The 53,957-nt window shown below is 39.5% G+C and carries 48 protein-coding genes, 1 tRNA gene and 1 pseudogene; 12 read left to right on the top strand and 38 right to left on the bottom strand.

What is annotated here, in order from left to right; genetic code table 11:
- On the top strand, window positions 1-458 hold a 458-nt coding region (locus tag HMPREF9010_RS25395), incomplete at its 5' end, for a transposase (RefSeq protein ID WP_008648529.1).
- A gap of 87 nt (window positions 459-545) precedes the next feature.
- On the opposite strand, the pseudogene HMPREF9010_RS14415 reads toward HMPREF9010_RS25395, so the two are convergent.
- The 14 genes and pseudogenes from HMPREF9010_RS14415 to HMPREF9010_RS14350 all read right to left on the bottom strand — a co-directional run bounded on the left by HMPREF9010_RS14415 (window position 546) and on the right by HMPREF9010_RS14350 (window position 18,658).
- Window positions 546-1,678: pseudogene (locus tag HMPREF9010_RS14415) on the bottom strand (AMP-binding protein).
- A gap of 31 nt (window positions 1,679-1,709) precedes the next feature.
- Window positions 1,710-2,735: an o-succinylbenzoate synthase gene (locus HMPREF9010_RS14410; protein ID WP_008648531.1), complete on the bottom strand. Its 1,026-nt coding sequence runs from the start codon at window positions 2,733-2,735 to the stop codon at window positions 1,710-1,712.
- Window positions 2,736-2,795: 60 nt separating this feature from the next.
- Entirely contained in the window at window positions 2,796-3,620 is an 825-nt protein-coding gene (menB, locus tag HMPREF9010_RS14405; protein WP_004302264.1) for a 1,4-dihydroxy-2-naphthoyl-CoA synthase, read from the bottom strand.
- A gap of 3 nt (window positions 3,621-3,623) precedes the next feature.
- Window positions 3,624-5,291 carry a 2-succinyl-5-enolpyruvyl-6-hydroxy-3-cyclohexene-1-carboxylic-acid synthase gene (menD, locus tag HMPREF9010_RS14400; protein ID WP_008648533.1) on the bottom strand — a complete coding sequence of 556 codons (1,668 nt, stop codon included), beginning with the start codon at window positions 5,289-5,291 and terminating at the stop codon, window positions 3,624-3,626.
- Between the two features lie 19 nt (window positions 5,292-5,310).
- Window positions 5,311-6,426: an isochorismate synthase gene (locus HMPREF9010_RS14395; protein WP_008648534.1), complete on the bottom strand. Its 1,116-nt coding sequence runs from the start codon at window positions 6,424-6,426 to the stop codon at window positions 5,311-5,313.
- Window positions 6,423-7,655, bottom strand: coding sequence for a Cof-type HAD-IIB family hydrolase (locus HMPREF9010_RS14390; RefSeq protein WP_004302261.1), 1,233 nt, complete (start codon window positions 7,653-7,655; stop codon window positions 6,423-6,425). The genes HMPREF9010_RS14395 and HMPREF9010_RS14390 overlap by 4 nt, the downstream gene beginning before the upstream one ends.
- An 83-nt stretch (window positions 7,656-7,738) precedes the next feature.
- Window positions 7,739-8,101, bottom strand: a complete 363-nt coding sequence (locus tag HMPREF9010_RS14385) for a DUF488 domain-containing protein (RefSeq protein ID WP_004305785.1) — start codon at window positions 8,099-8,101, stop codon at window positions 7,739-7,741.
- Between the two features lie 64 nt (window positions 8,102-8,165).
- On the bottom strand, window positions 8,166-9,923 hold the full coding sequence (locus HMPREF9010_RS14380) for a helix-turn-helix domain-containing protein (RefSeq protein ID WP_004302259.1): 1,758 nt from the start codon (window positions 9,921-9,923) through the stop codon (window positions 8,166-8,168).
- Window positions 9,924-10,064: 141 nt separating this feature from the next.
- Window positions 10,065-10,844 carry an N-acetyltransferase gene (locus tag HMPREF9010_RS14375; protein ID WP_004302258.1) on the bottom strand — a complete coding sequence of 260 codons (780 nt, stop codon included), beginning with the start codon at window positions 10,842-10,844 and terminating at the stop codon, window positions 10,065-10,067.
- Window positions 10,845-10,899: 55 nt separating this feature from the next.
- Window positions 10,900-11,829 carry a 23S rRNA (adenine(1618)-N(6))-methyltransferase RlmF gene (rlmF, locus tag HMPREF9010_RS14370; RefSeq protein WP_008648538.1) on the bottom strand — a complete coding sequence of 310 codons (930 nt, stop codon included), beginning with the start codon at window positions 11,827-11,829 and terminating at the stop codon, window positions 10,900-10,902.
- 72 nt (window positions 11,830-11,901) lie between these two features.
- Window positions 11,902-12,552, bottom strand: a complete 651-nt coding sequence (locus HMPREF9010_RS14365; RefSeq protein WP_004302256.1) for a response regulator transcription factor — start codon at window positions 12,550-12,552, stop codon at window positions 11,902-11,904.
- A gap of 71 nt (window positions 12,553-12,623) precedes the next feature.
- Window positions 12,624-14,072 (bottom strand): SusD/RagB family nutrient-binding outer membrane lipoprotein, encoded by a 1,449-nt coding sequence (locus HMPREF9010_RS14360; RefSeq protein ID WP_004302255.1) that lies wholly within the window; start codon window positions 14,070-14,072, stop codon window positions 12,624-12,626.
- Window positions 14,073-14,099: 27 nt separating this feature from the next.
- Window positions 14,100-17,339, bottom strand: coding sequence for a SusC/RagA family TonB-linked outer membrane protein (locus HMPREF9010_RS14355; RefSeq protein ID WP_008648540.1), 3,240 nt, complete (start codon window positions 17,337-17,339; stop codon window positions 14,100-14,102).
- Between the two features lie 134 nt (window positions 17,340-17,473).
- Complete coding sequence (locus tag HMPREF9010_RS14350) at window positions 17,474-18,658, bottom strand: PLP-dependent transferase (protein WP_004309996.1); 1,185 nt, start codon at window positions 18,656-18,658, stop codon at window positions 17,474-17,476.
- A gap of 477 nt (window positions 18,659-19,135) precedes the next feature.
- On the opposite strand from HMPREF9010_RS14350, the gene HMPREF9010_RS14345 reads away from it, so the two are divergent.
- The 8 genes from HMPREF9010_RS14345 (at window position 19,136) to HMPREF9010_RS14320 (ending at window position 27,661) form a co-directional block, all read left to right on the top strand.
- Entirely contained in the window at window positions 19,136-20,416 is a 1,281-nt protein-coding gene (locus HMPREF9010_RS14345; protein WP_008648548.1) for a site-specific integrase, read from the top strand.
- Window positions 20,417-20,482: 66 nt separating this feature from the next.
- A complete protein-coding gene (locus HMPREF9010_RS0124335) occupies window positions 20,483-21,775 on the top strand; it encodes a YhcG family protein (protein ID WP_032562665.1) in 1,293 nt (430 codons plus the stop codon).
- Between the two features lie 10 nt (window positions 21,776-21,785).
- Window positions 21,786-22,805, top strand: a complete 1,020-nt coding sequence (locus HMPREF9010_RS0124340) for a hypothetical protein (protein WP_007842331.1) — start codon at window positions 21,786-21,788, stop codon at window positions 22,803-22,805.
- 223 nt (window positions 22,806-23,028) lie between these two features.
- The gene (locus tag HMPREF9010_RS14340) at window positions 23,029-23,337 is read left to right on the top strand and encodes a DUF3853 family protein (RefSeq protein ID WP_007842330.1); all 309 of its coding nucleotides are present in this window, start codon (window positions 23,029-23,031) and stop codon (window positions 23,335-23,337) included.
- A 14-nt stretch (window positions 23,338-23,351) separates the two neighbouring features.
- Entirely contained in the window at window positions 23,352-24,428 is a 1,077-nt protein-coding gene (locus HMPREF9010_RS14335) for an AAA family ATPase (RefSeq protein WP_007852816.1), read from the top strand.
- 216 nt (window positions 24,429-24,644) lie between these two features.
- Window positions 24,645-25,604 carry a toprim domain-containing protein gene (locus tag HMPREF9010_RS14330; RefSeq protein WP_007842328.1) on the top strand — a complete coding sequence of 320 codons (960 nt, stop codon included), beginning with the start codon at window positions 24,645-24,647 and terminating at the stop codon, window positions 25,602-25,604.
- A 211-nt stretch (window positions 25,605-25,815) separates the two neighbouring features.
- Window positions 25,816-27,219, top strand: a complete 1,404-nt coding sequence (locus tag HMPREF9010_RS14325) for a hypothetical protein (RefSeq protein ID WP_004308779.1) — start codon at window positions 25,816-25,818, stop codon at window positions 27,217-27,219.
- An 88-nt stretch (window positions 27,220-27,307) separates the two neighbouring features.
- A complete protein-coding gene (locus tag HMPREF9010_RS14320; RefSeq protein WP_004308780.1) occupies window positions 27,308-27,661 on the top strand; it encodes a nuclear transport factor 2 family protein in 354 nt (117 codons plus the stop codon).
- Window positions 27,662-27,945: 284 nt separating this feature from the next.
- On the opposite strand, the gene HMPREF9010_RS26350 is transcribed toward HMPREF9010_RS14320, so the two are convergent.
- The 4 genes from HMPREF9010_RS26350 to HMPREF9010_RS14305 form a co-directional block, all read right to left on the bottom strand.
- Window positions 27,946-28,098 (bottom strand): hypothetical protein, encoded by a 153-nt coding sequence (locus HMPREF9010_RS26350; protein WP_005786088.1) that lies wholly within the window; start codon window positions 28,096-28,098, stop codon window positions 27,946-27,948.
- Between the two features lie 10 nt (window positions 28,099-28,108).
- Complete coding sequence (lnu(AN2), locus tag HMPREF9010_RS14315) at window positions 28,109-28,621, bottom strand: lincosamide nucleotidyltransferase Lnu(AN2) (protein ID WP_004308783.1); 513 nt, start codon at window positions 28,619-28,621, stop codon at window positions 28,109-28,111.
- Between the two features lie 24 nt (window positions 28,622-28,645).
- The gene (gene mef(En2) / locus HMPREF9010_RS14310; protein ID WP_005786079.1) at window positions 28,646-29,851 is read right to left on the bottom strand and encodes a macrolide efflux MFS transporter Mef(En2); all 1,206 of its coding nucleotides are present in this window, start codon (window positions 29,849-29,851) and stop codon (window positions 28,646-28,648) included.
- 326 nt (window positions 29,852-30,177) lie between these two features.
- Window positions 30,178-30,262, bottom strand: a tRNA-Ser gene (locus tag HMPREF9010_RS14305).
- A gap of 133 nt (window positions 30,263-30,395) precedes the next feature.
- Between HMPREF9010_RS14305 and HMPREF9010_RS14300 the strand changes: the two genes are divergently transcribed.
- The 3 genes from HMPREF9010_RS14300 (at window position 30,396) to HMPREF9010_RS14290 (ending at window position 35,264) form a co-directional block, all read left to right on the top strand.
- Window positions 30,396-32,897: an endonuclease MutS2 gene (locus HMPREF9010_RS14300; RefSeq protein ID WP_008648550.1), complete on the top strand. Its 2,502-nt coding sequence runs from the start codon at window positions 30,396-30,398 to the stop codon at window positions 32,895-32,897.
- An 86-nt stretch (window positions 32,898-32,983) separates the two neighbouring features.
- Window positions 32,984-34,036 carry a magnesium/cobalt transporter CorA gene (gene corA / locus HMPREF9010_RS14295; protein ID WP_004302250.1) on the top strand — a complete coding sequence of 351 codons (1,053 nt, stop codon included), beginning with the start codon at window positions 32,984-32,986 and terminating at the stop codon, window positions 34,034-34,036.
- Between the two features lie 19 nt (window positions 34,037-34,055).
- Window positions 34,056-35,264, top strand: coding sequence for an L-serine ammonia-lyase (locus tag HMPREF9010_RS14290; protein WP_004302249.1), 1,209 nt, complete (start codon window positions 34,056-34,058; stop codon window positions 35,262-35,264).
- Between the two features lie 64 nt (window positions 35,265-35,328).
- Here the strand turns inward: HMPREF9010_RS14290 and HMPREF9010_RS14285 are convergent, their stop codons facing one another.
- The 20 genes from HMPREF9010_RS14285 to HMPREF9010_RS26560 form a co-directional block, all read right to left on the bottom strand.
- Entirely contained in the window at window positions 35,329-35,829 is a 501-nt protein-coding gene (locus HMPREF9010_RS14285; RefSeq protein ID WP_008648553.1) for a PepSY-like domain-containing protein, read from the bottom strand.
- A 41-nt stretch (window positions 35,830-35,870) separates the two neighbouring features.
- The gene (locus tag HMPREF9010_RS14280) at window positions 35,871-36,317 is read right to left on the bottom strand and encodes a PepSY-like domain-containing protein (protein ID WP_008648555.1); all 447 of its coding nucleotides are present in this window, start codon (window positions 36,315-36,317) and stop codon (window positions 35,871-35,873) included.
- Window positions 36,318-36,956: 639 nt separating this feature from the next.
- Window positions 36,957-37,691 (bottom strand): WecB/TagA/CpsF family glycosyltransferase, encoded by a 735-nt coding sequence (locus HMPREF9010_RS14275; protein ID WP_008648557.1) that lies wholly within the window; start codon window positions 37,689-37,691, stop codon window positions 36,957-36,959.
- 213 nt (window positions 37,692-37,904) lie between these two features.
- The gene (locus tag HMPREF9010_RS25005; RefSeq protein ID WP_008648561.1) at window positions 37,905-38,474 is read right to left on the bottom strand and encodes a glycosyltransferase family 4 protein; all 570 of its coding nucleotides are present in this window, start codon (window positions 38,472-38,474) and stop codon (window positions 37,905-37,907) included.
- Window positions 38,438-38,731, bottom strand: coding sequence for a glycosyltransferase (locus tag HMPREF9010_RS26755; RefSeq protein ID WP_083792323.1), 294 nt, complete (start codon window positions 38,729-38,731; stop codon window positions 38,438-38,440). The genes HMPREF9010_RS25005 and HMPREF9010_RS26755 overlap by 37 nt, the downstream gene beginning before the upstream one ends.
- Window positions 38,732-39,065: 334 nt before the next feature.
- Window positions 39,066-40,139 carry a glycosyltransferase family 4 protein gene (locus HMPREF9010_RS14270; protein ID WP_008648562.1) on the bottom strand — a complete coding sequence of 358 codons (1,074 nt, stop codon included), beginning with the start codon at window positions 40,137-40,139 and terminating at the stop codon, window positions 39,066-39,068.
- 54 nt (window positions 40,140-40,193) lie between these two features.
- Window positions 40,194-41,324 carry a glycosyltransferase family 4 protein gene (locus tag HMPREF9010_RS14265; RefSeq protein WP_008648564.1) on the bottom strand — a complete coding sequence of 377 codons (1,131 nt, stop codon included), beginning with the start codon at window positions 41,322-41,324 and terminating at the stop codon, window positions 40,194-40,196.
- Window positions 41,321-41,788 carry a D-glycero-alpha-D-manno-heptose-1,7-bisphosphate 7-phosphatase gene (locus HMPREF9010_RS14260; RefSeq protein ID WP_008648565.1) on the bottom strand — a complete coding sequence of 156 codons (468 nt, stop codon included), beginning with the start codon at window positions 41,786-41,788 and terminating at the stop codon, window positions 41,321-41,323. The genes HMPREF9010_RS14265 and HMPREF9010_RS14260 overlap by 4 nt, the downstream gene beginning before the upstream one ends.
- Window positions 41,789-41,824: 36 nt before the next feature.
- On the bottom strand, window positions 41,825-42,955 hold the full coding sequence (locus HMPREF9010_RS14255) for a hypothetical protein (protein ID WP_008648566.1): 1,131 nt from the start codon (window positions 42,953-42,955) through the stop codon (window positions 41,825-41,827).
- 125 nt (window positions 42,956-43,080) lie between these two features.
- Entirely contained in the window at window positions 43,081-43,785 is a 705-nt protein-coding gene (locus tag HMPREF9010_RS14250) for a nucleotidyltransferase family protein (RefSeq protein ID WP_008648567.1), read from the bottom strand.
- A 6-nt stretch (window positions 43,786-43,791) separates the two neighbouring features.
- Window positions 43,792-44,388: an SIS domain-containing protein gene (locus HMPREF9010_RS14245; RefSeq protein WP_008648568.1), complete on the bottom strand. Its 597-nt coding sequence runs from the start codon at window positions 44,386-44,388 to the stop codon at window positions 43,792-43,794.
- A 27-nt stretch (window positions 44,389-44,415) separates the two neighbouring features.
- Window positions 44,416-45,456: a dehydrogenase gene (locus HMPREF9010_RS14240; protein WP_008648569.1), complete on the bottom strand. Its 1,041-nt coding sequence runs from the start codon at window positions 45,454-45,456 to the stop codon at window positions 44,416-44,418.
- Window positions 45,453-46,646, bottom strand: a complete 1,194-nt coding sequence (locus tag HMPREF9010_RS14235) for a glycosyltransferase (RefSeq protein WP_008648570.1) — start codon at window positions 46,644-46,646, stop codon at window positions 45,453-45,455. The genes HMPREF9010_RS14240 and HMPREF9010_RS14235 overlap by 4 nt, the downstream gene beginning before the upstream one ends.
- 138 nt (window positions 46,647-46,784) lie before the next feature.
- Window positions 46,785-47,639, bottom strand: coding sequence for an acyltransferase (locus HMPREF9010_RS14230; protein WP_232284334.1), 855 nt, complete (start codon window positions 47,637-47,639; stop codon window positions 46,785-46,787).
- Between the two features lie 134 nt (window positions 47,640-47,773).
- Window positions 47,774-48,823, bottom strand: a complete 1,050-nt coding sequence (locus tag HMPREF9010_RS14225) for a hypothetical protein (RefSeq protein ID WP_008648572.1) — start codon at window positions 48,821-48,823, stop codon at window positions 47,774-47,776.
- A gap of 184 nt (window positions 48,824-49,007) precedes the next feature.
- Complete coding sequence (locus HMPREF9010_RS14220; RefSeq protein WP_083792324.1) at window positions 49,008-49,904, bottom strand: DUF4422 domain-containing protein; 897 nt, start codon at window positions 49,902-49,904, stop codon at window positions 49,008-49,010.
- A 3-nt stretch (window positions 49,905-49,907) separates the two neighbouring features.
- Window positions 49,908-51,443, bottom strand: a complete 1,536-nt coding sequence (locus tag HMPREF9010_RS14215; RefSeq protein WP_008648574.1) for a lipopolysaccharide biosynthesis protein — start codon at window positions 51,441-51,443, stop codon at window positions 49,908-49,910.
- Window positions 51,444-51,499: 56 nt separating this feature from the next.
- Entirely contained in the window at window positions 51,500-52,759 is a 1,260-nt protein-coding gene (locus tag HMPREF9010_RS14210; RefSeq protein ID WP_008648575.1) for a protoporphyrinogen/coproporphyrinogen oxidase, read from the bottom strand.
- Window positions 52,747-53,565: an NAD-dependent epimerase/dehydratase family protein gene (locus HMPREF9010_RS14205; protein WP_008648576.1), complete on the bottom strand. Its 819-nt coding sequence runs from the start codon at window positions 53,563-53,565 to the stop codon at window positions 52,747-52,749. The genes HMPREF9010_RS14210 and HMPREF9010_RS14205 overlap by 13 nt, the downstream gene beginning before the upstream one ends.
- A 169-nt stretch (window positions 53,566-53,734) precedes the next feature.
- The coding region (locus tag HMPREF9010_RS26560) for a hypothetical protein (protein WP_232284335.1) at window positions 53,735-53,957 on the bottom strand (223 nt) is incomplete at its 5' end.

Raw genomic sequence — 53,957 nt, forward strand, 5'->3', positions numbered from 1 at the left:
GAAAAAGGTATCAACAAAAGAGGAAGGAAGTCAAGGAGCATAATGAGAGCATTGAAAACAGAAGTAAAATACAGAGAGTTTCACAGAATCAGATACGCAAATACATTCTAAAGGGAGAATCGGATAATCCTAAACTAGCGGAACTGTATAAGTCCTCACCGCAGATTAAAGAACTTTTAAGCGTGTGTCAGAATTTCAGAGATATGATTAATGGGAACACTTATGATAAGGATATTAGAAAGTGGATTGAAAAAGCGAAGGCAACACGGAATATGGCACTGACGAACTTTGCATATGGTATTGAAAAAGACTGGGAGGCAGTACAGGCAGCTATTGATATCCCCTTCAGTAACGGATTACTGGAGGGGACAGTGAATAAAATTAAAGCGGTAAAAAGACAGATGTACAATAGGGCAGGAATTAAACTACTGAGAGCGAAGATTATTTATTCACAATAGAAGAAGTACCACCAAATTTGACGAAGAACCCCAAATCACTCGGGGTTCCTCAATTTACAAGTTCACTAGTTTTACCGGAAACCTCAACTACATTGCATCATCATGTAGTTCTATGGATGGGAACTGATGCGAATGGGAAAGGTATGATGCTGCCAAAGCGCGGCAGCCGACCCGGTCTATTTTACCGTTTTCCGTCTGTGGGATAGATTCTGTAATAAAAAATGTTTGGGACGATAGTATGGTTCCAATGTTGTCTGCAACTTATTTTCTAGCTCTCTCGTATCCAATTGTCCTACTATCAATAAAGTGACAGCCTGTCCTAAGCGCTGATCCGGAACTGAAGTAATGACAAAGGATGCAGGAATAAACGGGCGGAGTAACTTCTCCATCTCTTCTGCTTGAATCTTAATTCCTCCACTGTTAATCACATTGTCTTTCCGCCCTAGAATCATAAAACTTCCATCGGGATAGATACGTGCAATGTCATTGGTCTGCAATGTTTCGTCACATACCAAAGGGGCATCGATGATTAACGTATTCTCTGCGGATAAAGACAATTTTACTGAAGGAAATGGATAATAATGTTCTGAAGCCGATGCTCCGTTCAGACGACGAAGGGCAATATGCGACAAAGTTTCAGTCATGCCATAAGTGGAGTAAACAGCAGTCGGAAGATGTTTTATCTCCGTTTCCAGAGCCTCATCAACGGCTCCGCCTCCTATAATCAGAATATCCGTTTGTTTTAATCGCTCTTTTTCTTCGGGAACCTGCAACGTGTTATAAACTTGCAATGGGACCATTGCAACAAATCTCAAAGGTTCTTTTATATCCGCCAACGGATGGCCGGAAGCAGGACGAATAATCAAATTCAAACCTGCAACCAATGAACGTACGACCACCATCATTGCACCGATATAACGGAGATTCATACATAATAATGCCGACTCACCTTTCTTCAAATTCAGAAATTCACAAGTCAGACGTGCACTTTGCATCATTTGATCCTTGCGTACCATCAGTTCTTTAGGTATACCCGTGGAGCCCGATGTATGAACTGTAATAACAGGAGAATCATTAAACCATTCGTTCAGGAAAAGATATAAATCCCAATAAGCAGGAGAATGAGCTTCTGCTCCTCCTACTATCAGTTGGCTTATTTCTTCAAAAGTGTATTCTTTTCCTTCCAGTAGCAAGCGCTGTTGTTGTCGATCGAATATCATCAGAATATCCTTTAAATACCACTAAATACCATCATTTACAAAACCACAGACAATCTTTTCTGATTTCAAGAGGCACTTCTATATTGTCAGTAAAGAGCATACCCGTTCCCAATCCTTGTGGTAACGGATTATTGAATGTTGCACACCAATGGGCGATAGCATTCAAACCAATGTTGGACTCCAAAGCGGAAGTGATCCACCAGCCGATATGTTGCTTTTCCGCTTCCATAATCCATTCATCCCCTCCACATATTCCTCCGTGGAGAGATGGTTTAATGATGATATATTGCGGACGGATGGTTGCCAGCAGTTTCTTTTTTTCTTCCAGCGTGTTGCATCCTATCAGCTCTTCATCCAATGCTACTGGCAACGGAGATTCAGAAGTGAGCCGAGCCATTTCTTCCCATTGTCCGGCACGAATCGGCTGTTCGATAGAATGTAAATCAAATTCTGACAGACGTTTCAGTTTTTCCATTGCATCACCCGGAGAGAAAGCACCGTTTGCATCTACACGCAACTCTATTTCTTTAGAAGAGAAATGGGTACGAATATGACGTAGTAATGCCAATTCTTTTTCAAAGTCGATAGCGCCAATCTTTAGTTTGACGCAACGGAATCCGGCTTCCATCTTTTTCTCGATCTGGGATAACATGTTTTCAAAATCTCCCATCCAGATCAGGCCGTTGATTGGAATCCCTACCTCTCCACGTGAAAAAGCCGTATCGGACAAAGCCCAACTCCCTGCAAAGAAATGCCAGATAGCCGTTTCCAAGCCAAATAAGATGGAAGGATACTTGCATAGACCATCTTTATCCAATTTTCCCTGTTCTTCCTCTACTTGCCGGCAAGTTCTTATTAATATATCTTCGTAATCAGGGAGATCATCACAACTTAACGCAGGCAAAGGCGCACATTCTCCAATTCCCACTCTACCCGGAAAATCAGGAGAAGTAAAGTGAAGATACCAGACTTTTCGTGTAGTATATGTTCCCCGGGAAGTTCCCGCGGGTTGCTTGAAATGAAGCAACCGAGGAATAATATCTATCTTACAATCCATAATGAATATCTTTTCAATCTGCTAATTACTGCACAATCAGTCTTTCATTAGCCTATTATTTTAAGGGAATTTCGGATATTGTTTGAAGTTCGGTTTACGTTTCTCCAGGAACGCATTCTTTCCTTCCTGTGCTTCATCCGTCAGGTAATAAAGTAATGTTGCGTCACCTGCCAACTCCTGAATACCTGCCTGGCCGTCCAGTTCGGCATTCAATCCCGCTTTAATCATGCGCAAAGCCAATGGACTAAGCAACATCATTTCTTCCGCCCATTGCACGTATTCATCTTCCAGCTGTTCCAAAGGTACTACCTTATTCACCAATCCCATATCCAATGCTTCTTGTGCATTATACTTGCGGCAAAGGAACCAAATTTCACGTGCTTTCTTCTGTCCTACCACACGCGCCAGATAAGATGCACCGAATCCGGCATCAAAACTACCCACGCGAGGACCTGTCTGACCGAAAATGGCATTTTCCGAAGCAATGGATAAATCACATACTACATGGAGCACGTGTCCGCCACCAATGGCAAAGCCGTTCACGGCAGCAATCACAGGTTTCGGAATACTACGGATTTGCTTTTGTACATCCAATACGCTCAAACGAGGCACACCGTCTTTCCCAATATATCCGCCACGTCCTTTCACGTTCTGGTCGCCTCCCGAACAGAACGCCTTATCACCGGCTCCGGTAATTACAATCACATCAATATCCGCTTCTTCACGGCAAATGCGCAATGCATCACTCATTTCGGCAGTGGTAGTCGGGGTAAATGCATTCCGATAACGTTCACGGTTGATTGTGATACGGGCAATTCCATTATAATAATCAAAAAGAATATCGTCGTATTCTCTGATGGTTGTCCACTCTCTTTGTGTTGGCATAATTTATTTTTGTTTTAATTGATGATAATAATTCTTCAACATACGTGCATCCTTGTTTTTGTTGGTAAACACTTCCAGGAGCACAGGTTGTTCCATAGTTTCCGGCTGGGTGAAAGTTTTCATTGCTTCAGTCAGCTCTTCATCATTTTGTGCCTGCAGATAAAGGAAACCACGTTCCTCCGCCCAGCCTTTGGCTGACGTTTTATGAACTGCTGCAATAAATTTATGTGAGGTGCCCGACATATCCAATCCCGGTAAAGTATGGAAAATCTCTCCTCCTCCGTTATTTAATAAAAGGATACGCAGGTTGGAACGGACGTTGATATTCCACAACGCATTCATATCATAGAAGAAACTTAGATCTCCGATAGCTATGAAATTCAGTTTGTCGGAAGCTGCCGCATAACCGACAGCGGTAGACAACGATCCTTCAATACCACTTGTTCCCCGATTGCAACAAACTTCAATTGTAGGAGGAATCGAATATAGTTGTGCATAACGAACTACCGAACTGTTTGCCAGATGCAATGCACAGGACTCCGGCAAAGCTTTCAATAATGTACCGACAGCCAACATCTCCGAATAGGCAAAATCCGGTTCGGGAATAATCTTACAATAATTCTCCCATACACGGGGATAGTCAGGAGTCCGGTTATCCAGCAGGCTGGCGATCTTCTCCAGAAATTCAAACGGGTCCATCTCGATCACTGTAGTCAATGAGCCGTACAAATCGACCACCTCACCATCCGGCGATACGTGCCAATGCTCTTTAGGCGGATGCTGACGGAGAAACTTCTTCAATCGTTTGGAAACGACATGTCCTCCGTAAGTAATCAGCAATTCGGGAACCATCTGGTCTATCTTCTCTTCGGGCATGGCATAAAGTGCCGCATCGAAATTCTTTACCGGAATACCGGGAACTGTCTGATTGCCGATATGTTCCGTCAACCAGGCAAAATGTTTATATAATAACTTGATATATCTTTTTTCAAACAGATAAATAAGGTTCATCTGACCGATGATAATCATGCGCTTCTGATATTTATTCATCCGGTCGACCAGATCATTATAATCACGGTCATAGACGTTCAATCCCTGATAACGGGTTATCACACGTACTTCCGGGAGTGCATCTACCGTGAATTGAAACAGCGGTTCGGAAATAGGAACATTGATATGCACCGGGCCTTTTCCATGATGATTCGTCTCCAGCAAGGCTTCATTCACCAGGCGATTACAATACCATTCATCTTCTTCCGTATGAATCTCCGGAAGATTGACCGACTTCTTTACCAGCGTTTGAAACACACCCGGTTGCGGCACTGTCTGTCCATCCATCTGTCCGATCCAGGCAGCGGGACGGTCTGCTGAAATGACAACTAAAGGAACATTCTGATAAAATGCTTCCGCTACAGCCGGATGAAGATTTAATAATGCAGTACCGGAAGTGCAGCACACAGCAGCGGGCTTACCACCATTCAACGCAAGACCAATAGCAAAATAACCGGCACTCCGTTCATCCGTCACTGCATAACAGGTGAAGTTCGGATGATTAGACAAAGTATGTACGATGGGCGTATTACGACTACCCGGACACAACACAACCTTAGTAATCCCGTGCGCCTCGAGCAACGCAACCAACTGGAGTATGTTCTTCTTGTCTGTATACATGATGATAATTATTAGTAGTTTATGATTTTAAAGGAGGCGTTGCAATCAGCCGTTTGATGGTTTGCAACTTCTTTTCCGTTTCCAGCCATTCGTCATTCAATTCCGAAGAAGCCAGTAGTCCACCGCCGGCATAAAGAGTCAGTTGTTCATCTTCAATATGCATGCAGCGCAGATTCACATAGATGTCAGTTCGCCCTTCCGGGTCCAGCCAGCCGATAAAGCCGGAATAATAGCGGCGGTCGTAGCCTTCGTTCTGCAATATAAACCGATAGGCTTCTTCTTTCGGTAAACCGCATACAGCAGGCGTTGGATGCAACACTTTCAAGAGATCTCCCAAACCTTTGTTATCTTTCAAAGAAAACTGGAAATCTGTTTTCAAATGTGACAAAGCACCTGCATAAGCCGGATAAGGCCCGTTCTCCGTAGAATGAATACCCAACGAAAGGAGTTGGCGACGAATGTAAGAAGCTACATAAGCCTGCTCTTTCCGATTCTTTTCATCCCATATTTGGGGCAGTTTACCATCTTGCAAAGGCTGTGTCCCGGCCAACGCTACTGTATTCCATTCATCTTTTTCACCCGATAAAATGATTTCGGGAGTGCTTCCCAACCAGATTCCTGTCTGCGGAGTGTAGCACAAGTATATATATGAATGAATATAACGCCTGCAAGCTGCACGAAATATAGATAAAGGGGAAAAACCGGATACTTTATCAATAGTAAGATGACGTGAAAGTACTAATTTATCAAAAGTATTATCACGCAAAGCATTTATAAAGGTATGAAAGCAGGAGGCATATTCCTCCGTAGAAGAAGTCAGGAACGATTCTTGTCCTTGCATCCGCAAAGCGACTTCCCGTTCTTCTGCCGTATCATTGTCAATCGGCAAAGGTTGCCCCCACTGATCGGGTTGAATCAATACGACAGGACACGTCTCACTCACCTGAAACGGAGCGATGACAAATCCTCTCTGTCCATTCAGTTCTTTCAGGTCGTATATCAGACGTACCGCTCCTTCCGCCTGTGTCAACAGACGGGGAACTTTCTCCCCGGGAATACGGTAAACAGCAAACGGCTGCTTCCGCTGAATAAATGCATCAATAGTTGTCAAATTACTTATTTCTTCGTCGGTCATCTCTTTTTCATCACACTGTTGACTACCCGTATGGAAGACACTAGTTTGTTTGTTGAAGTAAACACGTCTACATTCCATACATGGGAGGAACGTCCCTTATGTACAACTGTTCCTACTGCACGCACTGTATCTCCTTCATGTGCAGAAGATATGTGGTTTCCACTGACCTGCATTCCTACTACAATCTCGTCCGGCTGGCAAAGAATCATTGAACCGAGTCCGGCAACTGTTTCCGCCAATGCAAGAGTAGCCCCGCCATGCAAAATGCCAAAAGGCTGACGGGTACGATGGTCTACCGGCATTGTTGCTTCCACACGGTCTTCGTCGGCATAGGTATATTGAATTCCCAAGTTTCCCATCAATGCGTGGCGTGCCTGCGCATTCAGTTGGTCAAGGGGAATTTCGGCTACACGCACTTCGGATATGATAGCCTTCTCCACTGCAACGGCCACTCCGTCTTCCTCATTCGAAGCAGTCACATAATCGGCACAGGCTTTCACCGAGTCTTGTGAATGTCCCATAGCTATGCCCAGCCCCGCCAATTGAATCATTGTTACGTCACACACACCGTCGCCCACAGCAATCACTTCCTCACGCTTCATACCTAGCACCTCCAGCAAAGCACCCAAAGAATTGGCTTTGTCGATGGCGCAGGGAACTACTTCCAGAAAATAGGGCTCCGAACGGAATACGTCCAACGCCCCATTCAGTCGTCTCTTCCAGTGATCTTCCAAACCAAGCAATGCTTCTTCGTCATCGCTCACCAGCATACACTTACAAGGAGCAAAATCAACGGCAGCAGAAAATTCTTCTTCTTTGATTATTTGCAGGTCATTCAACCGGGCTTCATTTTGGATATGTTCATTTTCAGGAGAATCCGTTATGATCGTATCATCATGATAAGTGAATAAAGCAAAACCGTTTTTACGGGCTTTCTTTTCCAGATACGGCAACATTTCGGGATTAATCCGACGTTCAAACAGAATTTCTCCGTTTTGTGCATTGATAATCTGACAGCCATTATAGGAAAGGATAAAACCTCCATAGTTTCCAAGTTCGAGCATCTTAGCTAGTGGCATTAAGCCATAAGTCGGTCTGCCGGATGCCAATACGATACGTACTCCCATTTGCTGAACCTTCAACAGGGCAGCCAATGTACGTTTACTAATTTCTTTCGCATCATTGAGGAGTGTTCCGTCTACATCAAGAACCAATAATTTATACTTCATGATTACACGATTTTGATTTAGATTACAAAGGTAGGAAATTGAGTGAACGACAGAAAGCGTAAACAGATAAAATTACTTTAATTTCACTCTCTCAAACGCATTTCCAGATAATCGCGAAGAATTCGGGCGTGATTATACACCGGTTCTTTTGAAGCATAAAGTAGTGTTATCACCGGATGTGGTTTGATAAGAGTCAGAAAATCAGCCATTGATGGAGAAGCATCCAGCTCTTTTTGATACTGCGTGACAAAATCTCCCCAATGTCCGGGAATATCTTCATGAAACCATTTACGTAATGTAGGGGATGGTGTTATGTCTTTTGCCCAATAATCGTATTTCAACCATTCTTTCTTCATTCCGCGTGGCCATAATTTATCTACCAACACCCGGTATCCATCTGTTTCTGAAAAATCTTCGTAAACCCTCTTTATCCTTACCTGTATCATTTCCATTAATATTTAGTTATCAATAGATAAACCGGGAAAAACGAAAATTGTTTAGTAGAACTATTTAATTCCTCAATGTGTCCTGCGCTTTTTTAAATTCATAAGGAGTCATTCCCGTCTTTTTCTTAAAAAGGTTATATAATATCGGGGCACTATTAAATCCGGATTCATCAGCGATGGCACGTATGGTATAGTTAGGATATTTTTTCATTAGCTTGATCGCATAATTAATGCGCAGTCCGTTGATGTACCCATTGAAATTAGTTCCGGTGCATTCTCTTATCATCCGGGCAAAGCGTGCATTATTCAGATGTACAATCTGCGCCAAATCTTCTCTTGAGAGCTCTGGAGAAAGATATAGCTGTTTTTGAACGACTGTATGATTTAATTCCTGGAATATTTTCTTGTTCTCCTCTTCTTCCCCACTTTCTTTGTCTGTTTCGTCCAAAAGTTCATCCTGTTCTTCAGGAGAAATCAATTCCGGTTCCAATTCTGATGAAACCTCCTGTTCCTCGTACACTTCCAATAACTGATTACCATCTTTTTTATTGGCAAATTTCTCGTTTATCAGTTTGGCAAGCATCCTGTTTTTATACTCGATTATATGGTTGAAACGCCACAAACGCCAAAGTATAAACAGGGTCAGCACTACAATACACGCCAAAAAGCAGAGTGAAACATTCCTTATTTTTAGCTGTGAGGCTTGCTCGGCGATGTATTCTTCTTTTTCGGAAGCACCGTACATCGCGTTCAATTCTAATGCAGCATTTTTCCTGTCGGTACTGTTAATGCTATCCGTTATTGCAATGATGGTTTCACGTATTTCTGCGGCTTCTTTATAACGATTCAGCCCCAGATATGCCTGGACTTCCTTATTAAGTATAGTTAAATATTGAGCGTTCAAGGTATCCCGCTGTGTTCTCAACAATTCTTTAAAGTCCTTACAGTTGTCTATTACTGTCTCATATTGTTTGGAAAGAATCAAATAAGGAATCGAATACATCTTGCCATCCGGAGTATGAGATTCTTTTATTGCCAGATATTTTTGATAATATCCTTCTGCTTGCGCATATTTCTTTTCTAAATAAGAAATATAGGCCAAATTTGCATATAAATAGCTATATTGACCATCAATGTAGCCTTCGGGAACCTCCGGTACTTTCTCTAATTTTTTAAGAAGTTTTTCACGTTCATAAGCAAGAGCCAAAGCTTCATCAATACGGGAATCTGTCATTAAAAATCCCATCTCTGCTCCATAATAATAGGAAAGCAGCATCATTTCTCTCATATCCTTTGACCCACGCAGTAATTCAATCGTACGACCAAAATAATTATACGCCTCATCTTTCAATGACAGCCTCCAATTATTCTCTCCTATGCAAAAAAGCAATCTAGCTTCCGCCTCTCTGTCCTTCAGTTTTTGAGCCTGCATAATTCCACTAAGAGCATAATGCATGCTCTCATTATATTTACTCATTATGGATGAAAGTTCAGCTAAATAAACCGTCATCTTCAACATGTGCTTAGGTTCTCTTTGAGAGATGGAATCAAGCAAGTACGACTTCCTTGCATACATAAAAGCTAGTTTATTCATATACATATTACGATATGACAAACTGCGCAATTCATTAATCAGACGCAGAGGGAAGGCTTTTCTGGTTTCGGCCTCATCCAACAACTGTAAAGCACGTTTGGGGTTGGAAATATAAATATCTCTGATATATTTTTCTGTATACAAAGAGTCATTATTTATAATTTTATCAGCCCTTGAAAATTGATTGTGTACAAATAGAAGCACAAAAATACATACCCAAAAACGCATAAAACTCTTAATCGTGTTTAATCATTAATTATCCAAAGGTATGTATTTTCCAAAAAATGTGCAGACACAATTTAAATTTGCAAAATAAAAATAAGAAACATTAGCTAAACATATCAGAGACGTAACATGGTTCCAAGTCAGCTATTCTCCTGAATCACAGCCCAATGCTTTGCTCAATCGCCCTTCAAGGCATACACTTAAGTCAGTCGTTACAAACTTGCCATTATAAAAAAGAGTAAATATGGTAGCCGGAGTAGGTGCATTTTGCGCCTGTTCCATACTTTCCAATTCAATTATTCTCAATGGAATGTCTTTGCTCTTAGCAGCACTGACCAAAGAACCGCGAACGTGAAACTCCGTAAACGGGCAGCGATGGGTATAATAAACGACTATTCCATCCTTATCCGGACACTCACCGCTCAACACGCAATCATTAAAAGAAGGATCAGGAGCAGCCGGGTTTAGTTTCAAACTTAAAAGGCTGAATCCGTAAGGGAGTTTTTCTATTGTTTGGAAACCTTGTCGCAACAGCCATTTCGTGTCACTCATAAAATGAAATTTAGAAGTGCCCACCACTGTGACAAGCCCATCTTTCCCCTGCAATTTTGCATCATCAATGGCAGACTGCAATAATGCCTTACCATGTCCGCAACCTTTATATTTACCTGACACCCAGAAACAGTTTATCATCAGATAATTGGGAGCATTCACCGGAACCCATGCTTTTTCAGCAGGACCGTATTCGATAAACACTTTTGCCCGTTCATCAATACGTCTGAACACATAGCCGTTATCGAACTCTTTCTTCAGCCATTCTTTTTTGAGTTCATAACTATCCTTGCATTTCTTATCTGAGAAAGCACAGCATATATGTTCGTTTGCAATATTCTCCTTTGTCAAAGTGATGTAATTGGTTTCCATAATATTCTATTTAATTAATAGGTTAAACAAATAACAGTTCGATATTCACTCATTGTTATGAGTTGGTAGCAAATCGCCAAGCTAATATCCTGCTACTTTTAGTTCCCTGCTGCATTCGAATAACTTTATATTCGGACACATTCACCGATTTTAATTTGGTATATAACTTTTCCAGATTTTTTTCTTTAGAAACCAAACTCGTAAACCATTCGCAGTTCTTCTGATATTTTTGGCTCTCGGAAATCATATTCAATAAGAAACGAACTTCTCCGCCCTCGCACCAAAGTTCATTCGCACTCCCGCCGAAATTTAGCTGCACTTTATTTATCTTCGTACCTTTCAGACTGCTTAATTTGCGTAACGTTCCGTCTTCCGCCTCTGCACGCGAACTATGAAACGGAGGATTGCATATTGTCACATCAAAATACTCATCAGGCATAATAATTCCATCGAAAATCTTCTTACTATCTTTCTGAAGTCGCAAGTCAATCTTATGAGCCAACACAGGGTTGCAAGTCACTATCTTTCGTGCATTTTCTATCGAAACCGGATCAATATCAGTACCAACGAAGGTCCATCCATATTCAGTGTGTCCTATGATCGGATAAATGCAATTTGCACCTACCCCAATATCCAGACATCTACATTTAGACTTCTGTCCATTAGCATCTCCTGCCGGTAAATCCGGTGTTGTTCCGTTCGGCTGGATAAGATCGGCAATATAATGAATGTAATCCGCCCTTCCGGGAATAGGCGGACACAAATATTGCTTCGGTATGTCCCAATACCGGATGCCATAATAAGTTACCAATAATGCTTTGTTCAAAGCCTTCACCGCTTGCGGATTAAAAAAGTTTATAGTTTGTATTCCGAGGGGATTGAGCGATACGAATCTCTTTAATGGAGGATAATTTTCCATCAACAATGGAAAATCATACTGACCATTGTGCTTATTTCTTATATGTAACTCACCTTTTTTTGCCATGCGGGCAAAGATACAGAGAATTTTCCTGCCTACAAATTCTTCTTAACTCTTATCCTAACACTCTTCTGAATATCATATATAATATTCTACCATTTCAATCAGCCCGGCGCGTAAAGTATACTTAGTTGCTTCATATACATTATTCACACCCAACTTCCGGAAAATATTCTTTTTATGGGTGATAATAGTATGAATGCTTGAGGTTCTTTCCAATGCTATTTCTTTCACAGATTTCCCATGTGCTATCAATTTAAGAATGTCAATCTCTGTAACAGTCAAAACAGAATGAATTTCCGGTTTGTCGGAACCGATTATCAATAAATTGGTTATCTGATGACAAAGAAATCGCTCCCCGTGTGCTGTACACATCAATGCAGAATGAATTTCCTCACCGGAGTTCTCTTTCAAAATCATACCAATATTCCTTTCTATACTCATCCTACGAATAAAGTCTTCGCTCAATTCATTGGAAAACAATATCCAACGAACTCTCGGAAAACGTTTTTCTATAATAAGAAACTCTTCTATACCATTGATGTCAAACAGTGTATAGTCAAGTATAACGACACTGTCATTACATTCTACCAATGCAAGCATGAGCTCTTTCTTGTCTGTCACATCTATCATGCGACATCCACTGAATATAGCGGAAATATATCCATGCATTCCCATTCTGGTTATATCCTGATTATCTGCTATGATAAATGTAATGTCAGTGTTCATTGTTATTCTGTTTTTTTTAAATTCAACGGATATTTTTCAAACGCATATTGCAGCCCGGAGACACGGAGGTATCATCGTTCTTTATTAGCTACATCAAACCACAAACGGGTAGTAATCTCATCTGCTCCCTGATGGGATATGGCAATCTGATACTGCTTACCATTCAGTGATTGTTCCGTTACGGGATAAAAAAAGCGACGAGGTAACTCTCCGGAACCCAAAACGGAATCGGGACCAGGGATAAGCTGGGGATAACCGAGCCTGCGCCAGTCAGTGAAAGCATCGGGTCCCTGTCCATAATAAGCGATCCACTTCTGCCAGCCGATAGATTCATACCAATGTGCGGCGTCGAACCGAATCGCCTCCTGCTGTAAATAGGAATCGATTATACGATTGTCTATAATGCCAAACTGATTCAATGAAGCAGTAATAGCTTCGCGGTAGAGCGTTTCCGCATCAGCCGTTATCCAGCCGCGTGCAGCGGATTCTGCAAAGATAAACAAGACCTCGGCATACGTATAAAATACAGCCGGAGAGCTATCTTTCAAAAAATAAGTACCGGGACGGGAAACTTTATTAAATCCCTGATTATTAGCGGCATCAGCAGATAAGGAATTGGCAGCTCCTACATAGTTTTTCACACCTTCGTCTTGAGGTAGCTGGGCTAAAATTCCAATTCTCGGATCATTCCATTCATTCAGTTTATCAATCAACGTTTTTGATACCCGCTGATCATCACGTGAATTGAAAGCAGATGCCCATGGATTCCATTGTGGTGAAGAAGTAAAAACAAAACGGGCTATAGCATCATTGCTATCTATTACACTGTTACGATTATCCCAAAGGGAAGCAATAACCCGACGCGCTGTATCCTCATCCCGGTCAGCTAATTCAAGGGCGATACGTAGCCGTAGGGAGTGGGCCAATTGTTTCCAGCGGGTAATATCATTTCCGTAAATCAAATCCCCTTCTACCGTTCCTCCTGTGGTAGAAAGCAACTGGTCAGCAGCGATCAACTCCTCCAAAAGCCCGCGCAAAACAGTCTCTTGTGAATCATAAGCGGGTGTTACACTTTGTGCATATTCACTGTATGGTATATTTCCATACAGATTGGTCAGCAACAGGTAAACCCACGAACGCCACACTGTAGCTATCCCTCGATAATTATCATTTCCGAGTTCCGAACTGATAATAGCATTCAAGTCAGTTATTAGCGTTGCATAGCCGGTGTCCCACGTAGTGGTAAAGCTGCCATTATCCACATTATAGCAATCTGGCTCTGTATATTGTATTTTAGCCCAATGTTGCACCCACAACAGAGTAGAATTATAGTTCGTACTACTTCCCCAATAAAGATTGGCGGCATGATACTGTGCAGCGGCAAGTAAATAAGCCGGCTGTGGATTTTCAGTGGCATTGGGGTTGCGGTTGATATCAGTCAATTCATCATCACACGATGATAGAGAAATGGCAACCACTTGTACCCATATTATATATAAAAAATATATTCTTCTTTTCATCTTATCCTATTATTTAAAGGTTCACATTTAGAATTTCACGGAAAGGTTCACACCAAAGGAACGTGTTGTAGGCAATGAATAGGCTTCTACTCCTTGTGCGTTTCCAGTAGTCAAAGCCGATTCCGGATCTATATTAGGGACGCTCTTATAAATAGTCCACAAGTTACGTCCCGTCAGTGTAACGGAAGCTTCTTGCAAATGCAGTTTCTGCGTCCACAAGCGAGGTAGACGGTAACTCAAAGCGACTTCTCGCAGTTTCACGTAAGAAGCATCATATACATTAGCTTCAGCAATACTGTAAATACGATGGTAGTATTTCTCGGCAGATACAACCTCTTCGTTCTTAGAACCACTTTCCGTCACTCCTTCTACCATAATGCCATCCTGATACACACGGGTGGATTGCTCATTGACCTGGGCATAGTAAAGTCCATCAGAGGATACGGAATAAGAAGGAGATTCTGGTAATCGTACATTGTTACCCATGGCGTCAGTATAATACCACAAGCCACCGTGCTCGGCATCCCGGCCCGATAATGTGTTAGCTAATACACCGGTATATTTTCCAGTTTTATTAGTGTTGGAAAAAATAGAACCACCTACACTTGCATCTATCAGAAAAGAAAGACTTAACGAACGATAACTGAAAGTGTTACTGATACCGCCTGTCCAGTCGGGCGTAAACTTCCCCAACGTTTTATTAGTGGTCGAAATCTTAGGCAGACCGTTAGCATCCACCACAACGTTTCCATTAGCATCACGCACGTATGAAGTGCCGAACAGGGTTCCATAAGCTTCGCTCACTGAAGCCAGTATCTGAATACCAGACGAGTAGAGCTGGTAACTCGTAATCAAACCTTCATCATCCAATTTGACAACCTTGCTGCTGTTGGCACCATAATTCAAATCCAGATTCCAACGAAACCCTTTCGATGTTTGTATAGGAACAGCGCCCAATTGTATTTCATAGCCACGATTACGGATATGTCCGGCATTACGCACCTGCGACGTGTACCCACTGGCAGCAGTAGTAGCTAGTTTCAATATTTGATTACGACTATCGGTCTTATAGTAAGTGAAATCCAAGTATAGGCGATTGTCCCAAAAAGCCGCCTCGAAACCAGCTTCTATAGATGACGTCTTCTCCGGTTTTAGATTCGGATTCATACCAATGGTAGAAGAACTTTGAAGTGGATTCCCATTGAAAGCTGTTTCTGAAGTAAAGACCGTTGCCAATTGATAAGGATTGGCATCTGCTCCCACTTGAGACCATCCTCCACGTATTTTTAGGTAGTTAACAGCTTTACTTCTCCATCCGAAAGCTTCAGAAAGCAACACACTAGCCGTCACCGAAGGATAGAAATAAGAATTGTTGTCCACAGGTAGTGTAGACGACCAATCGTTCCGTCCTGTTATATTCAAGAAAGCCCAACGACGGTAATCCAGTTGTATGGAACCGTAAAGGCCATATTGCCGTAAACGGTAGAAATCATTGGACGAAGTGAGCGGATCACGCGAGTTAGTCAATGTATAAAGATCAGCAACCGCCAAACGGGGAGCAGCCTGATAATTATTCTCATATTGTTTGTTACGTACATTAAAACCCAGAAGAGCGTCAATTCCCCAATTTTTATTCAACTGTTTGATATAAGTCGCCAATACTTCTGTGTTATTCTCTTTCACCGTATAGGCATCTTCAGCATAACTGCCGTAAGGCGAACCGGCACCTGCACTCCCCCATTTTACTTTGGATTTCCTCCGGTCATTATACCAGTCGGTACTAGTACGGAAACGCACATTCAACCCATCTGTCAGACGGAATTCGGCATGCAGATCACCTATCAGACGATGACGTTCCTGACTCTGTGTATTATAAGAAGCACTCCAAAAAGGATTGTCGTAATAGCTTGAATTCCAGTTGCGAGTATAGTCCGCCTTCAATGAGTTCGTATCCACTTGACGTCCGAACCACAAGAACTGAAGCATAGGACTGTTAGAACGTACGTTACTGCCCGAGGGGGTAGCTGACCCCGGTAAACTGGGAGCTGTATAAACGATGTAATTGGCCGTAGCTCCCACCACAATCCATTTTGCCAGATGGTAATCCGTATTTAGGCTGATATTCGTCTTATTAGTTCCAGCATCAGGAACGATACTGACTTGTTTTTCGTAGTTATATCCTACACGGAACTGGTATTTGTCGTCTCCACGGGCAACAGAAATACCGCTGTTTGTAGAAATACCCATGCGAAAATAATCGCGTACATTGTTGGGATGGGATACCCAGGGAGTAGCCACACGATTACCGTCAGCGTCCAATGGGCTATCGAACTGAGGAATCAACAAACCAATATCAAGACGTGGCCCCCAGCTTTCGTCTACCCCGTCATTCACACCTGCACCCTTGCCATCTACATAACTGAACCGTCCCCCTGCCCCTTGTCCAAAAAGATTTTGAAACTCCGGCAAGGTAGCAACAAAAGAGACTTGCGTGGAAGAATGTAATGTAATCCCTATCCCTTTCTGCCTTTTGTCTCCTCCCTTAGTAGTGATGACAATAGCACCGTGAGCAGCACGCGCACCATAAAGGGCAGCGGCATTCGGACCTTTCAATACAGTAAGTGTTTTTATGTCTTCCGGATTCAGGTCTGCTATTGCATTTTTAAAATCGCGTCCGCTGGAACGTGCATTAAGCTGCGAATTATCCACTGGGATTCCATCCACAATAAAAAGCGGTTGATTCTCACCTGCAATAGAAGTTTCACCACGAATAACGATGCGACTGGAACCAACATCTCCTTGTGTATTGGTAATACGCACACCAGCTATCTTACCACTCAACGAATTTAACAGATTATTATCTTTCCCTTGCACCAAAGCATTCTGTTTTACTTCCTGTGCCGTATAGCCCAATGCCTTTTTCTCGCGTGAAATACCCAAAGCCGTTACTACTACCTCATCCAGCAGATGCGTATCACTCTTCAGTGTTACCGATACCTGTGGTGCAATAGCCACCTCTTTTGCCATCAGACTAATGTAAGAGATTAGCAGCCGGGTGGCTGATGGCGGGAATCCACTCAGTTCAAATCTCCCGTTGACATCAGTTACGGTACCCAATGAAGTTCCTTTCACTATAACTGAGGCACCGATAACCGGCTCCCCATCTTCTTCTGTGGTGACGATGCCCCGCACTGTTGTCACCTGTGCTGCCCCTTGTATCACTCCTATTGCAAGAGCAAGCAAAAATAAATGAATCCTTTTACCCATTATTGTTTACTGTTAAAATGATGGGGCAAAGGTATTAGATATATACAAGCTGATAAATCCCGTATGAATGGCATTTTATATACCATATTTGCGGTATATTTACAGTTGCGTGTATGACTTTCAGATTTTTGCTTCTAATCCTTTTTATTATTCAAAGCCTGTCTGACATCGTCAAACAGATCATCCACATCCTCCAAACCAATTGAGAAACGGATAGTCGTATCCAACACATCCATGTCCTGTCGCTGTTTATCAGTAAACGGTCCAAAAATAGTACTTGCAGGATGAATAGCAAGCGTCTTATTGTCAAACAAGTTAGTAGCGCGACGTATCAATTTCAGTCGGTTGATGAAAGCAAAGCATGCCTCTTTACTTTCCAGGTCTATCGTAATCATAGCACCGGCAGTCGGACCAAACTGTCTTTGTGCCAAAGCGTAGTATGAATTATCCTTCAGCCCCACATAATTCACACGTTTGACAGCAGATAATATGCGAAGCTTACCAGCCAACATAGCGGCATTGGCAGACTGTATCCGATATCGCGCGTCCAATGTTTCCAATCCGATAGTATGCATATAGGCCACATGAGGAGTCATATAAGCTCCCAGATTGAGTAACATCTCTGTACGCATACGTTTACCGAATCCCGGACATGTACCATAATCAATTACTAAACCACCAATGGAAGTGGCTCCCCCTGATAAATATTTGGTACTGGAAACCACTTCAATATCTACGCCTAAGCTATGTGAATCGAATTCTGTGAAAGGAATAAGCGTAGTATCAACGATGAGAGGAATTCCCCTTTCATGAACTATCCGTGAGAGCGCCTGTAAATCCGCCACTTCCATCTGCGGATTGGTGATAATCTCCACATAAATGCAGCAGGTATTACTGTCTACTACTTTCTCTACTGCTCCAATGTCTGTCAAATCACACAATCTAGGTTCCACCCCGAAGCGGGACAATGTACCAGCAATAAACGAATAAGTATTACCAAACAAATGACGCGATGTAATTATATTCTTTCCTGCAGCTGCAATTGAAAATAATGTATTACTAATAGCCGCCATACCGGAATTGAGGGCTATGACTTCTGCTGCCCCCGTAAGTTCCTTCACCTTATTCTCAAAAAAAGTCACTGTGGGATTCATCACTCTGGAGTAATCCGGAGCATCTGTCCGCCCGCAAAAAGCATCAGCCATGTCATCAGCATTGTCAAATTCATAAGCCGCTGTATGGTAAACCGGCATACTGAGAGAATTGTAAGCATCTCTTCTTTGGAACTGCGTATGAATCGCTTGGGTCTGTTTTTTCATCATTCTATTCATTAATATTATAACTATCAAATCTCGTACAATCAGAACAAAGGTAGATATAAAAACTGAAATCCGACAGTAGATCAAAACAGATATTTAACTGATAATAAGCATTTTGGAATAATATTCTTTAAACCGATAAATTCAATCTGAAAAAAGAGTGTTTATTCTAAAATAAACAGTTCAAATAGTGTTATTTTCTATTTCAACAGAAACCGCCCCTTTTTATGCTTATCTTATTCACATACACAAAATAAAAAATCCCCGTAAAGTACTACTTTACAGGGATTTATCTATTAATTGAAGCGGAGAGACAGGCTCTCGAACCTATACATTCAAGAAATATCATAAAATTGCAAATTACTGATAATCACACACAATTTGGAATACATAGTAAATCTAAATCTTTCTGAATATCTTTTGCTATTCCAAATATTGGGTGTATATTTGGGTGTAGAATTTCAAACGCACCCAATTATGAATATCAAACGAAACATCATTTTTGCATTGGAAAGCCGGAAGAAGAACGGTGTGCCAATCGTGGAGAATGTCCCCATCCGTATGCGCGTCATATACGCAAGCCAGCGCATTGAGTTTACAACGGGTTACCGCATCGATGTAGCCAAATGGGATTCCGACAAGCAGCGAGTGAAGAACGGGTGTACCAACAAACTAAAGCAAAGTGCATCTGAAATCAATGCCGATCTGCTGAAATACTATACCGAAATTCAAAACGTGTTCAAGGAATTTGAGGTACAGGAAGCCATGCCCACTACCCAACAGCTAAAGGACGCATTCAACCTGCGGATGAAAGATACAAGTGAAGACCAGGAAGACGTAAAGATAAGTTTTTGGGAGGTATTCGATGAATTTGTAAAAGAATGCGGCAACCAGAATAACTGGACTGAATCCACATACGAAAAGTTTGCAGCCGTTAAAAATCACCTCAAGGAGTTCAAGGAAGATTTAGCCTTTGAATATTTCAATGAATTCGGACTGAACGAATATGTCAATTTCCTGCGCGACAAAAAGGATATGAGGAACAGTACCATCGGTAAACAAATGGGATTCCTCAAATGGTTCCTGCGGTGGAGCTTCAAGAAAGACTATCACCAGAATATAGCATACGATACGTTCAAACCGAAATTGAAAACCACCCCCAAGAAGGTAATCTTCCTGACATGGGAAGAACTGAACAGACTTAAAGACTATCAGATACCCAAAGACAAACAGTATCTGGAACGTGTCCGGGATGTTTTCCTGTTCTGTTGCTTCACAAGTCTAAGATATTCAGATGTCCGCAACTTAAAGAGAAGTGATGTCAAGTCCGACCACATAGAAGTTACCACCGTTAAAACGGCAGACAGTCTGAGTATTGAGCTTAACAAGTACAGTAAAGCCATACTTGAAAAATACAAGGACATCCATTTTGAAAACCACATGGCATTGCCTGTTATCAGCAATCAGAAAATGAATGATTATTTGAAAGAGCTGGGAGAACTGGCAGAAATTAACGAACCTATACGTGAAACCTACTATAAAGGGAATGAGCGCATAGATGAAGTTACCCCGAAATACGCATTGCTCAGTACTCATGCAGGAAGAAGAACATTCATCTGTAATGCGCTGGCTCTCGGTATTCCGGCACAGGTTGTAATGAAATGGACAGGACACAGTGATTATAAAGCCATGAAGCCCTACATTGACATAGCCGATGATATTAAGGCTAATGCAATGAACAAGTTTAACCAACTATAAAAGTATCAGTCTGTTTCACAGATTATCCATTATTAGAGTTATCTTTGTTAAGTAATAGTTAGTAATATGGAAAATAACAACGAACATAATATAAAGAAAGGTCATTTTGATGCCTTTGTCCATGCTGTCGGTTCGGAAATAGAACAGGCACAAGTCCGGCTCATTACCGCAGCCAATGCCCAGATGTTGTTCCATTACTGGAAAATGGGCAATTATATACTGTACCACCAAAACCTGCATGGCTGGGGTGGTAAAATTATCAAGAAGTTGGCACAGGCAATCAGATTCAATTATCCTGAAAAGAAGGGATATTCGGAGCGTAATCTTACTTATATGTGCCAGTTTGCTCGTTTATATCCGTTAAATGTACTTCGTAGTTTTATTGAAGTAGATTCAATACTGTCAGTCCCTAATATTCAAAACATTACTAATGAAGTCCTAAAACTCAACAGCGGGCAATTTACGCAGGAGCTTACTGCGCAAATACAATCAGCTGATAATCAATCTTTAGAAATTACGCAGGAGGTTCCTGCGCAATTTCAGAATGTAGCAAAAACAGTAGCAACCATCTATAAAATAAAAATAGAGGATATAGAAGATTTATTCTTGGCGTCACCGATTGCAAGAATAAATTGGGCAAGCCATATGGTCATACTCAATAATCCGCTACCATTGGGCGTAAGGTATTGGTATATGAAACAATCGGTAGAAATGGGCTGGAGCAGTAATGTGCTGAAAATGCAGATTGAAAGCAATCTGTATGACAGACAAATCAAGAGTAACAAGGTAAACAACTTCACTGCCACACTTCCGGCACCTCAAAGCGATCTTGCCAATTATCTGTTAAAAGACCCGTATATCTTTGACTTGGCAGGAGCAAAGGAAAAGGCTGACGAAAGGGATATAGAAGAACAGTTGGTAAAGCATGTAACCCGTTACTTGCTGGAAATGGGTAACGGCTTTGCTTTTGTTGCCAGACAAAAACATTTCCAGATTGGGGACAGTGACTTTTTCGCCGACCTGATCCTATATAATATCAAGCTCCATGCCTATGTTGTCGTGGAATTGAAAGCAACGCCATTCAAACCGGAATATGCAGGGCAGTTAAATTTCTATATCAATGTTGTAGATGATAAACTGAGGGGAGAAAATGATAACAAGACCATCGGTCTTTTGCTGTGCAGGGGTAAGGATGAGGTCGTGGCACAATATGCCTTGGCTGGATATGACCAGCCGATAGGTATCAGCGACTATCAATTGAGCAAGGCAGTACCCGAAAATCTGAAATCTGCCCTACCGAGTATAGAAGAAGTGGAAGAAGAACTGACCTTATTCCTTGACAAGGACAAGAACCCATAATATAAAGTATATGGCAGGAAAGATACAGACGATGATTCCCCAATATGGAGAACTCAACAGAATATACAGAGACTATATAGATAATTACGCTTTTTCTTTTGACAGGCAGAAATTCATATCGGATTTCTATCAGGAGTATAATGACATGAAATCCTTTGAAGCCGCTATCCTTGAACTGGTGCTTGACAAGCAAAAAGAGCAATACACCTTGATACTCAACAGCCTGAAAACTGAAATAGAAAAGAGCATACAGGCTTATGAGATACGCCCGTTAAGTGACAGAGCCATAGAACGTGCTTGCTATCAGCACATGGAAAGGTATTCTCAGGAAATTGAAGCCCAGCTGGATGTTACAAGAAGTCTGAGCAAGCCGCTGAATGAAGCCAACAACAGGTATGATTCCATTGGTTACAGGGAGCATACAGCCGAAGAGGAAAAACAGGCAGAGAAAGAATATGAACGCTGCAAGGCTGAATATGACAGGGAAAAAGCCAAACTGAACAAACTCTATGATCAGCAAAAGGCTGCAAGAACAGAGGCATTCCAATACATGAAGAACTGTTGTGCGGACATATACCGTCAAAGCTGCCTTTTTCTGGATATATTGAAGAAATACATTCCTGACGGAAAGCAAGAGAATAAATCAAGCGAGCCAATCAGTCAGCAGGAAACGACAGAAGAACAACAGGAATATTTCAGCATGAAATTACTTTCGCTCATTCATGAGGTGTGCATAGGAGAACAGTTCGAAGAAATTTCCGCACTGGATTTCTATGCCAATATGAATCTTCACCCCTGCAACTGTAAGCTGAAAATAAAACCGAGAGAGAAAATACGTGTATGCTATCTGATATTCCTGATGAGCGAGAAACTCTCCAAACAGGACAGGGACAAATGGAAAGACAGAATACTGAAACTGCTGGATATTGACGACAGCTACTACAAATCCAAGTACAAGGAGCCTGTTTCAGATTTCCCCAGTGACAGCAACCAAAATTTCGCCAAGGAAATGGAACATATATTCAGATAATCCGTAATATATCCTGATACTTTACGAAAGTTCCACTTTTACCACTCAAAATAATTTTTGAGTGGTATTTTTATTTTCTGATATTCAATAAGATACAATGATATTCAGTTTGTACCGTCCCCATCCTTACCACTCATAACCCTACCTAATTTTGCATCGTTCGAGAACAGAAATAACAGCCAGTGCGCAGGGCTGATTGTTTAACGACTAAATAGATTGGACGATGACAAATATCCAAGAATTATTATCAAAACCCGTCTGGCAGATGACAGGCGAAGAATTCATATTCCTGAGTAAGCACGCTTCAGGTCAGGCCGAAGCATTGCCGCAACCCGTTACAGACACGGAAAAGAAGTATGTGTACGGAATACTCGGTATAGCCAAACTGTTCGGGTGCAGTCTGCCCACTGCCAACCGCATAAAGAAAAGCGGTAAGATAGACAAGGCGATTACCCAGATAGGGCGCAAGATTATCGTAGATGCGGAATTGGCTCTTGAGCTTGCCGGGAAGAAAACAGGAGGACGGAAATAATGGGAGGTATGCTTATGGACTATATGAAAGAAATAAAGGAGATTTCGGCAGAACAGGCAATAATCCTTTGGCAAGCTTCACGCCTGAGTCTGTCGAAAATCTACGAAAAAGCACCTGAGATTCTAAAAGTGCAAGGTTCGGTCATTGGTACACTGGGCAATTTCAGTGCATCCATCGGCAAAGCCAAGAGTAAAAAGACTTTCAATGTATCGGCTATCGTAGCCGCCGCATTGAAAAACGGTACGGTACTGCGGTATGTTGCGGAACTACCGGAAGAAAAAAGGAAGATTCTTTATGTGGACACGGAACAAAGCCATTATCACTGTCTGAAAGTCATGAAACGTATTTTACGGCTTGCTGGTCTTCCTGATGACAGGGACAATGAACATCTGGAGTTTCTCGCTTTGAGGAAATACACGCCCGAACAGCGTATCAGGATTGTCGAACAGGCTATCTATAATACACCGGACATAGGGCTTGTAATCATAGACGGCATCCGTGATATGGTATATGACATCAACAGTCCGGGAGAATCGACACGCATTATATCCAAACTGATGCAGTGGACGGATGACAGGCAGATACACATCCATACGATACTCCACCAGAACAAAGGCGATGAAAACGCAAGAGGGCATATCGGTACGGAGCTGAACAACAAGGCGGAAACCGTTCTGCTGGTGGAAAAGGACAAGAGCAACGGGGATATAAGCAATGTTTCAGCCATGCACATCCGTGCAATGGATTTCGAGCCTTTCGCTTTCCGTATCAACGACAATGCATTGCCTGAACTCATAGAGGGGTACAGACCCGAAGCGAAGAAACCCGGAAGACCGGAAGAGGAAAAGTTTGACCCTTACAGACATATTAGCGAACAGCAGCACCGCATAGCACTGGAAGCGGCTTTCGGACTGAAAGAGGAATACGGCTACAAGGATCTGGAAACCTCCTTAATCAAGTCATATATGTCGGTAGGTGTAAAACTGAACCATCAAAAAGCGGTATCACTTATCACCATGCTCCGGAACAAACGGATGATAGTACAGGAGAACGGCAGGAAATACACGTTCAAGCCGGACTTTCACTATTAGACCGTATAACCTGTAATCACTTCACTTTATTCGGCAGGTCTATATATTAAGAATAAAGCGAAGCGGTTGTAGGGAATAGAAAAGCGCTTCACTTTATTACCGTATCCTATATATACGAAGATAAAGTGAAGTGATTATACAGACCGTACTTCATAAAAAAGTACGGGCGAAAAGAGAAATAAATATTCCAACCATTATTCAAACACTCATCTTATTATGGATATACAGACAGCAAAACAAATCAGGATAGCGGATTTTCTGTACAGTTTGGGATATTCTCCCGTCAAGCAGCAAGGTATTAACCTATGGTACAAATCCCCGTTACGGGAAGAGACAGAACCCTCGTTCAAAGTAAATACCGAGCGCAACCAATGGTATGATTTCGCAATCGGCAAAGGTGGAAATATCATCGCACTGGCACAGGAACTCTACTGTTCCGACTATGTGCCTTATCTTCTACAGAAAATCGAAGAACAGATACCACACATACGTCCCGTGTCTTTCTCTTTTGGCAAGCAATCATTTTCCGAACCGAGTTTTCAGCAATTGGACATTGTGCTGCTGGCTTCTCCTGCCCTGCTTGCCTACCTACAGGAAAGAGGGATAAACACGGCACTGGCGAAAAGAGAATGTAAGGAAGCCCGTTTCACCCACAACGGCAAACGGTATTTCGCCATTGCCTTTCCGAACATATCAGGCGGATATGAAATTCGCAACCGATATTTCAAGGGATGTATCGCACCAAAAGAAATATCCCATATCAGACAGTCAGGAAAACCAAGGAGTACATGTTACGTTTTTGAGGGATTTATGGATTACCTTTCCTTTCTTACTTTAAGGCTGGAAAGCTGTCCGCAATCACCCGACTTCGACAGACAGGATTACATAGTTCTTAATTCCGTAGCCAATGTTCCCAAGGCACTCTATCCGTTGGGAAGCTATGAGCGCATCCACTGTTTCTTTGACAATGACCGTGCAGGAATGGAAGCAATACAGCAAATCCGAAAGGAGTATGATGCTACCCGGTATATACGTGACGCCTCGCAAATCTACAGTGGATGTAAAGATCTGAACGAATATTTACAGAAACGAATAGCCGATAGGAAAGAGCAAGCGCAATCTGTCGAAAAGAGGAATGATACGCTATCCAAGAAACCGAAAGGCTTCCGGTTATAGCCCACTATAACTACACGCTTCGCTTTCGTAGTTGTGGGCTCTCCCGAGGGGATTAGGGCTTTGCCCTAATGACCCACTCAGGGCGTTTCACCCCTGAGAACCCCGAGCAAAGAGTGACCCTCTCTTTGCAATCTCCGCTTATGGGTTACCCCTAAGAACCCCTCTGCGAAAGCGAGCAAAGTAAATCAATTGTAAACAAAGGAAAGAAGCTATGGCAACAAAATCAAGCATACATATCAAGCCTTGCAACATCGCATCGAGCGAGGCACACAACCGAAGGACTGCCGAGTATATGCGTAATATCGGGGAGTCCAGAATCTATGTCGTTCCCGAACTTTCCACCGATAACGAACAGTGGATAAATCCCGACTTCGGCACTCCCGAACTGCGAACTCATTATGACAATATCAAGCAAATGGTCAAGGAAAAGACCGGACGTGCCATGCAGGAAAAGGAAAGGGAACGCAAGGGAAAGAATGGAAAGATTATCAAGGTGGCGGGATGCTCACCCATCCGTGAAGGAGTATTGCTTATCAGACCGGACACCACACTGGCTGATGTACGCAAATTCGGTGAAGAGTGCCAAAGACGCTGGGGCATCACTCCGCTACAGATTTTCCTGCATAAAGACGAAGGGCATTGGCTGAACGGTCAGCCGGAAGCAGAAGACAAGGAGAGCTTCCAAGTCGGTAACAGATGGTTCAAACCAAATTATCATGCTCATGTCGTATTCGACTGGATGAACCATGAAACTGGAAAGAGCCGAAAGCTCAATGACGAGGATATGGCAACCATGCAGACCCTTGCTTCCGATATTCTCCTGATGGAACGTGGACAGGCAAAAGCTGTCACAGGTAAAGAGCATCTGGAACGAAATGATTTCATCATTGAGAAGCAGAAAGCCGAACTGCAACGTATAGAGGAAACCAAGCGACACAAGGAACAACAAGTAAGCCTTGCCGAACAGGAACTCAAACAGGTAAAAGCAGAGATACGCACGGACAAACTAAAGAAAACAGCCACCAATGCTGCTACCGCCATAGCAAGCGGTGTAGGTTCTCTTTTCGGAAGCGGTAAGCTGAAAGAACTGGAACATCACATCGAGCAGCTACATCAGGAAATTACCAAACGGGACAAAGCTACTGATGAATTAAAAATTCAGATACAACAAATACAGGAACAGCATAGCAGACAAATTCGTAATCTTCAAAGAATACATAATCAAGAACTTGAAGCCAAAGACAAGGAAATATCACGATTGAGCACCTTGCTTGAAAAAGCCCACAAATGGTTTCCCATGTTCAAAGAGATGTTGAGAATGGAAAAATTATGCGCTGTTATCGGGTTTACCAAAGACATGATAGAAAACCTCTTGACAAAGAAAGAATCCATACAATGTAGTGGCAAAATTTATTCCGAAGAACACAGGTGGAAATTTGACATCAAGAATGATATTTTTAGGGTTGAGAAACATCCGATGGATAGTGGTAAGCTTATGCTGACCATAAACCGACAACCCATAGTACAATGGTTTAAGGAACAATGGGAAAAGTTACAGCAGAATCTACGTAACTCGGTGCAGAGAGAGCAAAAATCCAGAGGATTTAGAATATAGAATAGCCTATTATTAATAAAATCAAGTATCTATGCATCCAAACAGATTGTTTTTATTACAGAATCAAAATCCTAAGAATTTATAAAAAATGAAGCCTAAAGAAGTTTTGGAAAAATGGATAGATTGCTTTAACAAAGCAGATGCTTATCATATAGCAGAGCTGTATGCTACTAATGCAGTAAATCATCAAGTCGCAAACGAACCAATAATAGGTAAAGAATCAATCTACAAAATGTTTGTGAATGAATTTGCCACTGCTAAAATGGTTTGTATGGTGGAAAATATTTTTGAAGATGGCGAATGGGCTATCATGGAATGGAAAGACTCTCTTGGACTTCGTGGATGCGGATTTTTTCATGTAAAAGATAACAAAATCGTCTTTCAAAGAGGGTATTGGGATAAACTTTCATTCTTGAAGCAACACAATCTTCCAATTGAATAAGTACTATCAGAATACGGACTGGGAAATTGAAATACCCAGTCCGAGTTATATAATGAATTTTACTTGTTAAACTATTTAAAGTCAGTTGGATAACAAACCATACCTTTCACATTCTCAGTAGCTCCAGGTATTAATTCAGCCACCATGCAATATTCATGAGAGACTTCGAAAGGAAATTCAATTCCTAAATCGATAGCCTTGCGATAGCCAAATCGAGGATAATACTCTTTATGCCCCAATACGACTGCTGTGCCGTAACCCAAAAGTGCTGCCCTCTGATGGGCTTACTGAATCAACATCCCCCCCCCAATTCCCTTACGCTGGAATTCCGGCAAGACTGCCAATGGAGCTACACTCAGGGATGTGACAGACTGGGTGTCACTGTCTATCTTTACTTCTGTAAGTAAGATATACCAGACAATTTGTTTTTCTGTCATTTTCTTGTTCTTATCTAATTGTTAGGCTCATTGTTGTTATACATTGTTTAATTATAGATAAATCGTGAATATCCTTCTCTCTTAAATCGTAGCCCGAATGGAATACTTGTTGCCCTTTTGCAGAAATGCAAGGGATGCTTCTGCCTTCAAAGACTGCTGTTCCAAAATAGTCCGGTTGAAATTCATACCAGCCTCCATCCAAGTCGGCTTGTTTGGAAGTGCCGTCCGCATTCAAGACAAAAGGATGGATATCAATATAGCCTAATTCTTTGCTATACAGTTCCACACGGGTGGGCAACCAATTTGTTTCAATTTGATATCCTCTCTCCTGCAAAAGATCAAGGAGTTGGTCTGTATAATTGGCATCAAAATCAATGTCAATATCTCTATGCAAGCGGGTTTGCTGTCCGTACAAGACATCCACTCCCCAGCCTCCATCCAACCAAAACTGCATGTCCAGGCTTTCCAACAAGTCCAAAACTTGAAATAACTCTGTAATCGTAGTGTGTTCTTTCTTTGTCATATAATAATTCTTTAATAAATAATACTATGCGTAATTATCCAACTGCTTGATTGAAGAAATAAAATTTGCACCCACTCCAATCAGAAAGATAACCCATCCGCTGATCATAAAGACGGATGTGATACCCCATGCTTCCACCCAATATCCTGAAGCTACGATACCCAGCATTGATGGAAAGGTACTCAAACTAAAGATGAGAGAAAAAGTCCGTCCAAGCATGTCCGAAGCCAAGTTCTGCTGAATAATAGCGATGAAAAGCGCATGGTAAATGGAATAGGCTATGCCTCCTGTAAATGTTAGGCAAACAAAACCTATAAATGCGCTTGATGGTAAATAACTGGCGCTAATCAGATACAATCCCAATATCACATAAGCCGTATGCATCACTAATGTTTGCTTGCTTTTCAAAGCCTTACAGGCAAGTACTAAACCGCCCAACAATGCCCCTGAGCCCCAACCCATTTCCACAACTCCCATTTGCAAAATGTTTCCGTTGAAATGCAGAAGCGTCATAAAAGGAAATAACGTAAAAACAGGCATAAGGACAAAAGTCACCAGCGTAAAGCATACGAATAAAGGCAAAATGCCCATTGTACGCCGCAAGGTATGCCAACATTCCGTCAGTTCTTTTTTGAAATCTGGAAGAACTTTCGTTTTTTGAAGAGAAGGAATCTGGACACAAAGTAAGGTCAGACAAGCAGCAACAGCTCCGATCACATCTATGAGCAGAATATACTGTATGGGAAGCCAAACAACGAGGCTTGCCCCTACAACGGGAGCTATCACCTCACTGAAGGATTGAATGGAATGGTACAAACCTGATACCCTGACAAGATGGTGCTTGGGAACCAGTAGAGGGATGCTTGCCTGTAAAGCAGGTGCATGAAACGTACTGCCTATTGAACGACAAGCAGTCAATAGATAAAAAAAAGAAAGGTCTTTATAACCCTTGGTTATCACAATAAAAAGACATAGGGTACAGAACGCGATGAACAAGTCCGAATAAAACATCGTTTTCTTTCGATTCCATCTGTCAACATAGACCCCGGCAAACAAGCCTAATACAAATTGTGGTAAAAATCCAGCTAAAATAGCCAGAGATAAAGCTGTCGGGGATTTAAATTCGTTGCTAATCCAAAAAATAATGGAGAAGCCAACAATCGTACTTGTTAAAATAGATATGAGTTGGCCTATTCCTATCACGGCCAAAGTTGATTTCCAATGATTCATTGTGCTAATATTTCATGCGTTTATAGATAAGTACTTTCGTACATTAAGCAAAACGAAATTCTATCCACACAAAAAACTTGTATTATAATCCACTCCTGACGTTGGAATACAATAACAAATACTTTCAGGACGATGTAAAGTCCTGAAAAATCAAACTGAATGGATAGATAAATATTAGTCTTTTCTCATCGGATTCTTTTAATATCGCTACTCTTTTATTATGTAGTGGTTGTATTATCTTAAATAAAACAAAAACACCGACTTTACATTCTTGGGTGTAAAACTGGGTGTTTGTTTTGCAATCTGCTGATTTTCAGCGTTTGTTGCGGAGAGACAGGGATTCGAACCCCGGGTACCTCGCAGTACAACGGTTTTCAAGACCGCCGCAATCGACCACTCTGCCACCTCTCCAAAACTCCTTTATCAGAAGTGCTTTCCGTTGAAAGCGGTGCAAAGGTACGAATCATTTTTAAATCTGCAAACATTCTGATATTTTTTTCGCGAATTAATCGTATTTTTGCAGTTCATTAGTAAGAACAGAAATATGATATACCCTCAAAACTTTGAGCAAAAGATAGGATTCGACCAGATAAGACAGTTACTAAAAGATAAGTGCCTCAGTACTTTAGGTGAAGAAAGAGTTACAGACATGAACTTTTCCGAGCAACATGAAGAGGTTGAGGAGAAATTAAACCAAGTAACAGAGTTTGTCCGCATCATCCAGGAAGAGGACGGATTTCCCGATCAATTTTTCTTTGATGTCCGTCCTTCGCTAAAACGTGTGCGGATAGAAGGAATGTATTTGGACGAACAAGAATTATTTGACCTACGCCGTTCATTAGAAACCATCCGTGACATTGTACGCTTTCTACATCGGAATGAAGATGAAGAAGAAAACAATACCCCCTACCCTAGCCTGAAACGACTGGCAGGAGATATTGCCGTGTTCCCGCAACTGATAGGGAAAATAGATGGCATCCTTAACAAATATGGAAAAATCAAGGATAATGCCTCTACCGAATTAGCCCGCATACGTCGCGAACTTGCCAGTACGATGGGAAATATTTCCCGTTCATTAAACAGCATCCTGCGTAGTGCGCAGTCCGAAGGATACGTGGACAAAGATGTAGCTCCCACCATGCGTGACGGACGTCTGGTGATTCCAGTTGCCCCTGGACTCAAGCGAAAAATCAAAGGTATCGTACACGATGAATCTGCCAGCGGAAAAACTGTGTTTATAGAACCGGCGGAAGTGGTAGAAGCCAACAACCGCATCCGTGAACTCGAAGGTGATGAACGACGTGAGATCATTCGTATCCTTACCGAGTTCTCGAATATCCTTCGTCCATCTATTCCGGAAATTCTTCAATCATACGAATTTCTGGCAGAAATAGATTTTATCCGTGCGAAAAGTTACTTCGCCATACAGACCAATAGTCTGAAACCCGCCGTAGAGAATGAGCAACTACTGGATTGGACAATGGCAGTGCATCCTTTATTACAACTTTCATTAGCCAAACATGGAAAGAAAGTTGTACCACTGGATATAGAGCTCGATCAAAAACAACGTATCCTTATTATATCCGGACCGAATGCCGGAGGTAAGTCCGTCTGTTTGAAAACAGTCGGTTTGCTGCAATATATGCTGCAATGCGGCATGCTGATTCCCTTGCACGAACGTAGTCATGCCGGTATATTCAGTAGCATCTTTATCGATATTGGTGATGAGCAATCTATTGAAGATGATTTGAGTACCTACTCTTCTCACTTGACCAATATGAAAATCATGATGAAGAGCTGTAACGAACGGAGCCTCATCCTGATTGACGAGTTCGGTGGAGGTACGGAGCCGCAAATCGGAGGTGCTATTGCCGAAGCTGTACTGAAACGTTTCAACCAGAAAGGAACATTCGGAGTCATCACTACCCACTACCAGAATCTGAAACATTTTGCCGAAGATCATGAAGGAGTAGTGAACGGAGCCATGCTTTACGACCGTCATCTCATGCAAGCACTTTTCCAATTACAAATCGGTAATCCGGGAAGTTCGTTCGCCGTAGAAATTGCACGAAAAATCGGACTACCGGAAGATGTCATCGCAGATGCTTCGGAAATCGTAGGAAGCGAATACATCAATGCAGACAAATACCTTCAGGACATTGTACGCGACAAGCGTTACTGGGAAGGAAAACGTCAAACTATCCGTCAACGGGAAAAGCACATGGAAGAAACCATTACCCGTTACCAGACAGAGATAGAAGAATTGCAAAAATCCCGGAAAGAGATTATCCGGCAAGCAAAAGAAGAAGCGGAACGCATGCTTCAGGAATCCAATGCCCGCATTGAAAATACGATTCGTACAATAAAGGAAGCGCAAGCCGAAAAGGAAAAGACGCGCCAGGCACGTCAGGAACTGACAGACTTCCGTACTTCTCTGGATGCATTGGCATCTAAAGAGCATGAAGAGAAGATTGCAAAAAAAATGGAGAAACTAAAGGAAAAGCAAGAACGGAAGAAAAACAAGAAGAGTGAACCGAAAGCTGCAGTCTCTTCTCCATCAAGTGCCCCTAAAATAGTGCCGATTGCAATAGGAGAAAATGTAAAAATCAAAGGACAGACAAGCGTCGGCCAAGTGATGGAAATCAGTGGTAAAAATGCGACTGTTGCTTTTGGAAGCATAAAAACGACCGTAAAAATAGACCGTCTGGAACGTGCCAATCATACGCCCAAGACGGAAGGGATTGCAAAAAGCACTTTTGTCAGCAGCCAGACACACGATCAGATGTATGAAAAGAAGCTTAGCTTCAAACAGGACATTGATGTACGCGGAATGCGTGGGGATGAAGCCTTACAGGCAGTCACCTATTTTATTGATGACGCCATATTAGTCGGCATGGATCGTGTACGTATCCTTCACGGCACAGGAACGGGAATACTTCGTACACTTATCCGCCAATATCTGGCCACCGTACCGGGAGTCAGTCACTATTCCGACGAACATGTACAGTTTGGCGGTGCCGGAATCACAGTAGTCGATTTTGACTAACACGTAAACAAAACGTTCAAAGAACTTGTTCTCATTTAGAAAACCACTACCTTTGTTACAGTGGTTTTCTAAAACGAGAATAAAGCATGAAAAATAATCTGTTAAGCGAAAAGCTTATTTATACAGGAGAAAGTCTTACTCCTACCCATTTACATCTTTGTACTTACAATGCTACCGAGATGCAGGAAAGTTCTAGTGATACTTTTCAAGCCATCAAAGGTACGCTGAACAACGATCAAATCAACTGGCTACAGATACACGGAATGAAAAACACAGAAACTATCCGGGAAATTTGCAGTCATTTCGAAATAGACTTCCTTGTCTTACAAGATATATTGAATGCGGACCATCCGACCAAGATAGAAGAACATGATAAATACATTGTCCTGATCTTAAAGATATTCTATCCGAACGAACATAAAGAAGAAAATGAACTGGATGAACTGCTCCAACAGCAAGTCTGCCTTATCATAGGAAATAATTATGTACTGACTTTCCTCGAAAAAGAAACTGATTTCTTTGATGATGTCAGTTCTGCCTTGCGTAATGATGTTCTGAAGATACGCAGCCGTCAAACAGATTATCTACTTAGCGTACTGCTCAACAGCGTGATGGGAAACTACATTTCAACCATCTCTTCCATCGATGACGCACTCGAAGATTTGGAAGAAGAATTGCTAACCATCACCAGCGGAGACGACATCGGTATCCAGATTCAGGCATTACGACGCCAATATATGCTAATGAAAAAAGCAATCCTCCCCTTAAAAGAACAATATATAAAGCTATTGCGAGCAGAAAATCTGCTCATCCATAAAGTGAACCGCGCCTTTTTCAATGATGTAAACGACCACTTGCAATTTGTATTACAAACCATCGAAATCTGCCGGGAAACCCTTTCTTCATTAGTCGATCTATACATCTCCAACAATGACTTACGAATGAACGATATCATGAAAAGATTAACCATCGTATCCACCATCTTTATCCCTTTGACATTTCTGGTCGGAGTATGGGGAATGAATTACAAATGGATGCCGGAACTGGAATGGCAGTACGGGTATTTATTTGCCTGGATTATAATGGCAATTATCGGTATTATTGTATATTTGTACTTCAGAAAAAAGAAATGGTATTAACAAAAACACATCATCAGTCATGAAATCGATTAAAGAGCTATACAGGATAGGTACAGGACCTTCCAGTAGCCACACTATGGGACCGCGCAAAGCTGCCGAAATGTTTCTGGAACGTCATCCGGATGCTGCATCTTTTAAAGTAACCCTTTACGGCAGTTTAGCTGCTACAGGCAAAGGACACATGACGGATGTAGCCATTATAGATACCTTGCAACCCACCGCCCCGGTAGAAATTGTATGGCAACCCAAAGTCTTTCTACCGTTCCATCCCAACGGAATGACATTTGCAGCTCTGGACAGTAATGATAAAGTGCAGGAAAACTGGACTGTTTATAGTATCGGAGGCGGTACACTAGCAGAAAACAATGATAATCCAACCATTGAAAGCCCTGATGTATACGGTATGGAAAACATGACCGAAATACTCCAATGGTGTGAAGATACCGGAAAAAGTTATTGGGAATACGTAAAGGAATGTGAGGAAGAAGATATATGGGACTACCTGACTGAAGTATGGGCCACCATGAAAGATGCCATTCACCGTGGACTGGAAGCGGAAGGCGTACTGCCCGGTCCACTAAATCTTAGACGAAAAGCCTCCACCTATTATATACGTGCCACCGGATATAAACAATCCCTCCAATCCAGAGGACTCGTCTTCTCTTATGCTTTGGCGGTAAGTGAAGAAAATGCTTCCGGTGGAAAAATAGTAACCGCACCTACCTGTGGTTCCTGCGGAGTTATGCCTGCCGTGCTTTATCATCTTCAAAAAAGCCGTGACTTTAGTGATATGCGCATTTTACGTGCGTTAGCCACTGCCGGTTTGTTTGGTAACATAGTCAAATTCAACGCATCCATTTCCGGAGCAGAAGTAGGTTGCCAGGGAGAAGTCGGTGTTGCCTGCGCAATGGCTTCGGCTGCCGCCAATCAATTGTTCGGAGGCAGTCCTGCACAAATTGAGTATGCAGCAGAAATGGGTTTGGAACACCATCTGGGAATGACTTGCGACCCGGTATGCGGATTGGTACAAATTCCCTGCATCGAACGAAATGCATACGCCGCTGCACGTGCGCTGGATGCTAATCTTTATTCAGCTTTCACCGATGGTATGCACCGTGTCTCTTTCGATAAAGTTGTGCAAGTAATGAAACAAACCGGACACGACCTTCCATCACTTTACAAAGAAACAAGTGAAGGAGGATTAGCCAAGGATTATAAACAAATGTAATTATAAAAAACAACGGGCTATTCCTTTTATAGAAATAGCCCGTTTTGATTTTTATGATTAAAAACTATTCAGTCGGCGGCCAATTTGTATCGTCTCCATTGCTAATATCTTTTTCATGTAGCAATCCGCCTTCCTGTAAGAAATAAAGCGCATAGCGTTGGCTACCTTGCTTCACCTGAATCACAGATTCCATCGGATTTTGTGGGAAAGTCAACACATACACATCCGTCACTACCCATGCATTATACTTGGAATCCATGAAAGCCGTATAAACAGCCGGTACCAGCTGGTCTATGCTATTCAGTTCATTTTCTGTCATCACCCAATTGGCATTGGCATCAAACCAAACCTCCAGTTCGTCATTACTTACCCAACAGTCAGCTACATAATAGGCACCTTTCATCTCCCATTCTACATTCTGGGCAGCCGGATATACCTGTTTTAAAGCTTCTGTAATATTACTGGGCGGAACAAAAGTATCATCATCATCATTATCACATGCGCCAAACGAAAGAGCAGTCATCATCAATACCACTACCCAAGCGCTAAACTTAAATCTCCACATAGCTATCTTCTTGTTTAGGTCTATTTATCACAAATCTTTAGTTAATCATCAGCCTTGATAAACTTTCCCTTCTTATCAAATTTGAAAGAAAGTCCGGTAGACAATTCTATTTCATATCCTTTGCGGTCACGTTCGACTTTGGTCACTCCTTCGTTCACAAAATTATGAGACTTCAAATAATTGACAGCAAATCCCGGAATAATACTAACAGGAACAACCTGTCCTTTTTTTGCACTTACCTCTTCCCAGTTGCCCTTACTGTCAAAATCAATTTCCGTACCATCCATCAATACCACTTCATACCTGGTAGACTCCATCATATCTTTATCAATCTTGATATGAGCAATCTGTGGTTTTGCAAAATTACCATTAATAAAATTACGTGCCGGAAGCGGTAACTGATTCATGTCTTTGGTTATCACATCTTTTGCAAATGAAAACTGTACGGCTACAATAGCCAACACAAGTAAAGATAGAATTTTCTTCATAATCGTTATTCTTTTAGCGTTAATACTATACTTTCGTTTCATACAGCAAATAACGATACAGATTCTGGAAAGATTTAGAAATCATGCGAGTTTGCTCTTTTTTTGTATTCTTTAACCATCTAAAAAAATAATATACCAACGATCCTCACAGACAGTTGGTATATTTCACATATAGATACATATCAGTTTTTAAACCAATATGAGGGCTAAGTTAGAAATATACCGCTGTACGATTTCTAACCTACAAAATGTAGGGATTTCATGAGTTTATCATGAATCTAGGGACCTACATATTCTTTTATAATTATAGTTTGTGATTCATTTTAAATATCAACGATCTTCACAGACAGTTGATATAGAGGGAAATTCACATCGGCTTTAACCTCCGATGTCAGGGCGTAGATCAGAAATGTACCGTCGTACGATTTCCAGTCCACAATGTAGGAGAATCATGCCTTTACAGCATGAAGCTAGGGACCTACATTTTTTTCATCTCACATACGAAACACTCACGTGTTTATTACATCTCAACATTTATTTTATACCACTTTTATTTTCTTAGCATCTCTTTTACAACTAGTAGATAGCATGGTCCGCCACATAAAACCAATCACGAACATTCTCTCCTTGCCATACCTTTCATCCCATTATATAACCATATTTTTCTCTACATATATTCCACAAAAACAACACATTACCTACCAGATATCTACGCCACATTCGTTTAGGCTCTTTTAGCAGTCGATAAAACCATTCCAACGAATGTTGTTGCCACCATAATGGAGCCCGTTCAGTAGTACCTGCGTAAAAGTCAAACACCGCCCCTACGGTACCCACATGACAATGAATATTCAATTTTTGCCAATTGCTGTAAATCCATTTTTCCTGCTTGGGAGCCGTCATACCAATCCATAAAAGATCTGGATTTGCCTCATTGATAGCCGCCACAATAGCCGCATTATCTTCCTGTGAAAATTCCGGTTTATAAGGAGGAGAATAAGTCACCACTTCCAAATTCGGATAATCCACTGCTGCCCGTTGTTTAATCAATGCCAGTACTTTCTCCGAGCTACCCATAAACATACATCGACCTCCTTTCTCATTAAGGCGATTCATCTCAAGAACAAAGAGGTCCCAACCTGCTATTCGTTCCCGCGGTTGGCTTTGCATCTTTAGCCATTTACAAACCTTCACAATACTTGCTCCATCAGGAATAAGTACATCTCCCTTCATCAGTGCTTTAGCAAATAGTGGATCCTTCACGGCAGTGTTGTAAGAATGTGCATTAATTGTGTTTATCAGCAACTTTCCTTGTGGTAATGATTTTAGTTGCTCTGTACTCTCCATGATAGAGAGTTCTTTTAGTTTAATCATATAACTACAATTACCTTATTATACATTTTTCATAAAATTCCGTTGTTCATCTCGCTATACTGCTTCACAATAGTTTTTATGCCTTACATTTCTGTGAAAACAACTTCAGCTATTTCCTGTTTACCTCTAGGTTATTCAAGACTTATGCAATGTAAGTTATAATACTTTTTTATCTCTACAGAACATACCAATTGCTCATACCTCAAAGCATCATTACTTCTTTAGCAGTTGTTCATACAAACCTGCTATTTCATTATTTATAGTCTCAAGATTAAATGTAGTAGACGCTAATAACTTGGAATCCTTTGCGATATCCTCTCCCAACAATTTATTACTTATCAGCTTTTCCAGCTGATCTGCTAGACTTTTTATATCTCCAGGCTTAAATAACAATAAATTTTTCCCATCTTTTGCTATATCCAGTATTTCCCTTACAGGAGTTGTTATAACAGGCAGTCCATAAGCCCATGCATCTAAAACAGCCATAGGAAATCCTTCCGCATAGCTAGGGAGACAGAAAACTGTAGCTTCCTTGAAGGCTTTATCCTTCTCATACCCATTTACCCATCCTAAAAACTCCGTTTGTTTATTTATACCAAGTTTTTCAGATAGCTTTCTTCCTTGCTCTATTTCACCATTACCAGCAAAGACAATTAACCAGGCTGGATAAGTTTGGGCTACCAAGACGAATGCCTTAATCATATCCGCATAACCTTTACGAATATTCAGTGTTCCTGCATAAAGTATTATATTTTTCTTTTCATATTTTTCTTTATAGTACATGGATTATAGATCACCTGTAATTTATCATTCAGCAGAAATGCATTGTTTACATATTCTTTCCACATTTCCGATAAAACAATCACTCTATCAGCCCGATTAAACAAATAGTGATAAATCCATCTATATTTACTATTTACAGTTGTATCTGGTGAAAAAGCATGAAAATGAACTATTACTTTCTTTCTATAAATTTTAGCAAACGAAATAAATAAACATTTACGCAAAGCAGATGGTGGTTCACTTTTATGAATATGCACTAAATCACAACTTCGAAGTACCTATAGGAATTGAACAAATCCTTTTATAAAATACCACAATTTATATTTTCCATCTTTATCTATATGGGTCTCAATCCATTTACAATGTAGCTATACATCTTTTCTTAATTCTAAGTTTACAGTTATAAAAGTCTATGTTTATTCTAGCAATAGCAAGATGGCAAAATTAGATACTAACTAAAATTGATAAAGTTTTTAGCTTATACATAAGTACTATTCATTACTATAATCCTGATTGCCGTTTTCAAAAATATCACAATCGTAGTCTTTATCCATTTTCAATAATGTAAGAATGGGATATATGATAAGGGAATTAAGCCATTCCATATATGATATTTAGATTTTGAATATATTTATGAGGATTAAAATTCTGGAATATTGTTGCCCTCGCTTCATTCCCCAATCTTGATAACATTTCCCTATCATTATTTAAGTTCGTAAGAACTTCAATTATACTATCCGTATCTTTCATCTTTATAAACAAACCATTCTTGCAATCTTCCACCACATCACCAATAGAACCAACATTAGTGGTAACAGGCACTGCTCCATAACTCATACATTCGAGTAATGACATGGGCAAACCTTCGAAATAAGAAGGTAAAACAAATACATCAAGACTTTTCAAAAAAATATTTTTCTTTTCACCTGACACAATCCCTGCATAAATGAATTGATGCCCCAAATAGCTGTCAAATAATGGTAAAAAACTATCTTTCACTTCTTCGGCTCCAGCTAATTTTACGATAAACGGAATTTGCTTAGCTTTCAGCTCACGACAAGCCTGCAATAAATTTTCCATTCCTTTTGTCACAGCAATACGCCCTATATATCCTATATTTAAAGGTTCTATCCAATTATACACTCGTTCAAATGATTCAGCATCCTGCAGGTCAACACAATTAGGCAATAAAAATACCCTCTTAGCTTTTAAAGTTTGCTCGATGATATTTTTCTCATTTTCGCCCAAGACAATAAATGGAACATTCCAACTAAAAACTTTTTTCAGAATCCATTTTAAAAAGGATGAAGCTTCTTTGTAATGAGTCAAAAACACACCACCATGTATGTGAACTACCATCTTCCGTTTCTGTTGTAAAGCTATTCCCATAAATAATGGGTCTCTTAAAATTGATGCCTTACTTAATGGAAAATTATAATGAATGATAGCATCCCTTTCCTTGTTCAGCATATTCTTCCACTCTCTCATATTTTTAAGAATTGAAAATATGCGAAATATGCCACCTTCTTCATTATCCTTCCGCCCTAATTCAAAATGAATGTACTCCTGCTCTTTATTGTTGGATATTATAAATTTTGTTACAGAAGAAATGCCACTCACATTCTTAGACGGATCTAAGGATGGAGCTACTACGATTATTTTCATCGAATATAATTAGATTAGAATATAGAATAGTATCTTTTTTCTTAATACTTAATATTACTTTCCATCTGTTTTGATAGTTATCGCTTTGAATAAATTTATGTAATTCTGCGCAATAGTAGCTTCCGAGAATGTAGACTTTAGTATATCACAATTCGTTCGCATAATCATGTAGTCGTCATAGCTTATTTGAGAGAGGTATTTTAATTTTTCATATAATGCCTCTTTTTCTTTATTATCATATAATAAGGAATTAACTCCATCGGTACATACATCTTTAAAACAAGAGTGATCTGGCGCGATGACAGGAAGCCCGTAGTTTACAGCGATCATCAGTGGACCTGAATTTGTAGCATCCCGATAGGGAAAAACCGCGAAATGATGACTGGCGAAAATATCAGGAATCTCTCTGTTATCAACAAATTCCAGATGCATTTCATAAAACTCCGGATGTTTGATCTTCTCTCTACATATTCTTTCTATTTCTTGGTTGCCACATCGTCCGTAAAGTGACAATCGCAAATTTGTCATTCCTTCTTCTATTAGCCTCTCAAAAGCATCGAACAATAAATCGTAGCCTTTATAGGGCTGAAGAGTTCCAAAAAACAGTATTTTTATCTCTTCTTTTATTGTATTACAAGTTTGTACACTAGGTCTCCCGAAATCTTTATAACTCATACCGACAAGCTCGCTTCTTTTGTTGGGATAAAGTTGCTTGAATAATTCATACTGATTTTTGGAAAATAACACATAACATCGAGCTGTCATTAAAGCAATCCATTGGGAAATAATCAAAAAGAGCGGAGGTTTTACACTTGAATGATTCTTAACGTCATGAATTCCCATAACTAGCGGTATTCTTACACATGTCAGTAAATAAAGACCCTGAAAATATAAATCTTGGCAACAGGAATAAATCAAAGAAGGATGTATTTTTCTTATTTCTTTGAAACAATCCGCAAACAAACATAGCATCTTCAGACTTCTTCTCCTGAAATTGAAAGGATAAAGATGCAATGTAATCTCACTTCCTTTCACAAATTCTCTAAAAAAGTCAACATCATAAGGCTCTGTAGGCGACCGTAAGACAAACCAATGCAAATCATACACCTTTGCCAGTTCTTTGACCACCGTAACGTCCGTATCAAAAAAGCCTAAATTTAAGTAGACTATTGTTTCCCTTTTCATAACAATATTCCTTTGATTCCACAATTCTCCGCGAATTTCATATCACTCTCGCTGTCACCAATCATCAAACAACGCTCTTTTTCTACATCCGGATAATCCCGCAGTATGTCCAAAAACATACCGTTCCCAGGCTTTCGTCGGTTGTCTTTTTCCGTCAACGCCGTACAATAATATATTTTATCAATCCGTCCGCCATGCGATATTATCTCTTCACACATTCGGCAATGTAGTCCCCGTAAAGCTTGCTCTGTCATTACTCCCTTACCTACACCTCTCTGATTTGTTACAATAAAAATATGCCTAAAATGTTTATTCCATTTCACTAATGCTTCAAAAATGCCAGGCAAAAATTCAAACTCTTCCCAACATTTCACATAGTCATTCGGGCAGAGCTTGTTAATCACTCCGTCGCGGTCCAGCAGTAAGGTATCATATCCTGCAACATCAATATCCACTAAATTCATGACTTGATTTTTATCCAATCCATCCACTCTTAATAATCATATCTTTCTTAAACATAGAGCTAATATTAAAAAATAGGCAATACCCGGAGATGAAAGATATGATGTATCGCCTACACTCTCTATCAATAGACATAGACTCGCCATTATAGCAAGTCGATAATATTTCAACATATTAATATTCTGAATTTGAGAAAATCGTCTTCTCCAAAAAACACAAAAAAGCAGCACTCCGACTATCCCAAACTGAGCTAATAAAGGATAAAATGCATCAGCCAAAAAAGCAGGATTATCTGGGCTTAACCCCCACACTCCATCTATATTATATTTATAATATAAAGGAGAATAATACACTCCTGCTGCATTTGAACTAAATGTTGCGAATCCTGAACCAAAAGGGAAATAGTCAACAAATATCTTTAAACTCGTTATATAGGATATAGGCCTTGCCAGTTCTTGACTTGAATCTTTAAATCCTTCTATATAATAGAAACTAAATTTTGTCCAAGTAAAGAAAAGAACAACGACCAACAATATTACTTCAATACATATTGCCTTTACTGATTTAAAATTCACTTTTTTCTTGACTAATAAAAACAAAGCAACCATCAAAATATATTCTCCAAAAAATTTAGATTTAAGAGAAAGCAAGCCGCTTGTCATTATTAATAGGGTTATGATTACTGCCCTTCTTGATTCTGTTGAAAAGTAATAATATAACAAAGCACAAACGATAGAATTTCGACTAAATTCAGCTCTGTCATACCCTAAATTTTCGATTATATGCGGAATAATAGATATAAAATATAAAACATAACAAAACAGAACCCATTTTCTCAAGAAACGACATTGCCCAGTGGTAAATTGTGGAGATATTGCAAAAGTCGCATAAAATATCAGGTAAGGTTTCACTTGTTGTTGCAAATCATAAAAAATTGCATCTACAGATGTTATAGCAATAAAAATGGAATACGCTACATAAGCCATCATGATTAGTAAAAAACAACAAAACTCTTTATTAAACGTCTTCTTACTTTGCATACAGAAATAAGCAACAAGTAATGCTGTCAGAATTTCATCTGAATAATCAAAATTCCATTCATAGTACAACAACAAGCATATTGGATAATATACTACTACAAATAGAGTATAAAACACATTAGATCTCATCAAGCTTATTTATAAAAGATATACATAAGCACTCGATTACTTTATTTCCATTCATAATCTGGCAAAACACATGTATCATATCCTGCGACATCAATATCCACTAAATTCATAGGTTAATTTCTGTTTTAGAAAGAAAGATTAGGAAACTCAATATTGGCCTTGGCTAAATCTTCCGGGATTCCAATGTCAATAAAATAACGATCCTGTACAATTCCTGATATACATCCTTTACCACTATTCGGTTCTAAGACTTGTGCTTCAAATGAAAATTTCCGGGGTAAATGGTCAAAGAACGGAGTCACTTTGTCTAATACATAAATACCTCCATTAATCATCCCTTGTTTACAATACCTCTTTTCTTCAAACACAAGAATCTCACCACGTTCATTGCACTTCACATTTCCATATCGGTCAAAATTGTTCATGGGCTTCAAAGCTAAAGACAACAATGCATTTTGATTTAGATGCTTGCAGATGAGATCGTTCAAGTCTACATCGAAAAATGTATCTCCATTCAAAATCAAGGCTTCCGTTCCTTCAATCTTGTCCATAGCAAGTTTGATACCACCACCCGTACCGAGAGGTTCATCTTCCACCGCATAATCGAAAGTGAACGGAAATTCATCTTTTACTTCATCAATCCATTGATAGATGACTTCCCGCAGATAGCCTACGGAAAGAATTACACGTGAAACCTCATATCTGGCAAGATACTTTAATAGATACCAAAGGAAAGGCTTTCCCGCCACGGGGGCCATACACTTGGGTATCTCACTCACCACACTGCGCAAACGTGTGCCCAATCCGCCCGCCAAGATTATCACTTCCATTAGCCCTTATTTGTTATTGTACTTTTCACTGAAAATATTCTCCTCCACAATGCAACAGATAATATGTCCAATCAGGGTCTGACACTCCTGTATACGGGGCGTCTCATTACTGGGAACCTTGATAACGATATCAAATTCATCCATCTTGCAGGGATTTGCACCAGTCAGCGCAATAGACGTAATACCCTTCTCACGGCATACAGACAATACTTCTACAATATTCTCTGAATTACCCGATGTAGAGATACCGATAAACACATCTCCTTTCACACCTTGAGCTTGTATCTGACGAGCAAAAATCTGCTTATAACCACAATCATTGCCAATGGCGGTAATAATAGATGTATCTGTCGTCAGCGCAATTGAAGGAAGCCCCGGGCGATCAAAATAGAATTTACTGACCAACTCGCCAGCAAAGTGCTGAGCATCGGCAGCACTACCACCATTACCAGCAAATAATGTCTTCTTACCATTTCTATATGCCTCCGTACACAAATCAGCAACCTGAGCTATTCGCGCTATTACCGCTTCATTCTCCAGTAACAAATTCTTTACATATGCACTATTCCACACCTGTTTTCTTACTATATCGATAGAATCCATATTGAAATTTTTTACTCTTTATTTATATCACACTTTGTCGGTCGGATAAATCTTCCACCCATGCGCACCTCCCTCGGTAAACTGAAAAGGCATCACAAAACCATTAAGCTTTTTCAATGCATTCACCACTTCTTTCTTGCGTGTCGGCTCCACCATGAACATTACGAAGCCACCACCACCAGCTCCACTCACTTTTCCAGCCAATGCACCGGCAGACATTGCCACATCAAAAACTTCTTGAATCATGGGATTACTGATAGCATTGGCCATTTTCTTTTTGTCTTCCCATGCCTGTCCAAGAATGCGGGCGAATTCATTCATGTCACCTTTCAGCAATGCCAGTTTCATATCCTTCGCACTCTGTTTAATTCTGTGCATGGCTTCTATGGCGTTTTGGTTGCCTGACGAAGTATTCTTTTGCTGTTGTTCGATAATCGCCGCGCTACTACGGGATGCACCGGTGAAGTAGAGAACCATCGAAGCTTCCAACTCATCCATTATCCAGCGTTTAATCTTCAAAGGGTTCACTATCACAAGATCATTTGGCAAGAACTCCATATAATTGAAACCACCAAAAGCTGCCGCATACTGATCTTGCTTACCACCGGACAACGCCAAATCCTTACGCTCAATCTCATAAGCCAACCGGGACGCTTCATAATCGCCTAACGGCAAACCTAACCATTCTATGAACGCTTTCAAGATACACACAACCATAGCCGATGAAGTACCAAGTCCGGAACCCGCGGGAGCATCGTTGTAAGTTGTAATCTTAAAGCTTCGCAGACTTATGTCAAAGTCTCTCATTACTCGATTATATACCCCTTTTATAAGACTTGCCTCGCCATCAATCTCCAGCTGTTTTGCCACCAAATAACTCTTATAGCAACGTGCGTCATCACTATCTATGGTAATCAGTCCGTCATAGGTTTCTTCTATGGTACAATAAGTATACAGATTAATGGTGGCATTAAGAATCAGCCCTCCATAGATGTCACTATAAGGCGACACGTCACTTCCACCACCTGCCAGTCCGAGACGCAGGGGAGCTTTACTTCGAATAATCATGATTTGTCTTTGAGCAATTCGTTAAAAATCTGTTGCCACCTATCAACTATCTTTTCTACGCTAAACCGCTTACAAGTATCCAGCCCCTTCAATGCCATACACATACGCATATCCTCATCAATCATCAACGATTTAAGCCGTTTTATATATTCAGTCACATTATTCATGCCAACAATGAATCCATTCTCTCCGTTTTCAATGATGTCATGACAAGAAGAAAAGGTATCCATTACTATCGGAACAACGCCATTCTCCTGTGATTCTACTAGTGTCATAGGCCATCCTTCATGAGCAGAAGTCATCAAGAATATCTTTGCTTTTTTATAATAATCCAATGGTAATTGATACCCCTCAAATTTTACCCTTTTCAACTGCATCTCTTTTGCCATGTTTTGAAACATAGTTTTGTCGGGACCATCCCCCACTAACGTAAAACTCCAACTATCCAGATTTCTATCGGATTCTATTTCTCTCCAGATCTTCAGCATGACCGATACTTTCTTATGACTTTCATACATACGACCGACAAATAAGACCATATTCTCTTTCTTATTGAAGTCAGTTTTGTCAAAAGAGCATTTTAATGGCAATGGATTATTACAAAAGTCCAATTTGGCTAGATTCCTGTCATTTTTCCGAAAAGAGACATAATCATTCATGAATCCCTTTGCCAGAAATATATATTTGTCCACAAAAGGGAGAGATTCTTCAAACTGCCTACATCGACTTTCTTTATGCATGTAGTCATACAATGTTCTACCCATTATTTTTTTCATTATATCCAGACCTCTCCAAGTGAGATTGTCGTAATTGGCAGGAAGGAAGAGTGACATATGAAGACACTGCACGACTTTTGCTCTTTTACGCGCATTTTGAGTCGTTTGAGCAGGCCACCATTGATTTATAATAATGTCAATGTTTTCTTTTTCTACATAATCAGACAAAAATTTACTCGCAAAAGATATTTCATTTTTTGTGAAAGAAAGCTGATGTTCATCTGATTTGATATTCGGAACAAACACCGATTTTACCCTATTATCAATCAAAGGCATATTCTGCGATTTGCTATCCTTTGTGTAAAATGCAATGACACTTATACCTCGTTTTACAAATTCATTTGATAAAGTAATAGTTACTGTTTCTCCACCACCATAAATAGGCCATGGACGTAATAAAAAAGCAATTTTCATTTTATTTTTTTAACATTCATTCAGTTTTTCTAGTTCATCTAATACTCATATTCTATTCTTTCAGTAATCTTTATTCTCACTTTATCTATTATTCAATCTTTGCATATCATTGAAATCCCCTTGTGAAATGACTTATATCTATTTATAATAGATAAGTTCGCAAGTGTTGTTAACTAGAGGAAGATGCATTGACATCACACTTTCATTAGGATGAGTTTTAAAAAAATCAATTATTTCATTTTCGAGTTTCGCTGAATTAATTCTCTGATAACCAACCTTTAAAAGTTTTGCAGGTGTTCCAGCTAACAGCATAGACTCATTGGAATCATATTTTTGAGGATAATTTTTGTTCAGAAGACTTCCGTGTGTACAGATAGTATGGTCAGTCGTTTTACATCCCTTAGTTATAACTGTATTATTTCCTATCCAGTTGTAACGACCTATCTCAATAAGGCCTTTAATTCTCGGGATATTACCATCCCCATCAATAATATAGTGATGATTACTATCTGAGAATTTACACCCATAAGCTATTCGAGTTCCCTCACCTAATTGTACGCTATTATTACAATCCAATAATACAGACTGACCAATCCATACACGATCACCAAGTGTGAGACAACCATCTGTTATGTTTATGATGGTTCCTTGAGAGATATTGCAATAACCCCTAAAAACAATTTGCCCCAATTGGGATATTTTGACAATCGTTTTAGTTGGAGGCGTATAATAATCTCTATGTCTGCCAATTTTCACCATACCTTTTACCGGAATACAATCGAACAATACAGAACCATTTAAAGATACAAGTTCTATTTTACCATAAATATATACAGGTAATTTGCAGGCAATATTAAAAGGAAGTGTCCTGAAATTGAAATAAAGAGTACAAAACCAATTAATGCGATTAACACTCAATTTTCTTTCGATAAATCCAAAACTTCGGTTAATAAAATTATTTATACTCATTTTATAGATTAATTGTAATTTCAACAGTTTACTGTTTTAATGTACCATGCTTGATATTTCTCAATTTGTTTAATTTGAGAGCATTTGCCAAAATATTGAAACATGATTTTTAATATTTATTATTTGGTTCCAAACCAATAGCCTGTGGAAGCAAGTTCTTATAATCCACCCTTACAGACTGAAGCTCTTTTTTCTTTTCCACAAAGCAAATAGTTCATCCAGTTATCTATACGATATTGTACTATCAAATCTTCAATCTGTTCATTTTTATTTATTTTTTCATCCAAAAACAACAGCAAAGAAGTCGTGTCAACCATATTGTTAATAACCAATATTCTATCAGGGGAGTAAAATGGATAATTAATCGCATTTTTATTAGTCGTAATAATTTTTCTCCCTGCTCCTAATGCCCACATAAAACGTGGCGTCATACCTTCTTGAAAATCGTTATAAGTATCTATTACACATAAAGAAGAATATATGCATTTACGAAATTCAGAGGGAGATAAAGGTTCATGTATAAGAATATCTTGATTACAATCATTACAAGATTTCCTTTTAGTTATTTTTTTTATAACAGTCTTTATTCTTGATAATAAACTTTTTGGAACAGATGGAATATATAGCTTTATATAGCTAGGCAATTCATTTTCTATTGCTACTTTATAAAGAAGCTCAAATATAATTTTTCTGTCATTACGATAAGATCCGAATGCAAATATCTTATATTTTGCACATTGTGATCTATTACCTTCGATCCAATAAAGAGGAAGAAACTCCAAATTAAATTGCTTGGCGTCTTCCCTATCAAATGTAGCCACTCTATCAAAACAATCTAAATTCCTGTCAAATCGGTAATTTTTATAAGTTCTGTCCCAAAGATAGAGTACTGTTTTTACCATCGGATTATCACGCCTTATCTGATCTAGCAGGATAGGATGGAAAGATTTTCCATTAATTACCATTAAATAATCAAAAGTCTTTCCTTTCAGTTTCTTCTCATAAAGTTGGATATTTTTCTTTTTTAAGAATTGGATGTATAATTTTTCCTTCCAATAGCTTAGCTGCTTGTTTCTTATAAGAGAAGGGTCAAAGCTATATGATTCTTCTTCGATATACGTGACATTATACCCACGCTTTTCCCATTCAATCTTCAGATCTATATACAGGTTAAGAAATGTGGGTGCTATAAGTAATACTGATTTCATATTTCTATTTTTTTATTACCCTAACAGGATTTCCTGCTACAACACAAAAAGAAGGTACATCTTGAATTGCAACTGAATTTGCTCCTATTATACATAAATGCATCCTTTTTGATTACGATGTAAAGCTAGCTAGGATATCAATTACATACAAGACGTAGAAATTGAACGCTTACTTTTTCATTATTTACAACTTTATATTACTATAGTCAGTTGTGTTGTTACCCTTTACTGCACTATTAAATAATACAGTAAATTCTTTCACTTTTAATCCTTCTGCCTTTTTTTTCAAAATAAATGTATTAGTTAAAAGTTCACCAACATATCCAAAGACTCTATATAATGCAAATTCCTTATTGAGATCAATATAATGTTTTTTATTCAATAATTCGTTTTCCAACAAATCAAATACCTCGAAAACAAAAGAACAATATTCGTCAAATATTTCATTACGCATAATTTCTAGATTAGCATAATAAAGACAGCTTCCCCTCAGTGTCTTTTCAAAATATGGATAGTAATTAGGATACTGTTTTTTTAATATTAGACGTAATAAACGCATTATTATTGTTCCCACTCTTTCATCAAAATATTCTTCAACAGTTATTCTATAAAAATGATAAGGTTTAGGTACGACTATATCGCAACCACGCTCAAACAAATTAGGCAATTTTCTCAAAAAACAATCTAGTTTTTCTTTATATTCCTCACTACTTTTACATTCCACTATCTCATTGTAAGTTATAGCTGAATGCTTGAACATATTTTTGGCATAATTTATCAATAGTCCAGTATAGATTCCAAATCTTTTAGACAGAGAGATGTTTTCCAACGTAAAAGAACGTCTATGATGCACCATACCTTTATATTCAGAAAACATATTCTTCCACAACCAATACACACCTGAATATTCACTATAACTAGGATGTTTTAATGAACGATTGTCACCCGTATTATCTTTCTGAATTCCCATCTCAATACCTGTTTCATAAAAACCTAATTGGATAGGAATACAATACTCATTACATATATATGTTGGCTCTGGCAAATAATAACATACACCTATTGACATTTTTCTATTCATTGATTATTTATTTAATTGATTATTTATATGTAACTTCTTTAAAACTAAAATTCTCATATTAGGAGTCATCCCCCATACAAAAATCACCAAAGTAGAAGTAATGAGACTCACACTACTTACGACTAAAAAACTGGACCAGCCTGATTCCATCTGTTCTGAAATAATATATGGAATAATAAACATTACTGCTGCACCAGGAATTACATTGAAATATACCTCATGAAGTACCCTTTTGATTGACAAATATGTATATCGATTAGCAAAGTATAGATTACAACCATTAAGATACAACCAGATTGTTGCACTTGCGATATAAACTGTTACAGGAGAATAGCCTGTTTTCAACAATATATATGATATTGGAAAAATCAAAATCAGGAGAGAAGCCCATATAGAAGGCCATTTCATTCTGCCTGAAGCATGAATTAACATACCCACAGGATAGCTAAGTGGGTTCCATGCTGATTGAATTAAAATAATTTGTACAAACACAGGAGTATACTCGGGATAATCTCCAAGCCAAATTTTAAGTACAAATTCGATCTCTATAAAAATGGGAATTGCGATGAGAAGATATAAATACTCAGCAATACGACAATTATATATCACTAAACGATGAAGTTTATCATATTCATTTGCTGCATACAATTTCACGATTTGTGGATTTACAGCAGTTTGGAAATTATTAACAAAATTCAAAAGAAAAGTATTGACTGTTATCGACAAGCCTCTTGCAGCATTAACAATAGTCCCACAAAATATATTCAGTAGAATATTGATACCTTGGTTAGTGAAAAATCCAATACTTCCTCCAACTATATTCCATCCACTATATGAGGCAAACTTTTTGGCCAAATTTCCATCCCATGCAATTCTAAATGTACATTCACTGAATTGCCTCCGGCTATAGAAATTATAGATGACAGCAGATGTGAGGTTTACAACAAACACCACCACAGCATATAATACCAGCTTATCAAAAGTAACATATTGTAGTATTATCACCAACATAAGTTTCATCACTACATCATAAATACTCATATAGGCATACATACTCATTTTTTCATGGGCAATGAGACAAGCCTGGAACGGTAGCTGGATTAGGTTTATCAAAAAACCTAATATCGTGAACTGATACACCCACAATGCAGCAGTCATACGTCCATCCGGTATCTTAAGATATTCGTAAAAGAACCACAGACCTATAGTTTCAGACAATAGCAATATGACCACAGCAATAGCCAGATGAAGCCCCAATACCATAGAGAATGTACTTTGCAGTTTTTCAAAGTTTTTTTCTCCCAAAGCAAAAGTCAGAAACCTTTGTGTTCCCACCGTTAAAGCTCCGCTGAACATTGAGAACATGGTAAGGATACCACCAATTACGTTATACAATCCATAATCAGAATCTCCCAATACTCGTAGCACTATACGCGATGTATACAATGACACAATCATTGTTAAGAACATTCTGATATATAAGTATATTGTATTTTTTGCTATCCGTTTATTGTTTTCTTGTTCAGTAGTTGACAACATTCTTTTTTACCGTTATTTTAAGACACAAAATAATCCTTTCGATTTTTTTCTTAAAGTCATCTTTTCCTTAACCCACTCAATAAGCTTTGATCACTCCACAGATAATCCCATTCTCCAAAACGTCCAATAGTCTCTATGCCTATCGACCATAAATAATCACGAACTATTTTACGCATAGTATAGATATTCTGATCAAAAATCACATTTGCATATTTTTCATAACGTACATCTATAAAAAGAATATCTTCTTGTTTTATCACATTTAGTTTTATAAGCTTACCCACAGATTGACTAATCAATTCCTCATTCGTATATTTACCTTGTTCACAATAAATTTCCAATTGTAGCGAAGAACATCCCTCAGGAGCATTATCTGGAGATTTCAGAGAAGGGGAATACACGCGGGCCGGAAGAATATCCTCATCGTATATATACCACCACAAATAAGGAGGAATATCTTTTGTTTTCAAACCTACAGAAATTTGATAACCACAAGTACAACGAAGCATCTTAGCAGCAGATAGCACTTCTTCTGGTACATCAGACAACATTTTCACTATCATAGGCAAAGGAAGACTACTAATGAGCCGATTGTAAGTATATTCTGTACCACTGGCAGTATGTAAACTTTTACTCTGTGGTGATATTTTTATTACCTCCTCATTATAACGAATATCTTGCCCCATAGCCAAAGTAACAAGGTATTGTTTATAACCTCCTTTTACTGGATAACACATTTCTTTCGAATAATAAGTTACTGGAGTATCTGCCGTTTGCGCACCTTGTATCACTTCATCAAGCGAAGGCTGATAAAGACGACTACCGATCCAACGAGTTTCAAGGTCATAAGCATCAGTCATCCAATATTTACGAGTGTACACCATAGGAAAGTGTTCAGCAAAATAATCACTATATTGAATACGAAGCCATTGTTCATAATTTTCTACCACTAAAGAATCCACTTTGGGTCTGCCACGAAAATCAGCTATAATTTTTTCTTTTTCTTCCTTCGGCAATGGGAAAAGATTATTTTGAGCTGGGTGCTTTATCCATAATCCATTATAGAAGTTAAATGGATTAGGTTTATGGCAATATATTTCTGGACTACTATCTACAAAGAATTTATTTACTTTCTCATCTTTAGTAAAAGAGAAATGTACAAAGCAATCAAAACGAAATCCTTCGATGGTAAAATTACCACAAAGTCCTCCATAGGTTTCGTCTTTTTCTAAAATTATTGGATTATTCCCATTTTGAGCAAGAGAGTACCCTGCCCCCAATCCCGAAATACCAGCACCTAATATTATTGTATGCATGAGAAAGTCTTTAACCGTGTTACAATATCAAAATGCAAAGAATGCCCTACAATTGTCTCCAACTTATTTATAGAACACTTTAAATCCATGACTTCATTTTCTCGATATGGCAATGCACCATAATTAATCAGTGAAGTACTACCAATATTAGCTTTACAAATTTCAATGATTTCACGTAGTGAAATGCTTATGCCACTAGCTACATTTACAATTTCACCTATTATGCATGAATGATGTTCTATGAGTTTTCCTATACACCATGCAAAATCTTCCACATAAATAAAATCACGCTTTTGTTCGCAGAATGTAACATCAAGTTGTTTGTTCTCTTTTAGCTGGGTTATGATATATGGAATAAATTTACTAGCACTTTGATAAGGTCCAAAGAGGTTACCCGGACGAACTACCATAACCGGGAAACCATAATTATTATGGAGCATCAAAGCTGTATTGACTGTTAATTGCTTTACAAGTGCATAAGGAGAATTTGGAACCTCGCGTATTGTTTCAATAAAAGGCACTCCTTCGTTCCCATATTCTTCACTACTCCCAAACTGAATGAAAAGTTTCAACTGAGAACAATCCTTAAATCGATTATACAAGTTTAGCAAAACTTTTAGGTTACTACTTATTAATCCGTCAAAGAGAGAAATATTACGTTCTGCCGTTACTATAGAGGCTAAATTTATGATATAGTCTGGCAAAGGATAATCTTCCGGTACCTGCTGTTCCACTAAATCTATTTTCAAAGTTTTTACGGCAGGGCGTTCTAAAAAATAATGGCACTTAGACGATACCGACACCACAAATTATTATTATAATTTTTAGTTATAGCTACCGTCTATATGCATTTTAATTAGTTAATAAAAAAGCTCTTTCTAGTTGGTGTTAACTGGAAAGAGCCTGTTTCTTTTTCGACTGCTAAGATAGCAATTTATTTATTAATTTACAAACTTCTATTGTTTTATTTCTGTGCTAAATTATAAATTCTAATTTTTGAGATTTTAGTGATATTTCTATTATCACCATTATAAAAAAGTAGACTAATAAACTAACTATCGTTCCTATTATGCCTACCATAATGAGGGTAAAAAAGCTCTTCTGTAAAATGTTTTTTGCACCTATCATTAAAGCTCCAAATACACAAATAGCATTTCCTATTAATGAAATAATAAGTGCTATTTTAGAAAACACTTTC

It is taken from the genome of Bacteroides sp. 3_1_23 (assembly GCF_000162555.1).
In the GTDB taxonomy this organism is placed as follows: Bacteria; Bacteroidota; Bacteroidia; order Bacteroidales; family Bacteroidaceae; genus Bacteroides; species Bacteroides ovatus.

Coding starts and splice junctions, on each gene's coding strand:
- HMPREF9010_RS14360 (WP_004302255.1), bottom strand. CDS start 14,072: ATGAAAAGAAGAATATATTTTTTATATATAATATGGGTACAAGTGGTT.
- HMPREF9010_RS14380 (WP_004302259.1), bottom strand. CDS start 9,923: ATGCGTTTTTGGGTATGTATTTTTGTGCTTCTATTTGTACACAATCAA.
- HMPREF9010_RS14210 (WP_008648575.1), bottom strand. CDS start 52,759: ATGCATACAATAATATTAGGTGCTGGTATTTCGGGATTGGGGGCAGGG.
- HMPREF9010_RS14285 (WP_008648553.1), bottom strand. CDS start 35,829: ATGTGGAGATTTAAGTTTAGCGCTTGGGTAGTGGTATTGATGATGACT.
- HMPREF9010_RS14275 (WP_008648557.1), bottom strand. CDS start 37,691: ATGATTAAACTAAAAGAACTCTCTATCATGGAGAGTACAGAGCAACTA.
- HMPREF9010_RS14255 (WP_008648566.1), bottom strand. CDS start 42,955: ATGAGATCTAATGTGTTTTATACTCTATTTGTAGTAGTATATTATCCA.
- HMPREF9010_RS25005 (WP_008648561.1), bottom strand. CDS start 38,474: ATGTACTATAAAGAAAAATATGAAAAGAAAAATATAATACTTTATGCA.
- HMPREF9010_RS14390 (WP_004302261.1), bottom strand. CDS start 7,655: ATGAAGTATAAATTATTGGTTCTTGATGTAGACGGAACACTCCTCAAT.
- HMPREF9010_RS14260 (WP_008648565.1), bottom strand. CDS start 41,788: ATGAATTTAGTGGATATTGATGTTGCAGGATATGATACCTTACTGCTG.
- HMPREF9010_RS14350 (WP_004309996.1), bottom strand. CDS start 18,658: ATGAAAAAACAGACCCAAGCGATTCATACGCAGTTCCAAAGAAGAGAT.
- HMPREF9010_RS14385 (WP_004305785.1), bottom strand. CDS start 8,101: ATGATACAGGTAAGGATAAAGAGGGTTTACGAAGATTTTTCAGAAACA.
- HMPREF9010_RS14220 (WP_083792324.1), bottom strand. CDS start 49,904: ATGAATAGAAAAATGTCAATAGGTGTATGTTATTATTTGCCAGAGCCA.
- HMPREF9010_RS14330 (WP_007842328.1), top strand. CDS start 24,645: ATGGATATACAGACAGCAAAACAAATCAGGATAGCGGATTTTCTGTAC.
- menD (WP_008648533.1), bottom strand. CDS start 5,291: ATGTATACAGACAAGAAGAACATACTCCAGTTGGTTGCGTTGCTCGAG.
- rlmF (WP_008648538.1), bottom strand. CDS start 11,829: ATGGCAAAAAAAGGTGAGTTACATATAAGAAATAAGCACAATGGTCAG.
- HMPREF9010_RS14265 (WP_008648564.1), bottom strand. CDS start 41,324: ATGAAAAGGGAAACAATAGTCTACTTAAATTTAGGCTTTTTTGATACG.
- HMPREF9010_RS14250 (WP_008648567.1), bottom strand. CDS start 43,785: ATGGAAGTGATAATCTTGGCGGGCGGATTGGGCACACGTTTGCGCAGT.
- HMPREF9010_RS14240 (WP_008648569.1), bottom strand. CDS start 45,456: ATGATTATTCGAAGTAAAGCTCCCCTGCGTCTCGGACTGGCAGGTGGT.
- HMPREF9010_RS14335 (WP_007852816.1), top strand. CDS start 23,352: ATGGACTATATGAAAGAAATAAAGGAGATTTCGGCAGAACAGGCAATA.
- HMPREF9010_RS14300 (WP_008648550.1), top strand. CDS start 30,396: ATGATATACCCTCAAAACTTTGAGCAAAAGATAGGATTCGACCAGATA.
- HMPREF9010_RS14340 (WP_007842330.1), top strand. CDS start 23,029: ATGACAAATATCCAAGAATTATTATCAAAACCCGTCTGGCAGATGACA.
- HMPREF9010_RS0124335 (WP_032562665.1), top strand. CDS start 20,483: ATGGAAAATAACAACGAACATAATATAAAGAAAGGTCATTTTGATGCC.
- menB (WP_004302264.1), bottom strand. CDS start 3,620: ATGCCAACACAAAGAGAGTGGACAACCATCAGAGAATACGACGATATT.
- HMPREF9010_RS14355 (WP_008648540.1), bottom strand. CDS start 17,339: ATGGGTAAAAGGATTCATTTATTTTTGCTTGCTCTTGCAATAGGAGTG.
- HMPREF9010_RS14245 (WP_008648568.1), bottom strand. CDS start 44,388: ATGGATTCTATCGATATAGTAAGAAAACAGGTGTGGAATAGTGCATAT.
- HMPREF9010_RS14365 (WP_004302256.1), bottom strand. CDS start 12,552: ATGAACACTGACATTACATTTATCATAGCAGATAATCAGGATATAACC.
- HMPREF9010_RS14395 (WP_008648534.1), bottom strand. CDS start 6,426: ATGACCGACGAAGAAATAAGTAATTTGACAACTATTGATGCATTTATT.
- HMPREF9010_RS14325 (WP_004308779.1), top strand. CDS start 25,816: ATGGCAACAAAATCAAGCATACATATCAAGCCTTGCAACATCGCATCG.
- HMPREF9010_RS14290 (WP_004302249.1), top strand. CDS start 34,056: ATGAAATCGATTAAAGAGCTATACAGGATAGGTACAGGACCTTCCAGT.
- HMPREF9010_RS26350 (WP_005786088.1), bottom strand. CDS start 28,098: ATGACAGAAAAACAAATTGTCTGGTATATCTTACTTACAGAAGTAAAG.
- HMPREF9010_RS14410 (WP_008648531.1), bottom strand. CDS start 2,735: ATGGATTGTAAGATAGATATTATTCCTCGGTTGCTTCATTTCAAGCAA.
- HMPREF9010_RS14320 (WP_004308780.1), top strand. CDS start 27,308: ATGAAGCCTAAAGAAGTTTTGGAAAAATGGATAGATTGCTTTAACAAA.
- HMPREF9010_RS14235 (WP_008648570.1), bottom strand. CDS start 46,646: ATGAAAATTGCTTTTTTATTACGTCCATGGCCTATTTATGGTGGTGGA.
- HMPREF9010_RS14215 (WP_008648574.1), bottom strand. CDS start 51,443: ATGTTGTCAACTACTGAACAAGAAAACAATAAACGGATAGCAAAAAAT.
- HMPREF9010_RS14375 (WP_004302258.1), bottom strand. CDS start 10,844: ATGGAAACCAATTACATCACTTTGACAAAGGAGAATATTGCAAACGAA.
- HMPREF9010_RS14345 (WP_008648548.1), top strand. CDS start 19,136: ATGAATATCAAACGAAACATCATTTTTGCATTGGAAAGCCGGAAGAAG.
- HMPREF9010_RS14225 (WP_008648572.1), bottom strand. CDS start 48,823: ATGAAATCAGTATTACTTATAGCACCCACATTTCTTAACCTGTATATA.
- HMPREF9010_RS0124340 (WP_007842331.1), top strand. CDS start 21,786: ATGGCAGGAAAGATACAGACGATGATTCCCCAATATGGAGAACTCAAC.
- HMPREF9010_RS14270 (WP_008648562.1), bottom strand. CDS start 40,139: ATGAAAATAATCGTAGTAGCTCCATCCTTAGATCCGTCTAAGAATGTG.
- HMPREF9010_RS14280 (WP_008648555.1), bottom strand. CDS start 36,317: ATGAAGAAAATTCTATCTTTACTTGTGTTGGCTATTGTAGCCGTACAG.
- corA (WP_004302250.1), top strand. CDS start 32,984: ATGAAAAATAATCTGTTAAGCGAAAAGCTTATTTATACAGGAGAAAGT.